Annotated in this window: 46 protein-coding genes and 1 riboswitch (1 of these 47 only partly in view); of the genes, 26 read left to right on the plus strand and 20 right to left on the minus strand. The window is 71.1% G+C overall.

The annotated features are described in order from the left end of the window. The first annotated feature begins 207 nt into the window (after window positions 1–207). The 3 genes from ABIA33_RS32810 to ABIA33_RS32820 all read left to right on the plus strand — a co-directional run bounded on the left by ABIA33_RS32810 (window position 208) and on the right by ABIA33_RS32820 (window position 4,025). A complete protein-coding gene (locus tag ABIA33_RS32810) occupies window positions 208–1,155 on the plus strand; it encodes a N(4)-(beta-N-acetylglucosaminyl)-L-asparaginase (RefSeq protein ID WP_370086772.1) in 948 nt (315 codons plus the stop codon). Continuing rightward, a complete protein-coding gene (locus tag ABIA33_RS32815) occupies window positions 1,152–1,982 on the plus strand; it encodes a M55 family metallopeptidase (protein WP_370086774.1) in 831 nt (276 codons plus the stop codon). Before ABIA33_RS32810 ends, ABIA33_RS32815 begins: the two co-directional genes overlap by 4 nt. A 105-nt stretch (window positions 1,983–2,087) precedes the next feature. After that, complete coding sequence (locus ABIA33_RS32820) at window positions 2,088–4,025, plus strand: maleylacetate reductase and hydroxyquinol 1,2-dioxygenase domain-containing protein (RefSeq protein WP_370086776.1); 1,938 nt, start codon at window positions 2,088–2,090, stop codon at window positions 4,023–4,025. A 117-nt stretch (window positions 4,026–4,142) separates the two neighbouring features. Here ABIA33_RS32820 and ABIA33_RS32825 read toward each other — a convergent pair whose 3' ends face one another. The 6 genes from ABIA33_RS32825 to ABIA33_RS32850 all read right to left on the minus strand — a co-directional run bounded on the left by ABIA33_RS32825 (window position 4,143) and on the right by ABIA33_RS32850 (window position 11,984). Then, a complete protein-coding gene (locus ABIA33_RS32825) occupies window positions 4,143–6,101 on the minus strand; it encodes a phosphocholine-specific phospholipase C (protein ID WP_370086778.1) in 1,959 nt (652 codons plus the stop codon). 196 nt (window positions 6,102–6,297) lie between these two features. Beyond that, window positions 6,298–6,879 carry a YdeI family protein gene (locus ABIA33_RS32830; RefSeq protein WP_370086780.1) on the minus strand — a complete coding sequence of 194 codons (582 nt, stop codon included), beginning with the start codon at window positions 6,877–6,879 and terminating at the stop codon, window positions 6,298–6,300. A gap of 111 nt (window positions 6,880–6,990) precedes the next feature. Beyond that, the gene (locus ABIA33_RS32835; protein WP_370086782.1) at window positions 6,991–8,076 is read right to left on the minus strand and encodes a hypothetical protein; all 1,086 of its coding nucleotides are present in this window, start codon (window positions 8,074–8,076) and stop codon (window positions 6,991–6,993) included. A 204-nt stretch (window positions 8,077–8,280) separates the two neighbouring features. Further along, on the minus strand, window positions 8,281–9,042 hold the full coding sequence (gene eutC, locus ABIA33_RS32840; protein ID WP_370086784.1) for an ethanolamine ammonia-lyase subunit EutC: 762 nt from the start codon (window positions 9,040–9,042) through the stop codon (window positions 8,281–8,283). Next, a complete protein-coding gene (eutB, locus tag ABIA33_RS32845) occupies window positions 9,039–10,445 on the minus strand; it encodes an ethanolamine ammonia-lyase subunit EutB (protein ID WP_370086786.1) in 1,407 nt (468 codons plus the stop codon). Before eutB ends, eutC begins: the two co-directional genes overlap by 4 nt. A 72-nt stretch (window positions 10,446–10,517) precedes the next feature. Next, window positions 10,518–11,984 carry an APC family permease gene (locus ABIA33_RS32850; RefSeq protein ID WP_370086788.1) on the minus strand — a complete coding sequence of 489 codons (1,467 nt, stop codon included), beginning with the start codon at window positions 11,982–11,984 and terminating at the stop codon, window positions 10,518–10,520. Window positions 11,985–12,152: 168 nt separating this feature from the next. On the opposite strand from ABIA33_RS32850, the gene ABIA33_RS32855 reads away from it, so the two are divergent. Beyond that, entirely contained in the window at window positions 12,153–12,383 is a 231-nt protein-coding gene (locus ABIA33_RS32855) for a hypothetical protein (protein WP_370086790.1), read from the plus strand. A gap of 9 nt (window positions 12,384–12,392) precedes the next feature. Here ABIA33_RS32855 and ABIA33_RS32860 read toward each other — a convergent pair whose 3' ends face one another. The 3 genes from ABIA33_RS32860 to ABIA33_RS32870 are packed head-to-tail and all read right to left on the minus strand — an operon-like array spanning window position 12,393 to window position 16,714. Further along, entirely contained in the window at window positions 12,393–13,832 is a 1,440-nt protein-coding gene (locus ABIA33_RS32860) for a sensor histidine kinase (protein ID WP_370086792.1), read from the minus strand. Further along, window positions 13,829–14,506 (minus strand): response regulator transcription factor, encoded by a 678-nt coding sequence (locus tag ABIA33_RS32865; RefSeq protein ID WP_370086794.1) that lies wholly within the window; start codon window positions 14,504–14,506, stop codon window positions 13,829–13,831. Before ABIA33_RS32865 ends, ABIA33_RS32860 begins: the two co-directional genes overlap by 4 nt. A 3-nt stretch (window positions 14,507–14,509) precedes the next feature. Continuing rightward, window positions 14,510–16,714: an MMPL family transporter gene (locus ABIA33_RS32870; RefSeq protein ID WP_370086796.1), complete on the minus strand. Its 2,205-nt coding sequence runs from the start codon at window positions 16,712–16,714 to the stop codon at window positions 14,510–14,512. Between the two features lie 245 nt (window positions 16,715–16,959). On the opposite strand from ABIA33_RS32870, the gene ABIA33_RS32875 reads away from it, so the two are divergent. Continuing rightward, window positions 16,960–18,549: a M1 family metallopeptidase gene (locus tag ABIA33_RS32875; protein ID WP_370086798.1), complete on the plus strand. Its 1,590-nt coding sequence runs from the start codon at window positions 16,960–16,962 to the stop codon at window positions 18,547–18,549. 79 nt (window positions 18,550–18,628) lie between these two features. Here the strand turns inward: ABIA33_RS32875 and ABIA33_RS32880 are convergent, their stop codons facing one another. The 5 genes from ABIA33_RS32880 to ABIA33_RS32900 all read right to left on the minus strand — a co-directional run bounded on the left by ABIA33_RS32880 (window position 18,629) and on the right by ABIA33_RS32900 (window position 25,385). Continuing rightward, window positions 18,629–19,819: a phosphodiester glycosidase family protein gene (locus ABIA33_RS32880; protein ID WP_370086801.1), complete on the minus strand. Its 1,191-nt coding sequence runs from the start codon at window positions 19,817–19,819 to the stop codon at window positions 18,629–18,631. 312 nt (window positions 19,820–20,131) lie between these two features. Beyond that, window positions 20,132–20,980: a peptidoglycan recognition protein gene (locus tag ABIA33_RS32885; protein ID WP_370086803.1), complete on the minus strand. Its 849-nt coding sequence runs from the start codon at window positions 20,978–20,980 to the stop codon at window positions 20,132–20,134. Between the two features lie 179 nt (window positions 20,981–21,159). Next, entirely contained in the window at window positions 21,160–22,800 is a 1,641-nt protein-coding gene (locus ABIA33_RS32890; protein ID WP_370086805.1) for a thiamine pyrophosphate-binding protein, read from the minus strand. After that, the gene (gene speB / locus ABIA33_RS32895) at window positions 22,797–23,771 is read right to left on the minus strand and encodes an agmatinase (RefSeq protein ID WP_370086807.1); all 975 of its coding nucleotides are present in this window, start codon (window positions 23,769–23,771) and stop codon (window positions 22,797–22,799) included. The genes ABIA33_RS32890 and speB overlap by 4 nt, the downstream gene beginning before the upstream one ends. A gap of 111 nt (window positions 23,772–23,882) precedes the next feature. Further along, window positions 23,883–25,385 carry a sodium:solute symporter gene (locus tag ABIA33_RS32900; RefSeq protein WP_370086809.1) on the minus strand — a complete coding sequence of 501 codons (1,503 nt, stop codon included), beginning with the start codon at window positions 25,383–25,385 and terminating at the stop codon, window positions 23,883–23,885. 618 nt (window positions 25,386–26,003) lie between these two features. On the opposite strand from ABIA33_RS32900, the gene ABIA33_RS32905 reads away from it, so the two are divergent. The 5 genes from ABIA33_RS32905 (at window position 26,004) to ABIA33_RS32925 (ending at window position 30,707) form a co-directional block, all read left to right on the plus strand. Then, window positions 26,004–27,089, plus strand: a complete 1,086-nt coding sequence (locus ABIA33_RS32905; protein WP_370086811.1) for an extracellular solute-binding protein — start codon at window positions 26,004–26,006, stop codon at window positions 27,087–27,089. Then, the gene (locus tag ABIA33_RS32910; protein WP_370086814.1) at window positions 27,071–27,967 is read left to right on the plus strand and encodes an ABC transporter permease; all 897 of its coding nucleotides are present in this window, start codon (window positions 27,071–27,073) and stop codon (window positions 27,965–27,967) included. Before ABIA33_RS32905 ends, ABIA33_RS32910 begins: the two co-directional genes overlap by 19 nt. Beyond that, entirely contained in the window at window positions 27,954–28,790 is an 837-nt protein-coding gene (locus ABIA33_RS32915) for an ABC transporter permease (protein WP_370086816.1), read from the plus strand. Before ABIA33_RS32910 ends, ABIA33_RS32915 begins: the two co-directional genes overlap by 14 nt. A gap of 5 nt (window positions 28,791–28,795) precedes the next feature. After that, window positions 28,796–29,920 (plus strand): ABC transporter ATP-binding protein, encoded by a 1,125-nt coding sequence (locus tag ABIA33_RS32920; protein WP_370086818.1) that lies wholly within the window; start codon window positions 28,796–28,798, stop codon window positions 29,918–29,920. 199 nt (window positions 29,921–30,119) lie between these two features. Then, a complete protein-coding gene (locus tag ABIA33_RS32925) occupies window positions 30,120–30,707 on the plus strand; it encodes a helix-turn-helix domain-containing protein (protein ID WP_370086820.1) in 588 nt (195 codons plus the stop codon). A gap of 111 nt (window positions 30,708–30,818) precedes the next feature. Here ABIA33_RS32925 and ABIA33_RS32930 read toward each other — a convergent pair whose 3' ends face one another. Continuing rightward, a complete protein-coding gene (locus ABIA33_RS32930) occupies window positions 30,819–32,270 on the minus strand; it encodes a gamma-aminobutyraldehyde dehydrogenase (protein ID WP_370086822.1) in 1,452 nt (483 codons plus the stop codon). A gap of 380 nt (window positions 32,271–32,650) precedes the next feature. Here ABIA33_RS32930 and ABIA33_RS32935 point away from each other — a divergent pair, with 380 nt between their 5' ends. Next, window positions 32,651–34,279: a PucR family transcriptional regulator gene (locus tag ABIA33_RS32935; protein ID WP_370086824.1), complete on the plus strand. Its 1,629-nt coding sequence runs from the start codon at window positions 32,651–32,653 to the stop codon at window positions 34,277–34,279. 210 nt (window positions 34,280–34,489) lie between these two features. Here the strand turns inward: ABIA33_RS32935 and ABIA33_RS32940 are convergent, their stop codons facing one another. Further along, window positions 34,490–35,179, minus strand: coding sequence for a lysophospholipid acyltransferase family protein (locus ABIA33_RS32940; RefSeq protein ID WP_370086826.1), 690 nt, complete (start codon window positions 35,177–35,179; stop codon window positions 34,490–34,492). A gap of 293 nt (window positions 35,180–35,472) precedes the next feature. Here ABIA33_RS32940 and ABIA33_RS32945 point away from each other — a divergent pair, with 293 nt between their 5' ends. The 3 genes from ABIA33_RS32945 to ABIA33_RS32955 all read left to right on the plus strand — a co-directional run bounded on the left by ABIA33_RS32945 (window position 35,473) and on the right by ABIA33_RS32955 (window position 39,129). Next, window positions 35,473–36,756 (plus strand): peptidase S8, encoded by a 1,284-nt coding sequence (locus ABIA33_RS32945; RefSeq protein ID WP_370086924.1) that lies wholly within the window; start codon window positions 35,473–35,475, stop codon window positions 36,754–36,756. Window positions 36,757–36,883: 127 nt separating this feature from the next. After that, window positions 36,884–37,333, plus strand: coding sequence for a MarR family winged helix-turn-helix transcriptional regulator (locus ABIA33_RS32950; RefSeq protein WP_370086828.1), 450 nt, complete (start codon window positions 36,884–36,886; stop codon window positions 37,331–37,333). Between the two features lie 122 nt (window positions 37,334–37,455). Beyond that, a complete protein-coding gene (locus tag ABIA33_RS32955; RefSeq protein ID WP_370086926.1) occupies window positions 37,456–39,129 on the plus strand; it encodes an MFS transporter in 1,674 nt (557 codons plus the stop codon). Between the two features lie 92 nt (window positions 39,130–39,221). Here ABIA33_RS32955 and ABIA33_RS32960 read toward each other — a convergent pair whose 3' ends face one another. Both ABIA33_RS32960 and ABIA33_RS32965 read right to left on the minus strand, forming a co-directional pair. Next, window positions 39,222–40,871: a serine/threonine-protein kinase gene (locus tag ABIA33_RS32960; RefSeq protein ID WP_370086831.1), complete on the minus strand. Its 1,650-nt coding sequence runs from the start codon at window positions 40,869–40,871 to the stop codon at window positions 39,222–39,224. Window positions 40,872–41,050: 179 nt separating this feature from the next. Further along, window positions 41,051–42,184 (minus strand): transglycosylase family protein, encoded by a 1,134-nt coding sequence (locus ABIA33_RS32965; protein ID WP_370086833.1) that lies wholly within the window; start codon window positions 42,182–42,184, stop codon window positions 41,051–41,053. A 5-nt stretch (window positions 42,185–42,189) separates the two neighbouring features. After that, a riboswitch (cyclic di-AMP (ydaO/yuaA leader) is annotated at window positions 42,190–42,382 on the minus strand. Between the two features lie 527 nt (window positions 42,383–42,909). Here ABIA33_RS32965 and ABIA33_RS32970 point away from each other — a divergent pair. Genes ABIA33_RS32970 through araD form a run of 3 tightly spaced genes read left to right on the plus strand, consistent with a single transcriptional unit; the run spans window position 42,910 to window position 46,316 of the window. After that, complete coding sequence (locus tag ABIA33_RS32970) at window positions 42,910–43,581, plus strand: GntR family transcriptional regulator (protein ID WP_370086835.1); 672 nt, start codon at window positions 42,910–42,912, stop codon at window positions 43,579–43,581. 9 nt (window positions 43,582–43,590) lie between these two features. Continuing rightward, window positions 43,591–44,553, plus strand: coding sequence for a dihydrodipicolinate synthase family protein (locus tag ABIA33_RS32975; RefSeq protein ID WP_370086837.1), 963 nt, complete (start codon window positions 43,591–43,593; stop codon window positions 44,551–44,553). Next, window positions 44,550–46,316 carry an L-arabinonate dehydratase gene (gene araD / locus ABIA33_RS32980; protein ID WP_370086839.1) on the plus strand — a complete coding sequence of 589 codons (1,767 nt, stop codon included), beginning with the start codon at window positions 44,550–44,552 and terminating at the stop codon, window positions 46,314–46,316. Before ABIA33_RS32975 ends, araD begins: the two co-directional genes overlap by 4 nt. Before the next feature lie 24 nt (window positions 46,317–46,340). Here the strand turns inward: araD and ABIA33_RS32985 are convergent, their stop codons facing one another. Next, window positions 46,341–48,479: a SpoIIE family protein phosphatase gene (locus tag ABIA33_RS32985; RefSeq protein ID WP_370086841.1), complete on the minus strand. Its 2,139-nt coding sequence runs from the start codon at window positions 48,477–48,479 to the stop codon at window positions 46,341–46,343. A 182-nt stretch (window positions 48,480–48,661) separates the two neighbouring features. Here ABIA33_RS32985 and ABIA33_RS32990 point away from each other — a divergent pair, with 182 nt between their 5' ends. The 9 genes from ABIA33_RS32990 (at window position 48,662) to ABIA33_RS33030 (ending at window position 57,367) form a co-directional block, all read left to right on the plus strand. Next, window positions 48,662–48,925: a hypothetical protein gene (locus tag ABIA33_RS32990; RefSeq protein ID WP_370086843.1), complete on the plus strand. Its 264-nt coding sequence runs from the start codon at window positions 48,662–48,664 to the stop codon at window positions 48,923–48,925. Window positions 48,926–49,031: 106 nt separating this feature from the next. Beyond that, complete coding sequence (locus ABIA33_RS32995) at window positions 49,032–49,556, plus strand: hypothetical protein (RefSeq protein ID WP_370086845.1); 525 nt, start codon at window positions 49,032–49,034, stop codon at window positions 49,554–49,556. Window positions 49,557–49,664: 108 nt separating this feature from the next. Next, a complete protein-coding gene (locus ABIA33_RS33000; protein ID WP_370086847.1) occupies window positions 49,665–50,201 on the plus strand; it encodes a (2Fe-2S)-binding protein in 537 nt (178 codons plus the stop codon). Then, window positions 50,198–52,558 carry a xanthine dehydrogenase family protein molybdopterin-binding subunit gene (locus ABIA33_RS33005; protein ID WP_370086849.1) on the plus strand — a complete coding sequence of 787 codons (2,361 nt, stop codon included), beginning with the start codon at window positions 50,198–50,200 and terminating at the stop codon, window positions 52,556–52,558. The genes ABIA33_RS33000 and ABIA33_RS33005 overlap by 4 nt, the downstream gene beginning before the upstream one ends. Beyond that, window positions 52,555–53,412 (plus strand): xanthine dehydrogenase family protein subunit M, encoded by an 858-nt coding sequence (locus ABIA33_RS33010; RefSeq protein ID WP_370086851.1) that lies wholly within the window; start codon window positions 52,555–52,557, stop codon window positions 53,410–53,412. The genes ABIA33_RS33005 and ABIA33_RS33010 overlap by 4 nt, the downstream gene beginning before the upstream one ends. A gap of 10 nt (window positions 53,413–53,422) precedes the next feature. Further along, a complete protein-coding gene (locus ABIA33_RS33015) occupies window positions 53,423–54,340 on the plus strand; it encodes an AAA family ATPase (protein ID WP_370086854.1) in 918 nt (305 codons plus the stop codon). A 5-nt stretch (window positions 54,341–54,345) separates the two neighbouring features. Further along, window positions 54,346–55,545: a VWA domain-containing protein gene (locus ABIA33_RS33020; RefSeq protein ID WP_370086856.1), complete on the plus strand. Its 1,200-nt coding sequence runs from the start codon at window positions 54,346–54,348 to the stop codon at window positions 55,543–55,545. Then, the gene (locus ABIA33_RS33025) at window positions 55,538–56,650 is read left to right on the plus strand and encodes an XdhC family protein (protein WP_370086858.1); all 1,113 of its coding nucleotides are present in this window, start codon (window positions 55,538–55,540) and stop codon (window positions 56,648–56,650) included. The genes ABIA33_RS33020 and ABIA33_RS33025 overlap by 8 nt, the downstream gene beginning before the upstream one ends. Window positions 56,651–56,665: 15 nt before the next feature. Beyond that, window positions 56,666–57,367, plus strand: a complete 702-nt coding sequence (locus tag ABIA33_RS33030; RefSeq protein WP_370086860.1) for an SRPBCC family protein — start codon at window positions 56,666–56,668, stop codon at window positions 57,365–57,367. 7 nt (window positions 57,368–57,374) lie between these two features. Here ABIA33_RS33030 and ABIA33_RS33035 read toward each other — a convergent pair whose 3' ends face one another. Further along, window positions 57,375–57,543: the 3' end of a hypothetical protein gene (locus ABIA33_RS33035; RefSeq protein WP_370086863.1), read on the minus strand. Its footprint extends 275 nt past the window's final position; 169 of the gene's 444 nt are visible here — the last part of the coding sequence; its start codon lies beyond the right edge, outside the window; it ends in the stop codon at window positions 57,375–57,377.

Consider the following 57,543-nt stretch of genomic DNA (forward strand, 5'->3'; position numbering starts at 1 on the left):
CAGGGGCACCGTTCCCCCCGTCCCCCCACCCCCCCCCCTCATCGGCCCCCCTGCCCGATCACCCCGCCCCCCCCCCGGGGGGGGGGCCCCCCCCCCCCCCCCCCCCCCCCCGGCCCCCGGCCGATCCAACCCCGAAGATCGCCGAGACGGACGTCCATGCGAAGGTGGAGCCGAGTCGAGCGATACGTCGAGGAGCTGGGAGGCACCGTGCCTGAGGCCGTCATCATCGGGAGTGAGCGCAGCGAGGTCGGACTGCCGACCGGGATGGAGGTGCTGCGTCGCGGTGGCTCGGCCCTGGACGCGGTCGAGGCCGCGATGCGCTGCTGCGAGGACAACCTCACCGACCACTATGTGGGGACCGGGGGCTTGCCGAACGCCCAGGGAGTGGTGGAACTCGACGCCTCGGTGATGCTGGGGTCCAGTCGCAGGTTCGGATCGGTCGGCGCGCTCCGCGGCTACCCCAACCCGATCTCGGTGGCGCGGGCTGTGCTGGAGAAGTTGCCGCAGCACTGCATGCTCGTCGGCGAGGGGGCGGCCTTGTTCGCACGGGAGAACGGGTTCAGCACCGCCGAACTGCTGACCGAGGAGTCCCGGGCGCTCTGGCGGGAGCAGCTGCGCGCTTCCGGAGAGTCGGTGGAGGGCGAGAACACCGCGGCGCTCGACGGCGATCGCAGGTATCGGAGCGCGGCGCTTGACCTGATCCGGCGGCTGGCGCCGCACGAGGGCCCCTGGGGCACCATCAACATCATCGCCCTGGACGCACTCGGGGAGATGTGCGTGGGCGTGTCGACGTCCGGCTACCCGTACAAGTACCCGGGCCGGGTGGGCGACTCGGCCGTGCCCGGAGCGGGGAACTGGTGCGATCTGCGCGCCGGTGGCGCCGCCTGCACAGGGAGGGGCGAGCTGAGCATGCGGGGCGGGACCGCACGCAGCGTCGTCGAGCTGCTCGCACTCGGCAGGGAGCCGTCCGAAGCGTGCCGTTCGGCACTCGCCGAGGCGGACGCCCTGCCGGACGACTTCCGCGCGGAGCTGCGTGCGCTGGCCCTCACCCCTGACGGGAGGCACGGTGGCGCGGCCGGTCAGCAGGGCAGCACCTATGCGGTGATGACGGAACGTTCGACCCAGCCGGAGCTGCACCCCAGGAGCGTGCTGTGAAGATCTTCATCTCCTCCGACATGGAGGGCACCGCAGGAGTCGTCGACTGGGAGCAGTGCCGACCCGCCGGGGCGGACTACGGGTACTACCGCGACCTGCTGCAGGCCGAGGTGAACGCCGCGATCGAGGGCGCGGCCGACGGCGGCGGCACCGCGTTCGTCGTCAACGACTCGCACGGGAGGATGGCCAATCTGCGCCCGGACGCGCTCGCCGGGCGTGCGCGGTACCTGTCGGGGCGACACAAGCCGATGTACATGATGCAAGGGCTCGATGCTTCGTTCGACGGCGTTTTCTTCGTCTCGTACCACGGGTCCATGTCCGGTCCCGCGTCCACGCTCTCCCACACCTTCAACCCCCTGGCGATCAGCGAGGTGCGGCTGAACGGGGTGCTCGCCGGGGAGAGCGCCGTGAACGCGCTGGTCGCGCTCGGGCATGGGGTGCCCGTCGTACTGATCACGGGCGACGACATCACCGCCGCAGAGATCGAGCCGTTCTGTCCGGGCATCCACGCCGCCGTGGTCAAGACCTCCGTGTCGCGTTTCGCCGCGGACAGCATGCACCCGGAGGAGGCGCGGGAGGCGATCAGGGCCGCCGCGCGCTCGGCGCTGCTCGACCTGCCGCACGCGTTGCCGCCGGCCATCGAACTGCCCGCCACCCTCACCGTGCGATTCCGCAACGCCGACCTCGCCGAGATGGCGACGTGGATCACCGGCGTCGTCCTCGACAAGGTCGAGCCGACCCTGGCACACCTGACTGACGACGACCCGATCCGCCTCTACCGCACCTTCGTGACCGTCGTGCTTCTCACCCGGGGCATCGCCGAATAGCGTGGACACGATCTGGCGGCGTGAGGGTGCGGGACATCCGCCGCTCCGGGCCCGATGCCCGGAACGGGAACCGGATCGAGTCACGACAGACAGCGAGTGAGCCGCATGCGGGAATTCAGCTACACCGGCAACGCAGCGCGAGTGGTGTTCGGCAACGGGACCCTCGGCAGCCTGCGCGCCGAGGTCGAACGGCTGGGCTGCTCGCGGGCCCTGGTCCTCACCACCCCGGGCCGAGCCGGGTGGGCCGCCGGTGTCGCCGACGTACTCGGCAAGCTCGCCGCCGCGGAGTTCACCGGCGCGGCGGCCCACACGCCGACCGACGTCACCGAGCGGGCCCTGGCCGTCGTACGCGAGCACGCGGTCGACTGTCTCGTGGCCGTCGGCGGCGGTTCCACCATCGGCCTGTCGAAGGCGCTGGCGGTGCGTAGCGGCCTCCCGCAGATCGTCGTCCCGACCACCTATGCGGGGTCGGAGGTCACGCCCGTGCTCGGCGAGACGGCCGACGGCGTCAAGACCACCCGGAGCGCTCCGGAGATCCTGCCGGGGACCGTCGTCTACGACGTGGCCCTCACCCTCGGCCTGCCCGTCGCGCTCTCGGTGACCAGCGGTGTCAACGCTCTCGCCCACGCGGTCGAGGCGCTGTACGCGCCGCAGGCGAACCCGGTCACGGACCAGCTGGCGCTGCGCGCCGTCGCGCTGATGTCCGCCGCGCTGCCACGCATCGCAGCGAACCCCGCCGACCCCGACGCCCGTGCGGACGCCCTGCAGGCAGCCTGGCTGGCCGGAACCTGCCTCGGCACGGTCGGCATGGGCCTGCACCACAAGCTGTGCCACACCCTCGGCGGCTCCTTCGGCTTGCCGCACGCCGCGACGCACACCGTCGTCCTGCCGCACGCCCTGGCCTACAACGCCCCCGCCGCGCCCGATGCCATGCGGCGGATCGCGCAGGCGCTCGGCGCGGCCGACGCGCCCACCGGCGTGTACGACCTCGTCTCCGCCCTGCACGGTCCGGTGTCGCTGCGGGAGCTGGGCCTGCGTGAAGACGACCTGGTGCGGGCCGCCGAACTCGCCACCGCCGCCCCCTACCCGAACCCCAGGGAGGTCACCCGCGTCGGCGTCAGCGCCCTGCTCCGCGCCGCCTGGGAGGGCAGCCGACCGGCGACCGGGGGCCGGTCCCTCCCGGTCGCGGCTCTGCGGACGCTCACCGGGCAGGTGACCGCGAGCTTCGACGGCGCCGCCGACCCGCGGGTGCGGCAGCTGCTCACCGACCTGGTCCGGCGGCTGCACGGCTTCGTCGCGGACAATGACCTCACCGAGGAGGAATGGCGGTACGCCGTCGGCTTCCTGACCCGTACCGGGCAGCTGTGCAGCGACACCCGACAGGAGTTCGTGCTGCTCTCCGACACGCTCGGGATCTCCAGCGCGGTCGACCTGCTCAGCAACTCGCGCACCACCGAGAGCACGCCCTCCGCTGTGCTGGGCCCCTTCTACGTCGAGGGTCCGCCGCCACGGGAGAACGGCGCCGACATCTCCGCCGGCATGGCGGGAACCCCACTCCGGGCATCCGTGCTGATCACGGATCTGGACGGCGAGCCGGTACCGGACGCCGTGGTGGACGTCTGGCAGTCCAACGACGACGGCTTCTACGACGTGCAGTTGCCGGACCTGTCCGGCCCGGCGCTGCGGGCGCGCTTCCACTCGGACGCGCTGGGCCGGGTCGCTTTCTGGTCGATCCTGCCCAGCGAGTACCCCATTCCCGAGGACGGCCCGGTCGGGCAGATGCTGCGGGCCGTCGGACGCCACCCCTACCGTGCGCCGCACCTGCACTTCATGATCAGCGCTCCGGGCCGGAAGCGCCTGGTCACCCAGCTGTTCGTGGCGGAGGGCGCGTACCTGGACTCCGACACCGTCTTCGGCGTGAAGGACGCGCTCATCGTCGACTTCCCCGAGCGCACCGGCCCCGATCCCGACGGCCGGGGAGTCGACGGCCCGTGGCGCTCGCTGGACTACACCTTCCGCCTCGCTCCGGTCGCGTCGGTCTGACGCGACCGGCCAGGAGTTCGTCCGTGGTGATCCGTTCGTGGTGAACGGCGTCGTGCGGTCCTGGCAGATCCGCGAGTGGAACGAAGTCCTTCACTGACTCAGAGGTCCTCTACTGACTCAGGTGGGTCGGACCGGGTACTGGCGCCCGGCGAAGCGGCGGGCGAAGCCGTCGCCGACGTCTGCGGTGACGGTGTAGTCGTAGCGTCCGGCAACGCTGGTGAGGCTGCCGCTCCAGCTGCCGCCGGCGGCGACGGCGACCTGCTGGGGTGGGCCGTCGGTGGCGCCCTGGGCGGCGTTGGCGCCGATGGTGAAGACCACGGCGGTGCTGCCGGCGTTGGTCAGGTGCAGGGCGTGGGTGGCGCCGTCGGCTGCGTCGACGACGTACGCCTCGGGGTGGGCCTGGGTGCCGCTGGTCCAGGTGCGGACGTCGCCCTGGAAGCCGCGCAGGTAGCCGTCGGGGCCGTGCACGTCGATGTCGTAGGGCCCGCCTCCGTAGGTCAGGGCGCTGAAGTAGTCGGAGATACTGCCGCCGGCCGGGCAGGTGTAGCGCCAGTCCGCGTAGCTGCGGTGGTTGACGGTGTAGGCCGCGAAGCCGCCGCCGAGGCTGCCGTTGGCGACCGTCTTGAACCAGAACCGGTTCGTGGCGGGGTCCGTCCAGGAGGTGGTGTCGAAGCGGTAGCCGACTGGCAGTGCCGGTCGGTCGCCGGGCTCGGGAGCAGGGAGGGAGGAACTGCTGGGGGCGGCCGACGGCGGCAGGGACTCCTGCAGGTTGGCCGCGGCGACCAGCGGGCCGGTGGCCGGGAGCGTGGTCGGGAAGGCCGCTGTGCCCGCGGAGAAGTTGAAGGCGGAGGTGAGGTCGCCGCAGACCTGACGTCGCCAGGCGGAGATATGGGGCTCGGTGACCCCGCTCCAGCGCTCGACGAACTGGAGCACCGACGTATGGTCGAAGGTCTGCGAGCAGACCCGTCCGCCCGTGCTCCAGGGGGAGATGACGGTCATCGGGACCCGGGGGCCGAGGCCGATCGGCTTGCCCCCGATGAACTCGTGGGCCGTCCCCGGGGGTGCCACGGGCGGGACGACATGGTCGAAGAAGCCGTCGTTCTCGTCGAAGTTGAGGAAGACGACGGTCTTGGCCCAGACCGCGGGGTTGGCCGCGAGCGCGTCGAGGAAGCCGTTGACGTGGTTGGCCCCGTAGGCGGGCGGAAACGACGGGTGCTCGGAGTTGGGCGCCGGGGCGACGACCCAGGAGACCTGCGGGAGCGCGTCGTTGGCGACGTCGGCCCGGAAGTCGGCGACGCAGTCCGCGGAGCGGGCCAGGCCCCTGCTGTAGAGAGAAGAGCTGAAGCGGGCGTTCTTGAAGCGGGTGAACCAGGCCAGCGGATTGTTCCCGTAGTTGTCCTCCTCCTGGTAGATCTTCCAGCTGACTCCTGCGGACTGCAGTCGCTCGGGGTACGTGGTCCAGGTGTAGCCGTCGCCGTTGTTGTCGATGACCGGTCCGCCGGCGGTGCCGTCGGGATCGATCCACCCCGACCACTGGTAGAGCCGGTTGGGGTGAGTCGGGCCCTGGACGGAACAGAAGTACTGGTCGCAGACCGTGAACGCGTCCGCGAGGGCGTACTGCCACGGGAGGTCCGCGCGGGTGTAGTAGCCCATGGCGGTCCCGCTCTTGGCGGGGATCCAGTTGTTGTAGAGCCCGTTGTTCCAGGCCGCGTGGGTGCCGGACCAGGAGTGGTCCAGATCGGAGATGCGCTGGGCGTCGGTGGTCCGGGTGTCCAGGTGCCAGGGCTGCAGCACGCTGCCGCCGCTCGGGCCGCCGGTGGGCTGCTGGAACACGTCGGAGCCGTCGGGGAAGCGCAGCCGGGAGGTGTCACCGAAGCCCCGCACGCCGCCCAGGGTTCCGTAGTAGTGGTCAAACGAACGGTTCTCCTGTATGACGATCACGACGTGTCCCACACTGCTGAGCGAGCCCGGGCGGCGGGACGCGGCGGCAGCCCTGAGCACCGACCCGGGCAACATGCCCGCACCTAGGGCGGCGGCGCCCGCCCCGAGCAGGGCACGGCGGCTGACCTGGGACATTGAACCTCCGAGGAGCGAAGCGGAATCGCTGACACTCCATCACATGAGCACGCGGCGGACGGTCAGCCCGGGTCGGCGGCGCACGGAGGTTGGGCCAATGGTGCGGAAGGCGGCGGCCAGGTGGTTACGAAGTGAACCGGACGGGTTTCGATGCGCGGCGCGCCATCGAATCCAGCGCCATCGAATCCCGTCCGGTTCAGACGCCGCGTGTTTTGAGCGCGGCCATCGCTCTGCCGAGTCGGGCGGCGCGGGCCGCGGTGGTGCGGGCGGTGGTGAGTCTCAGGATCACGGCGTACCGCTGGGTCCTGCTGAGCGCGTCGAACGCCTGCGCCGCCTGCGGGCTCGCGGCGAGGGCGGCGGCGAGATCGGCCGGGACGGTGGCGTTCCTCTGCGGCGCGTAGGCCGCGGCCCATCTGCCGTCGGCCTGCGCGGCCCCGACCTCGGCCAGGCCGGACGGTCGCATCCGCCCGGCCGCGATCAGTTCCTCGACCTTGGCCACGTTGACCTGCGACCACCGGCTGCGTGGTCGGCGGGGCACGTACTTCTGCAGGTAGTAGACCTCGTCGTGGGACTTGCGCTGGCCGGAGATCCAGCCGTAGCAGAGACCGATGTCGACCGCCTCGTCGCCGGTCAACGACGGGACCCCCGATCCCTTCTTCGCGATCTTCAGCCACACGCCGACCCTCAGGTCGACATGCGCGTCAAGCCAGGACTCGAACTCGGCGGCGTCGCGGAACGCGATCACCACGGCTTCGTCGACAGGAGGCTTCGGCGTCACGGGTGACTCCTACCCGCGGAGAAGGTCTCCTACTACGGGCCTCGCGTGACCGGCGGCCGTCCCGCCTCCTCCGCTGGGATCGCTGAGTTCGCCGGGACGGCCGCGGGGAGTTCAGGCGGTGGTGCCGGCTGAACGGCGCCGGCGGACGGCGGCGGCACCGAGGACGGAGGCGGCGACCATCGCGGCGCCTGCGGCGGTCTCGACCGTGTCCGTTCCGGCGATCGCCCCACCCGCGCCGGTGGCCACCGCGCCGCTCGGCTGTGCCAGGTGGACGATCTGGTGCATTCCCTCGAACGCATGCGGGATGCCGGTCATGTCGTCCGGAATGAAGCACAGCAGCGCGTAGTCGCCCGCGCTGGGTTCAAAGTGCAGCAGTTCGGTGCGTCCCGGCGACATGGCCCCGGCGCCGCGCATGTTCTGCTCCGCGAAGGGGTTCTTCGACGGGGTCTGGCCCTTGGCGATGGCGTTGAAGGCGGTCTGCAGGTCCTGGTCGGTCGTTCCGGGAACGACACGTTGGAAGACCGCCTCGTGGATCTCCGGAGCCTGGTTCTCCACCTCGAAGGTGTCGGCGGTGTCCAGCTGGGTGGGGGCGACGAAGTGGGGGTGTCCGCCGCTCTCGGTCTGGATGATCTCTGCCTGGTGGCTGGGCTGCCCGTCCTCGAACTGCCCGGTGACGGTCAGCGTGTGGAACTGCAGCTGCTGCCCGGGGGCGAACAGCGCGTTGAAGTCGAAGAAGTAGTACGTTCCCGCGGTCAGCGGCAGGGTCACCGAGACCGCGGTGGCCGGGTCGACCATCGCGCCGCCGACAGCGGTGATGTCGCGGGTCAGGGCCCGGAGCCCGGCGGCGTCGGAGACGGCGCTCTGCGCGGTCGCCTGCTTGAACTCGTTCTGGATCTGGGCGAGCGTGACGCCGTTGTGCAGCTGGAATCCCTGGAGCGTGTGGCCCATGGGATCGGTGGTGCTGGTCCGGAAGGTGATGAACCCGGCGGGTACCGACGCAGGGAGCGAGAACCCGCTCATCGTCATGTTGACGTTCAGGACCTGCTGTCCGCCGTCGGCCGAGACCGCCCGGGTGGCCGGGGCGCGGTCCGGGCCGTGTGCCCAAGCGGCGCAGGCCGGCCCGCTCAGGCAGAGCGCGCCGGCCGCTATGACGGCGGTACCTGTCCGCCGGAGAAGCTGTGAGGTGGGGAGTGGCATGGAGAAGTCCGTTCCTGTGGAAGCTGAGCGCGGGCGCCCCCCTCGGCCCACTGCTCGACCGCAGGCAGCGCGCCGAGGCGGTCGGGCTGTGTCGGCTGGTTGCCGAGCATCCCCAGCTTCCGCCGCCCCACCCGCAGGCGGCTCGTCGGACTACGCCGATCAGCCCCACGGCTGCCGCCCCAGGTTTAGCGCCTGGGGAGGCCGTCAGCTCTCCAGCGCTGCCGGTTCCTTGATCGCGACCCCGCTGCGGCCTGCTGCCCTCATCGCCTGAGCCAGCGCGAGGATCCGCAGTGCGGCCTGCTCCGGGGGGACACCCTCACGATGGATGTTCGAGAGCAGGTTGCGGTCCGCCTCGGTGTGTCCGGGACGAGGGCGGTACGCCAGGTACGCGGACAGGCTCTCGGCCGTCGCCAGCCCTGGACGCTCCCCGATGAGCAGGACCACCACCGCCGGATCGAGCAGCTCGCCCACGTCGTTCATCACACCGACGCGGCACTGGTGCACCACGATCGGGCGCCCGGTGCTCCAGCCGCGTTCGTCGCAGCCCCGTGCCAGGAGCGGAAGCAGGTGCGGTATCTGGGCGTGCACCGCGGTCGCCGACAGGCCGTCCCCGATGACGATCTGCAGGTCCGCACCGGCTGGGCAGTGCGCGAGCAGGTCCTCGCGGCAGGCAGGGTCCAGCCTGCGTCCCAGGTCGGGACGTCGCAGGTACTGGGCTCGGGTACCGGCCCTGGTGCGAGCGGTGACGAAGGAGAACCGCGCCGACAGCTCGTCCAGCTCCGGATCGTCGAGATCGAGCGGCGCGGTGACCGCGTCGCGTGCCGCTGCATGGTCCGCCCGCAGGGCCAGCAGCGCCGCTGTGGGGTAGGAGGTGCCGGCGCGTCCGGTGAACACCCGGGCCGGAGTGGTGGCCCGGACCCAGGCCCGCGTGGCCGGCTCCTGGAGGGGCCGGTGGAGTTCGGTCATCGCGTGCCTCCAGGGAGCAGGGCTCGCAGTGCGCCGTCCCGGTCGAGTGCTGCGCCGAGTTCCGGCAGGGTCGTCGGCCAGTTGTGCAACTGCCCGTCATCCAGCCATGCCTGGAACAGGGGAGAGGGGCCGAGGCCCAGGGTGCGGCGGACGCTGCTGACGTCGTGGTAGCTGGTGGTCTGGTAGTTGAGCATCACGTCGTCGCCTGCGGGCACACCCATCACGAAGGTGCATCCGGCTGCCGCGAGCAGCAGCAGCAGGTTGTCGTTGGTGTTCTGGTCGGCGTCGGCGTGGTTGGTGTAGCAGACGTCGATGCCGGTGGGCAGTCCCATGAGCTTGCCGATGAAGTGGTCCTCGAGCCCGGCGCGGGTGATCTGGACCGAGTTCGCCAGGTATTCGGGGCCGATGAAGCCCACCACCGAGTTGACCAGGAACGGGTCGTAGAGCCGGGCGACGGCCTGGGCGCGGGCTTCCAGGGTGAGTTGGTCGATGCCGTGGTGCGCGTCGGCGGACAGGGCACTGCCCTGTCCGGTCTCGAAGTACATGACCTGCGATCCGATGAACTCGCCGGGACGCTGGGCGTGGTGCGCGAGCACCGCCTCGCGTCCGCGGGCCAGGAGGTTCAGGTCGATGCCGAAGCTGGTGTTGGCGTCCTCCGTTCCTGCGACGGACTGGAAGAGCAGGTCGATGGGGGCTCCGGCGTCCATCGCGGCGAGTTGGGTGGTGATGTGCGCCAGCACGCAGGACTGGGTGGGCACGCCGAGGTGGGCGATCAACTGGTGGAGGCCGTGCAGGACTTCGGCGATGGCCGGCACGGACTCGGTGGCGGGGTTCACCCCGATCATCGCGTCGCCGCAGCCGAAGGCGAGGCCGTCCAGGGCGGACAACAGGATGCCGGGAACATGGTCGGTGGGATGGTTGGGCTGGACCCGCACGCCCAGGACTCCCGGCTCGCCCATGGTGTTGCGGCATCGGGTCACCCGTCGCAGCGGCGCTGCGGCGACGACGAGGTCGAGGTTGCTCATGAGTTTGGCGCAGGCTGCCGCGATCTCCGGAGTGATCACTGCCGCGAGGCCGTGGGACCAGGCCGCGGGGAAGTCGGGTGAGAGAACCCGCTCGCGCAGCTCACCGACGGCCATCGAGGCCAACTCGGCGGAGAAGACCGCCGGGTCGGCCGGTGCGGAGACTGCGGCGGTCACCGCGTCCTCGACGAGCGCGGTGGCCGCGATCTCGCCGAGGCGTACCTCGGCCAGGGCTGTCTTCGCGGCGACCCGCTCGCGTTCGCTGCGGGCGGCGACGCCCGCGAGTTGGTCACCGGACTTCTCCTCGTTCGCCTTGGCGAGGACTTCGGCCAGGGAACCGAAGGTGAATCGCTCCCCCCGCAGGGTGGTGCGGTAAGCCATCAGCAGGCGCCTTCCTGGTGGTGCGTCAGCCTGTAGCGTGGGGTCGGATGTTCGCGACTGTGAGCTGGTGGCTCAGCGTTCGTGGGACTCGGCGAGGACGGTGCTGCCGATCTTCTCGAACCGGGTCCGATCCGTCCCGCGGAGGTAGAGGGCCACGAGCGCGCCCACCACCCCGACACCGATGACCAGGTACGGGATGATCTTGTATACCGGGCTGTCCGACGCGGCGCCGGCCGCGAAGCTGAGGTTGGCGAAGAGCAGGTACACCACGTAGCCCATGCCCGCGGCGCCGACCAGCGGGGCGAGGAAGGTGCGCCACCAGCTGCGGGTCTCCGGGTGCCGCTTGCCGACGTGGAAGTACCAGATCACCGAGATCGAGCAGATGACCTGGACGATGAGGATCGCCATCGTGCCCATGATCGCCAGCAGGCCGAACTCGTAGTAGTAGGGGACGTCGGGGGCCGCCTTCGAGGGGGCCTGGAAGAAGTAGAAGTACAGGGTGATCGCCAGCGTGATCGCGCTCTGCAGGAGGGAGGAGATGTGCGGCGACTTGTGCTTCTCGTGGGTGGATCCGAGCGGCGCCACGGCCTTGAACAGGCCCTCACGGCCCAGCGCGTACAGGTAGCGGGAGGCCGAGTTGTGGAAGGCCAGCGCGCAGGCGAAGGAGCCGGTGACGGCCAGGACCATGTAGACGTCCTTGGCCCAGGTGCCGACGAACTTCTGGGTGATGCCGAAGAACAGGTCGAAGGGGTTGCCGGTGCTGCCCTGCGCGATGCTGATGGAGTTGTGGACCCCGTTCCCGGCGATCGTCATCCAGGAAACGAAGGTGTAGAGGACGCCGAGCGCGATGACCACGACGAGCGTGGCGCGGGGGATGATGCGGGTCGGGTTGCGGGACTCCTCGCCGTACACGGCGGTGGTCTCGAAGCCGACCCAGGACCAGAACGCGAAGAAGATGCCGATCGCGACGCTGCCGCCGGCCACCGCGGTGAAGCCCTTGGCAGGGTTCAGCGAGCCGACGACCAGGCCGTCGGGACCGCCGCCCTGGAACAGCACCGCGCCGCCCATGAGCAGCAGGATCAGCACTTCGGAGACCAGGAAGACGCCGAGGACCTTGCCGGAGACCTCGATGTCGAAGTAGCCGAGCCCGGCGATGATCGCGATGCCCGCGACCGCGTAGACGATCCAGCTGAGGTGCGGCCCGCCGAAGGTCTCCACGTCGTTCTTGAAGAACGACGCGAAGATCCCGATCAGGGAGCTCTCGAAGACGATGTAGGCGAGCGTGGCGATCAGTCCGCTGGCCAGGCCCGCGACCCGGCCCAGGCCCCGGGTGATGAAGCCGTAGAAGGCGCCGGTGGCGGTGATGTGACGGGCCATCGCGGAGTAGCCGATGGTGAAGATCACCAGTACCACCGTGGCGAAGATGAAGCCCGCCGGGGTTCCGACGCCGTTTCCGGAGCCGATGGCGATGGGCACGTTGCCGGTCATCGCGGTGATGGGTGCGGCGGTGGCCAGCACCGTGAAGACGACTCCAGTCATTCCGAGTGCACCGGACTTGAGTCTCTTGTGCTCGGACGGGGCCGCTTCTGCGACGGCAGGGCTCGTCGATTCTGTCGTTGTCACGCAGGTCGTCCTTCAGTCATGCGCCTCGGCCAGGGAAGGGCCGGGCGAAAAAGGCTGGTGGATGGCCGATCCTCATCTGCGCGGGTGACGCTGGACGAACCCTTGGTGTTACGGTCACGTGAAGCATCGAATGTCCGGACAATGTGGGTATTGCGCGGAGAGTTCACCGCCGGTGTGGTTCCACGGGATATCGGCGCCTGCAACCTACTGCTCAGGAACGGGAAGCTGTCCGCGGAGATCGACACCGACGCGAAGCAGGCCGCCGAGCACCGCCGCGTGATCGACGAGGTCCTGGCCGATCACGACCGGTGCTGAGGCCTCCGGCTAGGGCCCGGTGCCGGTGCCGGCGGACGGGCGTGGGGTGGGCGGGGCGCCATCCGGGGCGACCGGAAGGGTGATGACCATATGGGCCCCGTCGCCGGGGCTGTCCGTGATGGCGATGTGGCCGTGGTGGGCGAGGGCGATCTCGCGGGCGATGGCCAGGCCGAGACCGGTGCCGCCGCTGCTGCGTTCGCGGCTGCCGTCCAGGCGCACGAAGCGGTGGAAGACGCGTTCCCGGTCGGCGGACGGGATGCCGGGGCCGTCGTCGTCCACGTGCACCCGAACGGCGTCGGCGGTGGTGGTGGCCGTGATCAGGATCCGGTTCCGGGCGTGGCGGACCGCGTTGTCGATGATGTTCCGGAACAGTCGCTGCAGGTCGTCGGGGTTGCCGACGACTGTCGCGGCGGGCACCACGTCGAGCTCGATGGCCCGGTCCTGGGCCGGCGTGCCGGCGACGACGTCCCGAAGGAGCGTGCCCACGTCCACCCGCTGCTGCTGAGCTGACAGTTGGTGCTCGTCTGCTCTGGCCAGCAGCAGCAGTTGCTGGAGCAGGTCCTCCAGTCGGACGGACTGCCCGGCGGCGCGTTCGGCGATGGCCGGCCAGGGGGCCCGGTCGGGGTGGGCGAGACCGACCTCGAGGGTGGTGCGGATTGCCGCCAGGGGGCTGCGCAGCTCGTGGGAGGCGTCGGCGACGAAGCGGCGTTGCCTGCGGGCGGAGTCCTCCAGCCGGGTGAGCATGTCGTTCATGGTGTGGGCCAGGTGCCCGATCTCGTCCGGCGTTCCGGGTTCGGGGACGCGCTGGGACAGGTCGGCGGAGGTGATGTCGGTGACGGCGAGGCGGATCTTCTCCACCGGACGCAACGCCCGGCCCACGACCAGCCACACCGTCCCTGCCGCGAGGATGAGGATGACCGGGAAGCCGAAGAGCAGATGTCGCAGGAACTCGGAGTTGACCTGCCTGAGCAGGTCGGTCGCGGTGCCGGTGACGATGGTCACCGGGCGGCCGTCCACGGTGGTCTGCACGGCGACGACGCGGATCTCGGTCGGGATCACGCCGTCGGCGGCCTTCTGCCGCACCGGCGTGTCCGACCCCGCGGGCAGCGCGTAGACGGCCGGCAGCCCGACCAGGGTGCGGGTCGCGGCCAGCACCGTTCCGTCGGGGGCCAGAACCTGCGCTTCGGCGCTGGCGTCCAGGCTCGACGCGGGCAGCGGTTGCGGCCAGCGGCCGGTGGGCGCCGACTGTGCGATCTGCGTGGCGTAGGTGTGCAGCTGCCCGTCGATGGTCCGGTGCACCGAGTTCATCTGCAGCAGATACATGAACAGCACGCCCAGCACGACGGCGGCGGTGATCCCGAGACTGGCCACCACGGTGACGCGGGTGCGCAACGTGGCGCGCCGCGGGCTCAGCCCGCCCAGGAACCGTGGGGCCCGACGTGGGCTCACGGCGTGTCGTCCTGGATCAGATAGCCCTCGCCGCGCAGGGTGAGGATGACCGGCATTCCCACGGCGCGGTCGAGCTTGCGGCGCAGCCGGTGCACGTGGACCTCGACCACCGCCGGACCACCCTCGAAGGCGGTGTCCCAGCAGTGGTCGAGGAGTTCGGTCTTGGATACGACCTGGCCCTTGCGTCGCATCAGGTGTTCCAGCACGGCGATCTCGCGGCTGGTGAGCTCGAGCGGGACCCCGCCCCGGCTGACGGTGCGGGCGGCGGGGTCGAGGGTGAGGCCGGCGGCGGTGAGCAGCGCCGGCCTCACCCCCAGCCCGCGCCGGGTCAGAGCCCGCAGATGGGCGAGCAGGACCGGGTAGGAGAACGGTTTGGCCAGGTAGTCGTCGGCTCCGCTGTCCAGCCCTTCGGCGTGGTCGAGGTCCTCGTCCATCGCGGTCAGCATCAGGATCGGGGTCCACAGGCCCTGCTCGCGGAGCTGCTTGCACACCTGGTAGCCGTCCAGGCCGGGCAGCATCACGTCGAGGATGATGACGTCGTGTGCCGTTTCGCGGGCCTTCCACAACCCGTCCTCGCCGTTGTCCGCGACGTCCACGACGTACCCTTCGGCTTCCAGCCCCCAGGTGAGGGACTCGGCCATGGCCTGCTCGTCTTCGACTACCAGTACCCGCATCGGTCAAGCATCCCCGACCGGGAGCGGGATCCGCTGCTCTGACGGCGGCTCAGCCGGGCTCGTCGGAGGAAGGCGGAGCAGGCGGGCGGCCCAGCCGGGCAGCCACCAGTTGGCCTTGCCGAACAGCGACACCAGCGCCGGGAGCAGCAGCATCCGGACCACGACCGCGTCCAGCAGCACCCCGGCGGCCAGACCTGCCGCGATCTGACGGACCGTGATGTCGTTCGCGGTCGACAGCGAGGCGAGCGCGAAGAACAGGATCAGCGCGGCACTGGTGACCAGCCGACCGGTGCGCGAGACCCCCTCCACGATGCCCTCGTGGGTGGAGCGGGTGCGGTCGTAGCCCTCCCGGACCCGGGACAGGATGAACACCTCGTAGTCCATCGAGACACCGAACAGGAATCCGAAGATCAGCACCGGCGCGAAGCTGTCGACCGCCCCGTAGGACTTCGTTCCCCACAGCGCCTGCATGCCCAGACCCTGCTGGAAGACCAGCACCAGGATCCCGTAGGACGCCGCCACCGACAGCGCGTTGAGCAGCACCGCCTTCGCGGGGAGCAGGATCGACTTCAATCCCCGGGCCAGGAGCAGGAACGTCACGAGCGCCACCACGGCGAACAGCAGCGGGAACGCGCCGTAGGTCGAGTTGACCTGGTCGATGCTCAACGCGCCCTCGCCGCCGACCATGGCGTCGTGCGGCACGGTGTTCCTGATGTCGCTGAGCGTGGTGCCGCCCTGGGAGCTGCCGACCTCGTGCTGGGGGAGTGCGATCACGATCGCGCTACCGCCCTGCCGCCAGGACGCGTCGGTCGAGGTGACCGTGCCACGCAGGCCGGACACCTGGTCCAGCGAGGTGACGACCGAGGAAGCGTCCGCCGCGTGCGGTACCCAGATGGGCACCGCTGTCAGCGTGCCGCTGGAGAACCCGTCGTGCTCCAGCGCGTGCAGCCCGTCCGTGTAGGCGCCGCTGCTGGCCAGTGCGCTGCTGGTGGGCTGGGAGATGTTGATCGTCGCCGCCACCCCGGCCAGGCCGCACAGGATTCCCAGGCCGACCACGGCCGCGGCGACCCGGTGCCGGATGACCCGGTGCGACCACCAGGTCCAGAAGCCGCTCGCGCCGCGCCTGGAGCTGCGCCGCGGCCAGTCCACCTTCGGGCCGATCTTGGACAGGACGACCGGCAGCAGAGTCAACGCGACCAGCGTCGCCGTCGAGGGGATGAACAGCCCGGAGATGCCGATGCCGCGCACCACCGAGTTCGGGACGACGATCAGCGCGAACAGCCCCAACGACGCCACGAGGCCGCTGAACCACACCGAGTGCCCGGCGCGCTTCATGGCCTCACGAACCGCCTCGTCGTTCGGCCGACCCGCGGCCCGCTCCTCCCGCCAGCGCGTCACGATCAGCAGCGAGTAGTCGATCGACAGGCCGAGACCGAGCAGGGCCACGATGTACTGGACCGAGGGGCCGATCGGCGACGAGGACGGCATGACGAACGTCAGCCCGTAGATCAACAGCTGCATCGTCAGTACCGAGACCAACGCCATGATCAACGGCAGGAGTGCCAGGAACGACCCGAAGACCCAGGCCAGCACCAGCAGCGCACCCAACGCGCCGATGAGCAGCTCGCTCAGCACACTCGAGTTGCCCTGCGTGGTGTTTCCCGCCGCCAGCGACTTCAGGCTGGTGCTGTGGACGGCCAGGTTCGGCGCCGCTGCCTTCGCGGCGCCGCTGAGCGCGTCAACGGCGGCGGTGTCGATGTCGTCACCGTCGTGCGGTGGGTACGCCAGCACGATCGTGCTCGTGTCGCCGGACCCGACCAGGGTCTGGCTGCCCGTCGCGGCGTAGGACACGATGCGCAGCGTCGGCGCCGCTTTCGTGATCCCGGCGTCCACGGCCGCGAGCTCCGCCTGTACGCCGGACGACCGCACGGTCTGACCGGACGGAAGGTCCAGCACCAGCACCCCGGGATCGGAGGTGGCGCCGCCGTACTGCTTCGCGATCTGCTGGTCTGCCCGGTACGCGGCGCTGTTCAGGTGGTTGCCGCTCTTCAACCGGCCGGAGACCGACGGCGCCAGCACGAGGCCGACCACCGTGATCACCAGCCAGAGCAGTCCCACCGTCAGTCGATGTCGGGTCACCCATCCACTGAGTGCGTCCATGAAGTCCTCCAGGTAGGCCGTGGCCAGACGGGGCTCGGTCAACGTCACCGGGGACGCTAGGGGGGACCACCTTTCGGGAACCTTTCGGCGAGCTGAGGGCTCGTCAGGGTGGGTACGCTGCGCCGATCGGGTGTCCTGCGTACGGCTGGTCCTGTGCCGCTGTCCGGGTGTACCGGTGACTGTCGATCGATGCCGCGCGTATACCTCTGTGATCCACTCGCTGACGGGAGCGCGTGCCGGACGGCTGTCCCCGCCTCCCGTCCGCGTGCACGAACCGCGACGGAACGAGACATATGCGATACCGAACCCGGGTGACGGCTCCGGTGGCCGCCCTGCTCACGATGGCCGCCTCGCTCGCCGCCGGCCCGGCGGCGCGGGCCGCCGACCGGCTCGCACCGGCTCGGGGGCGGGTACGAGGGCGGACGGGCACCGGCGCGCCGGGCGGGGGCTCGGTCGGCGACCGGGTCTTCCCCGAGCTGGGCAACAGCGGCTACCAGGTCGAGGCGTACCACCTGGACCTCACCTGGCGGGCCGACACCCGGTTGGTCGACGCCACCGCGACGCTCAGCGCGTATGCGACGCAGGCTCTGTCCGGGTTCTCACTCGACGCGCTCGGGCTGGACATCCACGGAGTGCGCGTCAACGGCCGATCCGCGGGCTACCAGCAGCGCGGCGAGAAGCTGCTGGTCATCCCTCACTCGTGCCTGCCGGACCGCGGCGGGTTCGCCGTCGAGGTCGACTACACCGCCGACCCGCGCCGGATCCTGCCGCACACCGGGTGGGTCCCCACACCCGACGGGTTCGCGACGGCCGGCCAGCCGCAGTCGGCGCACACCGTCTTCCCCTGCAACGACCACCCCAGCCACAAGGCCGCCTTCGACTTTCGGATCACGGTGCCGGAGGGCCTGTTCGCGGTCGCCAACGGTTCCCTGGTCGCCACCACCCGAACCAGCACCATGACCGGCGCGCCGCAGACCACGTACCTCTACCGTTCCCGGCATCCGATGGCCACCGAGCTGGTGCAGATCTCGGTGGGCGACTACACGGTGCGAACCCGTCAGGGGCCGGGCGGACTGCCGCTGCGCGACATCGTCCCGACCTCGCGCGCCGCCGCGCTCGAACCGGCGCTGGCGCTCACGCCGGGCATGCTGGGCTGGCTCGAACAGCGGCTGGGCCCGTTCCCGTTCGAGACCTACGGCCTGCTGCCGTGCAACTCCGACGACCCGGACGCCTTCCAGTTCACCGGTCTGGAGACGCAGACCCTGACGCTCTACAAGCCCGGCTTCCTGCTCGACCCGGAGAGCAGTATCGGCTCGCACATGATGCACGAGCTGACGCATTCCTGGTTCGGCAACTGCGTCAGTCCCGCGAGCTGGTCCGACCTGTGGCTGAACGAGGGCCACGCGGACTACTACGGCCTGCTCTACCGGTACGAGAAGGGCTGGACCGACTCGCTCGGCCTGAACACGCTGGACGACCGGATGAAGTACACCTACGCCAGAGGTGACCAGTGGCGACAGGACTCCGGTCCGGTCGCCGCCCCCAGCGCCGCGAATCTGTGGGACAGCCAGCGCTACACCGGTGGTGTGCTGGTGCTGTACGCCCTGCGCCAGACCGTGGGCGAGGACACCTTCAACCGGATCGAACGCACCTTCCTCGAGCGGTACCGGCACTCCGTCGCGACGACCGCGGACTACGTCGCGGTGGCGTCCGAGGTGTCCGGCCGGGACCAGTCCGGCTTCCTCAACGACTGGCTCTACGGCACCAGGACCCCGAAGATGCCCGGCCACCCCGACTGGACCGTCACGCCGGCGACCAGGCCCGCGCCCGGGTCGGGAACCGGAGCGCAGCGCCTGCGCCACGACGCGAGCGCCACGCTGTGACCGCCACGCCGTGACCATGGCCGGCCCGGGGTGGCGTCGGCCCGGGGCGGGGTCGCGCCCGCCCCGGGCCGGGCCGGCCTCATCGTGCGTAGACGGCGACGAAGTCGCGGGTGGCCTGGGTGTAGTAGCGGTCGGCGGCCTCGCCGAAGTCGAGGATGTTGGCCGGGGTCGGGTTGGCCGGGTTGGCGGTCGAGTCGTAGCTCATGAACGAGGGCCAGGCGCCGTTCATGTCCAGTGGCATCGCGCGGACGGCTCCGGCGTGCTGCATCAGCTCCGCCAGGGTGCGGGCGGAGAGGACCTTTCCGACCACCATGACGATGTCGCCGCGCGCGGTGACGCCCACCCCGGAACGCTCCACGTACTTCTTCCCCTGATAGGCCCAGCCGTAGGCGTAGGGAACGTCGATGTTGTCCGCCACCCGGCCGCCGTCGACCATCAGCTGCAGGCACTGGCGGACGCCGATGACGTCGGGGGTCATCTTCACGTCCCGGCCCCAGCTGCCGATCCGGATCGAGCCGTCCCGGTAGAAGACCTCGGAGGCGGCGCCGTCCCGCAGCGTTCCGTCGGTGCGTCCGTCGAGGTAGAAGCCGCCGTGTGAGGTGCTGTCAGTGATCCGGAAGCCACCGTTCCAGGTCGCGATGAGCCCGGTGCGCTGGCCGACCGGGATGGTCGGCGGCACGGAGAAGGTCCCGCCGGGCTCGCGGAAGCCGGGGTGCAGTTGGAAACGCGCATGGCCGGCGCTGATCCAGGCGACCGCGGCCTCGTAGGAGGAGTGCTCGGCATCGGGGCGGATGTAGGTGCCCTGCACGAGCGGCATGCCGTGGTAGGTGACCAACGGCCGCCAGACGCCTTCGCCCGGCAGCCCCGGCGTGATGCTGGTGGGCATGGGGGCGAGCAGCGGCACTGCGGCGTTCTGGAGGGGGGTGACCGTCGTCCGCATCCGGGCCAGGGCGTCCGGCGAGAGCGAGCCGCCGACCCTCGGCGGGTTCAGCTGGTACTGCCAGTCCTCGAGCTGGTTGATGACCAGACCCAGGTGGTGGTCCCGGCCCCATTCGGCGAGCCTCGCCGCGACGCCGTCCTTGCCCGGATAGGTCAGGGCCTGGCCGATCGACCAGCCCAGGCAGCCGAGAAGGACCGTCCCGGCCGCCAGTACGCTCCGGGTGACGATGCGCCTGCGGCGCAGCTGAGCCGGTGTCAGGTCCCGCCGGTGCTTCCACGGCAGCCGGCGACGACGTGCCGGCGCGGCGGCTACGGCCTCCTGGTCGATCATGGGGTATTCCTCGTCCCGCGTAGTACAGCCAGACATATTGTGTGTATGCATGCCGTGTCTGCGCTCGGGCCAATCGCGAGCGCGACGTGAATCACCCGCACGCCGAGGGGGGTTGGCTGTCACCGCTCCCGGCTGGATCAGCCGGCACCCGGAGCGAGGCCGGGCCGCTCTGATATGAGCGGCTGGCGCCGCGGGCCCAAGTAGCTCCGCTACAAGGGCGTCCCGGCGCCTTGCCATCGAGCCACGCGGCGGAGCCGCACAGTGTCACTGCGACGGCGCGCGCCGAACCGAGCCCTATCGCTGCCCAGGTCGTTACGGGCAGCCGGGTCGGGGAGCGGCGGACCTGGTCGGAAGCCACTGCGCTGGCCGGAGCGGTGCGCGCTCGGTGGCTGGGGCGGGATGCAGGCAGCCGGCCGCGTTGGTTCCCGGGCCGGCCTCCGCGACGTCGGACGCGGCGTGGCGGGTGAGCAGCTGGATGCGCGCAGCCTCGGTGCGGATGTCGGGGAGCGAGTTGTAGAGCGCCGAGCCGGGGCAGAGCGTGCAGTCGGCGTCACGGTGGCCGGAGACCACGCTGAAGCTCTCCTGGCTGCCCGCACGGAAGCGGCTGAGGGTGTTGCTGCAGGTGAGGGTCACCGAGGAGCGAGGGTCGATCCCGGCGAGGCTCAGTTTCCACGCGACCAGCCGGGTGATCGCGTCGAGCATCAGTGCGGGTACCGCCGCTCCGTCGCTGAAGGTGCCGATGGCGGCGATGCCGACGGTGCCGAGGTTGAAGCCGCTGGAGTGGGCGCCGATCACCGGCTTGTCGATACCGCCGTGCCGACCCTCGTAGATGGTGCCGAACCTGTCGACCAGGAAGTTGTAGCCGATGTCGTCCCAGCCCCGTCGCCCGGTCTGGTCTCCGTCGATGTTGTTGATGATCGCGGGGACCTCGGTGGCCCGGTAGTTGTTTCCGCTGTCGGTGTGGTGGACGAATACGGCTTTCGCCGTGCTCGCGTACTGCGGCGCGGGCAGGCCGGTTCGACTCGGCGTGGTGTCCCAGGTCGCCCGGGGCACGATCGCGGGCTGGTCCACCACCCAGCGGACCGCCCGCGGCGCGGCCGTCGGACGTGCGGGCCCCCGCCCTGCCGCATGCGGCAGGGCGGGGGCCTTTGAAGCTGACATCGCGCTGACACCGCAGACGAGCGCCGCCTGTGCCACACGTCGCAAAACCAGACGCCGGTCTACGAGCATGAAGGCGACGATATGCGCGGTTTCCACCACCTGCATCCGCACCGGTCATTCGGGTGTCATGGTCGGACGGAGGCCGGAGGAAAGGTGTGTGGACGGGGACCGGTGACGGCTCAGGGTTGCAGGTGGGTGGGCTCGAACATGCGGAGCAGGGCCGGGAGCACGACGACGGAGGGGCCGGGGGTGGCCAGGGCGGCGGCGAGGTCGTCGCGGAGGCGGTCCGGGGTGGTCGCGGTGGCCGGGACGCCGAAGGCTTCGGCGAGGCGGACGAAGTCGGGCCGGGTGAGTTCCGTGGCGGTGGCCTGGCCGAAGGCTCCGTTCATGTACTCGCGCAGGATGCCGTAGCCGCCGTCGTCGACGATCAGCCAGGTGACCGGGAGCCGGTGCTGCAGTGCCGTGGCGAGTTCGGCGATCGAGTACATCGCTCCGCCGTCCCCGGAGACGGCCAGGACGGGCTTGGTCCCGCCGTCGCTGTTCAGTGCCGCGGCGGCGCCGAGCGCTGCGGGCAGGCCGTAGCCCAGGCCGCCGGCGCCCTGGGCGGAGTGCATGGCGCCGGGGGAGCGGGCGTCCCACGCGGACCAGGCCCAGTAGCCGAGGATCGTCATGTCGAAGAAGACCGGGGAGTCGTCGGGCAGGGCGTCGCGCACCGCGGCGAGGATCCGCTGTTCCAGGTCGAGTCCCTGGCCGTCGATCCGATGGCGCACGCGCTTGAGCAGGTCGGTGACGACCGCCTCGGCGCGGCCGTCCGGTGCTTTGGCCGGTACCGCGTCGCAGAGCGCGGACAGTGCCTGCGCGGCGTCCGCATGGATGCCGAGGGCGGGGTGGTTGGACTCCAGCTTCCCGAGGTCGGCCTCGATCTGGATGAGCCGGCCGCGCGGCGCGAAGGTGTGGTAGTTGCTGGAGAGTTCGCCCAGGCCGGAGCCGACGACCAGGAGCACGTCCGCGTCCTCGAGCAGGTCGGTGGTGTGCCGGTCCTCCAGCCAGGACTGCAGCGAGAGCGGGTGCTGCCAGGGGAAGGCGCCCTTCGCCCCGAAGGTGCTGACCACGGGGGCGCGGAGCTTCTCGGCGAGGCGCAGCAGCTGATCCGTGGCCCCGGCCCGCACGACGCCGCCGCCGGCCAGGACCACCGGGCGCTGCGCCTGCGCCAGCAGCGCCGCGGCCTCGGCGACGAGTTCGGGCCGGGGGGCGAGCGCACGCGGTTCGGCATGAAGGCCGGTGACCGGCGGCACGCTGGTCGGCGCGAGCAGGACGTCCTGCGGCACCTCCACCCAGACCGGACCGGGTGGGACGGTCAGCGCCGACTCCCAGGCCGCGGCGACGGCGGAGGGGATCTGGGAGGCGGTGCGCGCGATGTGCACGGACTTCACGATGTCGCGGAAACTGGCCTGCTGGTCGACGAGTTCGTGCAGATAGCCCTTGCGACGGCCGCCGAGCCCGGCGCTGGGGATCTGGCTGCTGATCGCGAGCACGGGGACGGAGGCGGCCGCCGCCTCCTGCAGCGCGGCGAGCGAGGTCAGCGCACCGGGGCCGGTGGACAGCAGCAGCGGCGCGACGGTGCGGGCGGTGCGGGCGTAACCGTCGGCGGCGAAGCCCGCGTTGTTCTCGACGCGCAGACCGACGTAGCGCAGCGAGGAGCGGCTGAGGGCGTCGAAGAGACCCAGGGCGTGCTGGCCGGGGATGCCGAAGACGCACTCGGCGCCCAGGGCGCTCAGCGACTCGACGACCAGGTCGCCTCCGTTGCGGACGTGACTCATTTGCCTTCCTCCGTACGGGTCGCCGCGATCTGACAGGCCATCAGGGTGGTGAGCTCGTAGGCGGTGTGGGAGGCGGCGACGGCGGTGATCTCGGCGTGGTCGTAGGCGGGGGAGACCTCGACGACGTCGGCGGAGACGAGGTTGCAGCCGGCCAGGCCGCGCAGGATCTCCAGCAGTTCGCGGGAGGTCAGACCGCCCGCCTCGGGGGTGCCGGTGCCGGGGGCGTGGGCGGGGTCGAGGACGTCGATGTCGACGGAGATGTAGAGCGGGCGGTCGCCGACGCGCTCGCGCAGTTGCTGGGCCACCTCGTCGACGCCGCGGCGCATCACGTCGGCGGAGGTGACGATGCCGAAGCCCATCTTCTGGTCGTCGGTCAGGTCCTGCTTGCCGTAGAGCGGTCCGCGAGTGCCGACGTGGGAGAGCGCCTCGGTGTCGAGGATGCCCTCCTCGACGGCGCGGCGGAACGGGGTGCCGTGGGTGTACTCGGCGCCGAAGTAGGTGTCCCAAGTGTCGAGGTGGGCGTCGAAGTGCAGTAGTGCGACGGGGCCGTGCTTCTTGGCCACCGAGCGCAGCAGCGGCAGGGCGACGGTGTGGTCGCCCCCGAGGGTCACCAACCGGGCGCCGGAGGCGAGCAGTTCGTCGGCGGCGGCTTCGATGGTCTCGACGGCCTGGTGGATGTCGTAGGGGTTGGCCGCGATGTCGCCGGCGTCGGCGACCTGCGCGAGGGCGAACGGCGAGGCGTCCTGGGCCGGGTTGTACGGGCGCAGCAGACGGCTGGCCTCGCGGACGGCGTTGCCGCCGAACCGCGCACCGGGCCGGTAGGAGACCCCGCTGTCGAACGGGACTCCGACCACCGCGATGTCCGCGCGGGCCACCTCGTCGAGGCGCGGCAGCCGAGCGAAGGTGGCCGGCCCGGCGTAGCGGGGGATACGCGAGGAGTCGACAGGGCCTCGCGGTTCTGCGTTGGTCATGGCGGGGGTGTTCCTTCCGGATGGTGCTTGATCATCGCGCCGGGTGCGATCGGTCTTGGACCTTCCGGCAGATGGGGCGCGGTCTCGAAGGGTTGCGGCGGTGGGCCCGCGTCAGAGCGCGGCTGCCGGCGCGTCCAGCTCGGCGGCGGCGCGTGCGTCCGTCCCCACCGGCGCCGTGGCCTCGTCTGCGAGGCGGCGGCGCCAGGCGTCGAGTACCGCCGCGTCGGTGGGCCGGGTCACCAGGCTGACCAGGAGGTAGGCGAAGAGGCTGACGCCCAGGCCGTAGTAGATGGGCTCGTTGGCCAGGACGCCCTTGACGACCATAAACGCGCTGACGGTGACGCCTCCGGAGACCACGGCGGCCAGTGCGCCCGGCAGGTTGCCGCGCTTCCAGACCAGGCCGCCGAGGATCGGCACCAGCAGACCGCCGACCAGCAGGTTGTAGGCGACGGTGAGGGCGGAGATCACGTCACTGAGCGCACAGGCGATCGCGATGGAGGCGATACCCAGCACCAGGATGAACAGCCGGTTGGTGCGGACCTCGTCGTGGTCGGAGAGCGTGCCTGCCTCGGGACTCCGGCCGACGAGCGCCTTGACGCGGCGCCAGATGTCGTTGTTGGCGACGGTGGCGGAGGCGATCAGCGCACCGCTGGCCGTGGACATCATCGCGGACAGCGCCGCCGCGAGCACCAGGCCCTTCACGCCGGTCGGCAGCGTGTGCTTGACGATCGTGGCGAAGGCGCTGTCGGCGCCGTCGAGGGTGGGGTAGAGCGCTTTAGTCGCGGTGCCGATGACGGCTCCGGCGACGGCGTAGACCAGGCAGTAGACGCCGGCGACCGTGCCGCCGTAGGCGGCGACCTTGTCGCTGCGTGCGGTGAAGACCCGCTGCCAGATGTCCTGGCCGATGAGCATCCCGAAGGTGTAGATCAGGACGTAGGTGAAGATGGTCTGGCCACCGATAGTGGTCGGCGAGAAGTAGCTGTGCGGGAGCCTGGCCTCCATCCCCGAGAAGCCGCCCGCCTTGACCACCGCGATGGGCAGCAGGAGCAGCAGCACGCCGATGCTCTTGACCACGAACTGCACCATGTCGGTCAGCGTGATCGACCACATGCCGCCCAGCGTGGAGTAGCCGACCACGATCGCACCGCCGATGATGATCGAGGTCCAGCGCGGCAGCCCGAAGAGCACGTCGAACACGCTGGCGTAGGCGATGGTGGAGGTGACCGCCAGCATCAGCGTGTACACCCACATCACCACCCCGGAGATGATGCTGGCCGCGTCGCCGTAGCGCAGCGAGAGCATCTCGGCGACGGTGTAGACGCGCAACCGGGCGATTCGGGCGGAGAAGAAGATGCTCAGCGCGAGCAGGCCGAGGCCGATCGCGAAGACCATCCACGCGCCGGACAGTCCGTAGGTGTAGCCGAGACGCACCCCGCCGATGGTGGAGGCGCCGCCGAGGACCACCGCGGCCATGGTGCCGGTGTACATCAGCGGTCCCAGCCGTCGCCCGGCGACCAGGAAGTCGCTCTTGGAGCGGGCGCGTCGCTTGCCCCACCATCCGACTCCGACGATGCCGATCAGGTAGGCGACGATCACGATGTAGTCGACGGCCATGCGGTCCTCCGATCCGGTCGGCCGCCGCGCGGGGGCCGGGTGTTGTGGGGGTGTCGCCGTCGCACCGTGGGGATGCGGCGACGTGACGGAGCCGACCCGGGGCCGCCTGACGGCGGACCGGGCCCGTACCGGGAAAGGGTGGATGCGGAGACGGTGCCGCCCGACCCGCGCTGGGTTCCGGGGACGGCCGGCGTCCTCTGTATCGCGGTTCCGAACCTAGGCCGGGCAGTGGCCCAGGGGAAGTGTACGTTCCATCTATTATTCGACATATCAGTGGATGTTTTGCACTGGGCCAACGTCCGAGTGTGTCTCCTGGAAAACAATCGTTGACGCTCAGACAACCGCGCCCTATGGTTTGCGGCACCCGGCGGCGATGTGACGCAGTCCGAACGAGCCATCGATCGTTCAAAGGTCCATGCGTTCGAGGCGCGCAGGCCGGGCCGAACCCCGCAACGCCCCAGTGGCCGGCCACAGCCGTGCCAGGGCGGTCACGCCCTCGACTCCACCACGCGGCACGTTTCCCCCTTGCGCGGCCGCAGCTCTCATCGCCCGATCCCCGCATGAGCGACATGCACAAGAGAGGCCATGCCACGCATGACTGAGCAGACGACAACCCCCATGAGCCGTCGGTCACTTCTGAAGACGGGTGCCCTCGCCGCAGTCGCGGCTCCGTTCGCGGGGAGCCTTCTCACCGCCTGCAGCACCAAGTCCTCCGACAGCGGTCCCGCGAACAAGACCGTCACTGTCACCTCGTACGGCGGCTCCTACAACGACCAGTTGACGAAGACGATCCTGACGCCGTTCCAGAAGAAGACGGGCATCCGCCCGACGCTGCTCGCCAACACCAGCCTGGCCGCCCTCAAGACGCAGGTGCAGTCCGGTGACGTGCAGTGGGACCTCGTGGAGCTGACCGCCCCCGAGTACGTCCAGGCAGTCAGCGAAGGACTGCTCGAGAAGTTCGACTACAACATCATCAGCGACACGGGGCTGCCGTCCTATGCGAAAGCGGACTACGGCATCAAGTACCTGAGCTTCCTGTTCGTCATGGCCTGGGACCAGACGCACATCCCCGACGCCCAGGCGCCCACGAACTGGGCCCAGTTCTTCGACCAGAGCCGGTATGCCACCAAGCGATCCGTCTACGGGCAGCTGTCGGACAGCTCGATACTCGAGGCCGCCCGGCTGGCCGAGGGCATCCCCTTCGACCGGATCTACCCTCTGGACGTGGACGCCGCCCTGCGCTACCTCGCCCAGCACCCCGGACGCGACAAGCTGATCTACCACACCGCCAACCAGGAGCCGATCCAGCAGCTGACCTCGGGCGAGGTCGCACTGTCGACCAGCTTCAACAACCGGATCAACGCCGCTCGCAAGGACGGCGCCAAGTTGAACTTCTCCTCCTCGAACGGAGTCCTCGCCGGCGACTACTTCGTCGTCCCGAAGGGCGCGAGGAACAAGGAGGCAGCGTTCCGGCTGATGGACTTCATGAGCAATGACGCGGACGCCGGGGCGGACTTCGACCAGACGACCAATCTCACGCTGGCGAACACCGCAGCACTTGCGAAGCTGCCCGCCGCCGTCGCCGACTCCCTGCCCACCAGCCCGAAACTGGCCGGCAGCATCCTGGTCCGTGACGACGCCTGGTGGGCCAAGAACCTCAAGGCCACGGAGCAGACCTTCAAGCTGTGGCAGGCGGCGAGCTGACGATGCCCCTCGCCACCGCAGTGCCCGCCCCGGCCGCCGGCGCCACGACCCGCAGGCGCACTCTGCGCTTCCGCAAGGGCTGGCTGCTCCTCCTCGCGCCGTGCGCCCTCTTCGACGCGGTCTTCTTCCTCACCCCGCTGGGGCGGCTGGTCGCCTCCAGCCTGCACGACCAGGCCTACCAGCGGGTGCTCCAGGACCCGTTGGTGATCAGATCACTGGTGAACACGCTGGAGATCAGCGCGCTGTCCACGCTCGCGACGATCGTGCTCGGCTATCTGCTGGCCGTCGTGATCTGGCGTCGCGGTCCGCTCATGCGCGTCATCCTGTTCGCCCTGGTGCTGCTGCCGTTCTGGACCGGAGTCCTGGTGAAGAACTTCGCCTGGGCAGTCCTGCTGCAGGACAACGGGATGGTGAACAGTGCCCTGCAGGGACTCGGGATCACCGACCATCCGCTCGCGCTGCTGCACAACCGCTTCGCCGTGGTGGTCGGGATGGTGCACTACCTGCTCCCCTACGCCGTGTTCCCGATCTTCGCCGCGCTGGCCGCGATCGACAACCGGCTGGAGCTGGCCGCACGTTCCTTGGGCGCCGGCGAGTTGTCGGTCTTCCGCCGGGTCATCCTTCCGCTCACGGCGCCGGGCGTTTCGGCCGCAGGACTGCTGGTGTTCATCATCAGCACTGGCTTCTTCATCACCCCGGTCGTGCTCGGCGGCCCAGGAGACATGATGATTGCCAATCAGATCGGCTTCTATGCCCTGCAGTTGACCGACTTCGCAGGTGCGTCCGCACTCGCGCTGCTGCTCACCGCCATGGTGAGCGTGCTGGTAGCGGTGTACCAGCGGATCCTTCGCGCCGGAGGTGCCCATGAAGTCGGCTAGCTCTCGATTCTCGCCGGCGCTGCTGGCAGCCGTGCCGGTGTTTGTCTTCCTCGTCGTGCCCACCCTGATCGTGGTGCCGATGGCGTTCAACCAGAGCCGGTACATCACCTTCCCGCCCGCCCACTTCTCCCTCGACGCCGTCTCGGGATTCCTCAGCGACCCGGCCTGGACCTCAGCCGTGGCCGCGAGCCTGCAAGCCGCCGGCATCGCCGTGGGACTCGCCGTGCTGCTGGGCGGCAGCGCCGCCGTGGCCCTGCACGGACGGCGGTTTCCCGGACGCAACTTGCTGACCGGGGTGATCCTCGCCCCCATGATCGTCCCCGCCATCGTCCTGGCGCTGGCGTTCTACCAGTTCTTCACGTCCCTCGGCCTGGTCGGCACCATTCTTCCGATCGGCCTCGCCCACGCGGTGGTTGCCACGCCGTACGCGTTCCTCACGGTCCGCGCCAGCCTGTCCGGACTCAATCCGGCCCTGGTTCGGTCGGCTCGCAGCCTCGGTGCGGGTTGGCTGTCGGTGGCGCGCTTCGTGTACCTGCCCGTCATCCGGCCCGGTCTCGTGGCGGGGGCGCTCTTCGCCTTCTCGGTCTCCATCGACGAGACCGTGATCGCCCTGTTCCTGCAGTCGCCGAGCGCGACGACGCTGCCAGTCAAGATGTTCACCGACATCCAGTACAACCTGACGCCGAAGATCGCGGTTTCCTCGGCGATGCTGGTCACCGCCGCCACGCTCGGGCTGCTGGTGCAGGTCTCCTTCATGCTCCGCCGCCGTTCCAACGCCCGGATGCTGCCGCTGACATCGGCAGCCGCCGACCAGACAGGGTGAGCTCAATGACTACCTCATCTCCGCTCCAGACAGCCGCCGACCCGACGACCGGGAACCAGGAGGAGGGTTCCATCGAACTGCGCCGGGTGCGCCGGACCTACGGTGACGTCACGGCAGTCGACGATATCGATCTCACGGTCCACCCCGGCGAGTTCGTCACACTGCTCGGTCCGAGCGGCTCGGGCAAGACGACGACCATGATGATGGTCGCCGGCTTCGAGGAACTCACCTCCGGCATGGTCCTGATCAACGGCCGGCCCGTCGACAAGCTCCCCCCGAAGGACCGCAACCTGGGTGTGGTGTTCCAGAGTTACGCCCTGTTCCCGCACCTGAGCGCTCGGGAGAACGTCGAGTTCGCGCTGCGGATGCGCCGGGTCCGTCCGGCGGAGCGGCGTCAGCGGGCCGAGGAGGCCCTCGAGCGCGTCGGCCTGGCGAAGCTGGGAGACCGTCGACCGCGCGAACTCTCCGGAGGACAGCAGCAACGGGTTGCGCTGGCCCGCGCCCTGGTCTTCAATCCCTCGGCGCTCCTGCTGGACGAGCCGATGGCGGCGCTGGACAAGCGGCTGCGCGAGCAGATGCAGGAGGAGATCAAGACCATCCAGCGGTCGCTGGGGATCTCCGTTCTGTTCGTCACCCACGACCAGGACGAAGCCATGTCCATGTCCGACAGGATCGTGGTGATGCGCGACGGGCGGATCGTGCAGCAGGGCGCGCCGGACGACGTGTACGCGCACCCGGTGAACGACTGGGTGGCCAACTTCCTCGGCGACGCCAACCTCCTTCCGTGCACCGTGCTGGAACGCTCGGGCGAGACCGCCGTCGTCGATCTCGGCGAGCTCGGCGTGGGCCGTGTGCGGGACCGCGGCGCGAGCGGCGATCGGTACGCGGTGTCCATCCGCCCTGAGCATCTGGCCTTCATCCCCGCCGACCGCACGGAGAACAGTGCGAGCGGCCGAGTGGTGACCTCCACCAACCTCGGTGCGACCATCCGTCACCGCCTGCGGGTGGGAGGGCAGGACCTGCTGCTGCGCGAACTCTCGGCGGGACGGCGCACCGCGCGCGAACTCGACGGCGAGGTCTTCGTCGGGTGGGAGCAGGACGAGGCCCAGCTGCTGGTCCTCGAGTCCTGACGAGAACGGCCCCGCCCGGGGCGTGACCCGCGGGGGACGTACCGCTGCCGGGGTCGCGTCCGGTCGGCCCGAGGTGCCGACTCCGCCGGACGGCGGAGTCGGCACCTCGGCCGTCGTTCCTGCGGCACATCGCCGAACAGGCGCGCTAGTCTCTGGGGCGATACTGCGTGAGCGAGAGCAGTGCAGGAGGAGGGACCCCTTGAGAGCACTGCCTGTCTCGCCACGCAACACCAAGCTGCAGATCGGCGCGGGGCTGCGTGCGGCGCGTCAGGCCAATCGGCTCACCATCGGACAGGTCGCCGACGTGACCGGGCTGACCAAGGGTTTCATCAGCCGCGTGGAGCGCGACGAGACCTCGCCCAGCGTGGTCACCCTGCTGACCCTGTGCGAGGTGCTCTCCCTGCAGGTCGGATCGCTGTTCGAGTCTGCGGAGGTGGGGCTTGTCCGTCGCGCCGAAGCGCCGGTGATCAACCTCGGCGGTACCGGTGTCGCCGAGCGACTGATGACCCCGCGCGGGCAGTCGCGGCTGCAGCTGATCCACTCGATCGTCGAACCCGGCGGCAATGGTGGACGCGAGCTGTACACGATCAACTGCGAACTCGAGACCGCGTACGTCCTCAACGGCGCCATCGAGCTGCGCTTCAGCGAGTCCAGCACCCGACTCGAAGCGGGGGACGCGCTGACCTTCGCCGGAGGTGAGCCGCACAACTGGAAGAACCCGGACGCCACGCGGGGTGCCGAGATGATCTGGGTCCTCGTGCCCGCGCCGTGGAGTGGGGCTTCCTAGCCCGACCTCTGACCTCTGATCTGTGATCTGTGACCGTCGGACCTCGGCCCTCGGCCGGCTGAACGAGCCGGCCGAGGGCCGAGGCAGGACTTCCGATGTCGCGCGAAGCGGTCAGCCCGCCGTCGCGGTCATCACATGCTTGATGCGGGTGTAGTCCTCGAAGCCGTAGGCGGAGAGGTCCTTGCCGTAGCCGGACTTCTTGAAGCCGCCGTGGGGCATCTCGGCCACGAGCGGAATGTGGGTGTTGATCCAGACGCAACCGAAGTCCAGGCGCCGGGACATCCGCATGGCGCGGGCGTGGTCCCTGGTCCAGACGGATGACGCGAGGGCGTACTGGGCGTCGTTGGCGAAGGCGACAGCCTGTTCCTCGTCGGTGAACCGCTGCACGGTGATGACCGGGCCGAAAACCTCGTTCTGGATGATCTCGTCGTCCTGCTTCAGGCCGGAGACGACCGTGGGGGAGTAGAAGTAGCCCTTGTCACCCACCTGGTGGCCGCCGGTCTCGATCGTGGCGTGGGCCGGGAGGCGCTGGACGAAACCGGCCACCTGCGCGAGCTGGTTGGCGTTGTTGAGCGGGCCGTACTGCACGTCCGGGTCGTCCGGATGGCCGGTCCTGGTGGCCGCGACAGCCTTGGTCAGGGCGGCCAGGAACTCGTCGTGGAGCTCGTGCTGCACCAGCACGCGGGTGGCCGCGGTGCAGTCCTGGCCCGCGTTGAAGAGCCCGGCCGCGGTGATGCCTTCGACCGCGGCGGCGATGTCGGCGTCCTCGAAGACCACGACCGGGGCCTTGCCGCCCAGCTCCAGGTGGACCCGCTTGACGTCCTTGGCGGCGCTCCGGGCGACCTGGATGCCCGCTCGCACCGAGCCGGTGATGGCTGCCATCGCGGGGGTGGGGTGCTCCACCATCAGGCTGCCGGTCTCCCGGTCACCGCAGATCACATTGAGGACGCCGGTGGGCAGACCCAGCCCTCGCAGGACCTCCCCGACGATCTCGGCGAGCAGCAGCGTGGAGGCCGGGGTCGTGTCCGACGGCTTGAGCACCACGCTGTTTCCGGCGGCGATGGCCGGGGCGAACTTCCATACCGCGGTCATCATGGGGTAGTTCCATGGTGCGACCTGGGCACAGACACCGACCGGTTCGCGGCGGACGAAGGAGGTCGTGCCCTGCAGGTACTCGCCCGCGGACTTGCCCTCCAGCAGGCGGGCCGCGCCCGCGAAGAATCGTATGTGGTCCACCATCGGGGGTATCTCCTCGGCGGCGGTGAGCCCCCTCGGCTTGCCGGTGTCGCGGCACTCAACGTCGACCAGCTCCCGTGCCCGCGCCTCGACCGCGTCCGCGATCCTGAGCAGGGCCAGCTGGCGCACCGACGGGGTGGTGTCGCGCCAGCTCTCGAAGGCGACTGCCGCGGCGGCCATGGCTTTGTCGACGTCCGCCGCTGCTGAGAGCGGCGCGGTCGCGTAGACCTCGCCCGTCGCGGGGTCGATCACCTCGGTGGTCCGGCCGTCGGCCGCGTCGGTGTACGCGCCGTTGATGTAGTTGCGCAGCTTGCCGGGTTCGCTCATGGGGCCATGTCTTTCTGCGTGGTTGATCTGGGTAGGCGAACCCCCTGGGGTTGGCGCGCCCGGGGCAGGCGTGCCGAATCGCCGTCCTGGCGGGCCCACTGCTGAGACCCGACTGGCGCGCGGTTGCAGCCCTGCATCGCGCCGGACTGAGCGCGGTTCAGGGCTGCAACTAGTGAGTTCGACCTCGCGGAGGCGGGCAGGCAGGACGGCGTCGGTTGGGCTGGGGATCGCGTCTGCTGTGTCGCGGTACGAACCTAACCGCGGCCGCAAGCAGGAGGAAGTGTAGGTTTCATCTGCCAGTAGGCTCCATGATGGATGTTGTGCACACCAGGATCGGCGTGCGGCAGTGAGTCTCGTTCCGATCGGCAGAGGAAACCGTCATGCCTGAACCCGAGCGCGAGCCGACCGCTTATCTCTCCGCCGTGCCTCTGCGGGAGGTGCTCGCCCACCCCGAACTACAGCTGCTGCAGATCGCCGGACCGTCCGATGACCGGCCGGTCGCCATGGTCCACACCACCGAGTGGGAGGATCCGACCCAGTACCTGCTGGGCGGCGAACTGCTGCTCACCGCAGGTAGGCACCTGCCGGCCGCCGCCGAGGAGATCGACTCCTACGTCCGTCGGCTGGTCCGGGTCGGGGTGGCTGCCCTCGGCTTCGGGGTCGCCCCGGTACACGCCGAGGTACCGGCGGAGCTGGTCGAAGCCTGCGACCGAGAAGGGCTGCCGCTGCTCCGCGTGCCACCGCAGACGCCGTTCGTCGCCATCGGGCGGGCGGTCTACCTGGCCATGGCCGAGGCCCGCAGCCGAGACCTGCAGCGAATGTCCCAGGCCCAGGCCGCCCTGGCTTCGGCCGCGGCCCGGCCGGACGCGGTGGAGGCCGTCCTGCGGCAGCTGGCTTCCCACCTCGGCGCGTGGACCCTGCTCATGGACGGCGACGGCCGTGAACTCTTCACCGCCGGTAGGCGTCCAGCCGAGCCGATGCCGGAGCGGCTGCGCGCGCTCGCGGGCGACTTGGGCGCACGGCGGCGGTCCGCGGTGGACCGGCAACTCGCCATTCGCACCCCGGGGTCGGCAACCGAGCACCATTGCGGGACGCAGCTCGTCGCGCACACGCTGCCCGGCGGCGACACCGCCACCCCGCTGGTGCTCGGCCTCGTGACCTCGGCGCAACTCTCGGCCGTGGACCGGTCGGTGACGGGAGTCGGCGTCGTCCTGCTCTCACTTCTCACCGGGCCGCGACACGCGCTGGGCGGGGACACCCGAAGCGCGGCCGCACTGGTTCGAGTCCTGCTGGGCGCGGACGCGGCGGAAGTCGCCACGCTGCTGCACCCGGCCACCGCCCTCCCCGACCCAGCCGGTCCAGCCCGTTGGGTCGTGGTCCAGGGGCGCCGCACCGCAGTTGTGGACGGATCCCAGCCGCCCTCCGCCCCGGTCCACGTCGCGGCCCTGGGTACCGCCCTCGGCACCCCCTATCTGGAGATCGAGGGCGACACGCTGTGCGCCGTCGTCCCCCTTGACGATCGTGGGTCCGACGTGGAGGGGGGAGCCGCACCCGGCTTCGAGACCACTGCCAGGCTCGGCTGGACACTGGGCATCAGCCCGCCCGCGACGGCCGCCGATCTCCCGCTCGCCGCCAACCGCGCCGAGCGCGCGCTACGCCGGGCGCTGGGCACCGGCAGCCACGTCGTCCACCACAACGGCGATCAACTGAGCCTGCACGCCCTGGTCGCGCCCGTCGATGCGCGGGCGCTGGCCCATACCCGTTTCGCACCACTCATCGAAGCGGGGTCGCCCGGCCTGGAGGCGCTGCTGGACACGCTGCGGACCTGGCTGTCCCTGCACGGCAGTTGGGACCGGACAGCAATCGCCCTTGACCTGCATCGCAACACGGTGCGGCAGCGCATCGGCCGGATAGCCACACTTCTGGACGTCGATCTCGCGGACGCGGATGTGCGGATGGAGTTGTGGTTCGCACTGCGCTGGCTGCCCGGCGAGGACGAGTCAGCCTGAGACCGACCGGCACATGGGGGGCGTCGCAGGCAAGGGGGCACCTCCCGCCCGAAGGGTGGGGGAGGCTCTCGCCTGACCGGGTTGTCGTCAGTCGCCAGTGCTCCGCAATGGCTCCTTCCTCCGCCCCGCCCAGACTCTCCCCCAAACTTCGTCCGGGGGTGCCCCCTCTCTCGCCCCGCTCCTTCACCCACCCCCCATGTGCCGGTCGGTCTATAGCCGCAGCGCCTCCGTGGCTTCCCCCTCCACGCGAGTGCGCACGGCGATGTGCTCGGCGGCGGTGAGCCGGGCTGCGGCGACGGCGGTGTGCGCCTGAGCGGTGGCCTGGTCCGGCGAGCCGGTGAGGTGGAGCGGAGCGCCGAGGTGCACGTGCAGCCGGGGTCGACGCAGCGGCGCGGTGAGCACACCGGCGAGTTGCTTGATCCGCCCACCGGAGACGACCCGGCGGGCGCCCACCTGCCCGAGCGGGACGACGGGAGCCCCGGTGGCCAGGGCGAGCCGGGCCACGCCGGAGCGGAAGGGCTCGGGATCGCAGTCGGCGGAGTCGCGTCGGCGCGGCAGTCTCCCCTCCGGGTAGATCACCACGATCCGCCCGCGGACGATGGCCTGTGCCGCCAACTCCAGTGCCTCGGCGGCGCGCGGGCCGCCGCGGTGGACCGGGATGTGGCCCTCCGCGCGCAGCCGGGTGCCCAGCAGAGGGACGCGCCACAGACCGGCCGCTGCCAGCACCACCGGGTCGCGCGCGTCCACGCGGGCGAGCGCGGCCAGTACCAGCCCCGGGTCGATCAGCGAGCTGTGGTTCGCGGCCACGATGCTGCCGGGCGCGATTGGGTGCGTGTGGTCGGTGGTGACCTGGAATCGCCCGAGGGCGGGGACGACGCGGCGGGCGATGTCGCTGAGCATGGCGCCCATCCTGGTCCCAACCGCGCCCGGTGCGCCTGAGTACGCACGCCCGAGTACGTGCACCCCAGCGGGTCTCGTCGACGTGCCGTCGGTGCCGGGCTGATCGGCAGCGGCGCCGGCAGGGACGTTAGCGCCGCGTCGGCGAGGCGTTAGCGGCGTGGAGAACTCTGTGTCAGCAGGAAGTCCAGAGGCGGCAACCTGCCTGTCATGTGCATGATCTACTAAGCCCGCCGGGTCGCCACCCCTACGCCCAGCTCCAGCCCCCACGTTCCAGAGGAGTCTGCGCCTTGCGCATCAACTACTTCACGGTGCACGCCCGCCGCGCCGTCATCGCCCTCACCGCCGCAGTCGGGCTCGCGGTCGCCGGACTCGGCGCAGCCGCCCCGGCGGGCGCGGCGTCAACTGCCCGGGCGCACCACCACCATGTGACCTGGACCCGCTCCTGCGCCGTGCCGAAGAAGCGCGGCTACATGGCCTGCAACGCGCTCCGCGTCACCAGTGGCACCACCGCGACGTCCAAGGCGGCCGGGCGCGTCTCCGGCCTGTCCGCGAACGCCGCCGCTGCGGCCACCCCGTCCGGCTACGGGCCCACGGACATCCAGAGCGCCTACAACCTGGGCTCCGCCGCGGCGTCCAACGGCTCCGGGGAGACCGTCGCGATCGTCGACGCCATGGACGACCCCAACGCGGAGTCCGACCTCGCCGCCTACCGCAGCCAGTACGGACTGCCGGCCTGCACCAGCGCCGGCGGCTGCTTCAGCAAGGTCGACCAGACCGGTGGCACCAGCTACCCCACGGCCGACAGCGGTTGGGCCGGTGAGATATCACTCGACCTGGACATGGTCAGCGCCACCTGCCCCAATTGCAACATCCTGCTGGTGGAGGCCAACTCCGCGAGCATGGACGACCTGGGTACCGCGGTGAACGAGGCCGTCTCGCTCGGGGCGAGCTTCGTCTCCAACAGCTACGGGGGCTCGGAGTCCTCCTCCGACTCGGGCTACGACAGCAGCTACTTCAACCACCCCGGCGTGGCCATCACCGCCTCCGCGGGCGACGCCGGCTACGGCGTGGAGTACCCCGCGGCCTCGCCCTACGTCACCGCCGTCGGCGGCACCTCGCTCAGCGCCGACTCCAGCTCCCGCGGCTGGACCGAATCGGTCTGGGGCACCACTGCCGGCGGCAACGGCACCGGTTCAGGCTGCTCGCAGTACTCGTCCAAGCCCAGCTGGCAGACCGACACCGGCTGCTCAGGACGCACCGTCGCCGACGTCTCCGCCGTCGCCGACCCCGCCACCGGAGTCGCCGTCTACGACACCTACGGCGCCTCCGGCTGGAACGTCTACGGCGGCACCAGCGCCTCCTCCCCGATCATCGCCTCGGTGTACGCACTCGCCGGAACGCCTGGGAGCAGCACCGTGCCCGCCTCCGACGCGTACGCCAACACCTCGTCCCTCTACGACGTCACCTCCGGAGCCAACGGCACCTGCTCGCCCTCCTACCTGTGCAACGCCGGGGCGGGCTACGACGGCCCGACCGGCCTCGGAACCCCAAACGGAACGGCGGCCTTCACCGGCTGAACCCGACCCGACCGCAGCTCGTCGCGTGTGCCCGGCCCGACCCTTCGGGCCGGGCACACGCGCTTGTTCCGGGACCTGGACCCGGCGTAGTAGTTACGATGGATTGATTAAGCTATTGTTACTATCTATGGATGACACCAGACCACCCGCAGACGACGCCGCCGAGGTCGCAGCGGCGCTCAGGCTCTCCGTGGGGCGCATCGCGCGCAGGATGCGGCAGGCCCACACCGTGGGGGAGGTGACCCTGTCCGAGTCGTCCGTCCTGGCGCGACTGGACCGGGAGGGCCCGGATTCCCCAGGGTCGCTCGCCGAGTCGGAGCGGGTGCGCCCACAGGCCATGGCGACCACCCTGGCCGCGCTGGAGCTGCGCGGTCTGGTGAGCCGTCGTCAGGATCCCGCCGACGGCCGCCGTGCGGTGGTCTCGGTGACGGACGCCGGCCGCAAGGTGATGGCCGACCGCCGCTCCGAATCGGTGCAGCACCTGAGCACCGTCCTCGAGCAGGAGCTCACTCCCGCCGAGCGACGGGAACTGCTCGCGGTGCTGCCGCTGCTCGACCGGCTCGGGGAGCGGCTGTGATACCCCGGCGGCGGAACGCGGCCGACGAACGCGACACCGGCGTAGGCGACGGAGGCGGCGCAGGCGACGGGGGCAGGGGCGGGGGCGGACGCTACAAGTGGGTCGCGCTGTCCAACACGACGATGGGCGTGCTGATCTCCGCGATCGACGGCACGATCGTGATCATCTCACTCCCGGCGATCTTCCGCGGCATCGGCCTGGACCCGCTGGCGCCCGGCAACATCGGCTACCTGCTCTGGATGATCCTGGGCTACACCCTGGTCTCCGCGGTGCTCGTGGTCGCCCTCGGCCGTCTCGGCGACATGTTCGGCCGGGTCCGGATGTACAACCTGGGTTTCGCGATCTTCGCCTGCGCCTCGCTCGCCCTCTCGGTCGATCCGCTGAAGGGCGGCGGAGGCGCACTGTGGCTGATCGGCTTCCGGATGGTGCAGGCCGTCGGCGGGTCCATGCTGACGGCGAACTCGGCGGCGATCCTGACCGACGCCTTCCCTTCCCGGCAACGCGGAATGGCCCTGGGGGTCAATCAGATCACCGCGCTGGCAGGCATGTTCCTCGGACTGCTCCTCGGTGGCCTGCTGGCCACCATCGACTGGCGTGCGGTGTTCTGGGTGAGCGTCCCGATCGGGGTGGCCGGCACGATCTGGTCCTACCGCAGCCTGCGCGAGACCGGATCCCGGAGTCCCGGCCGCATCGACTGGGTCGGCAACATCACCTTCGCCACGGGGGCCGCCGCCCTGCTCGCCGCCGTCACCTACGGCATCCAGCCCTACGGCGGCCGGTCGACCGGATGGACCAATCCCTGGGTGCTGGGCGGGATGGGGGCGGGAGTGCTGCTGCTCGCCGCGTTCTGCATCGCCGAGACCCGGATCGCCGAGCCGATGTTCCGGCTCGGACTGTTCCGCAGCCGCGCCTTCGCCGCCGGCAACGTGGCGGCTCTGCTCATGTCGATCGCCCGCGGCGGCATGCAGTTCATGCTGATCATCTGGTTGCAGGGGATCTGGTTGCCGCTGCACGGCTACGACTTCGCGCGCACCCCGTTGTGGGCCGGTATCTTCATGCTGCCGTTGACCATCGGGTTCCTGATCGGTGGGCCGACGTCCGGCTACCTCTCGGACCGCTTCGGCGCGCGGCTTTTCGCCACCACCGGGCTGGTCGTGGTGGCCGTCGCGTTCGTGGGCCTGCTTCTGCTGCCGGTGAACTTCCCCTATCCGGCGTTCGCCGCCCTGTTGCTGTTCAGCGGGCTCGGGCAGGGGATGTTCTCCGCCCCCAACACCTCGGCGATCATGGGCAGCGTGCCGCCGGGGCAGCGCGGGGTGGCCTCGGGCATGCGCTCGACGCTGCAGAACTCGGGCACCGCCCTGTCGATCGGGCTGTTCTTCTCCCTGATGATCGCCGGCCTGGGCGGGACGCTCCCGCACGCACTGAACAGCGGGTTGCAGGGACAGGGGGTGCCCCCGGGGACGGCCACGCAGGTCGCCGGGCTGCCGCCGGTGAGCACGCTGTTCGCCACGTTCCTGGGCGACAACCCGATCAGCAACCTGCTCGGACCCAGCGGCGTCCTGCACACCCTGCCCGCCGGCAGCGTGCGGACGCTGACCGGAACGCGCTTCTTCCCGGCTCTGGTCTCCGGACCGTTCCACCACGGACTCGTCACCGTCTTCAGCGTGGCCGCGGTCATGGCCCTGGTCGGTGCGCTCGCCTCGGCGCTGCGCGGTCGCCACCACAAAGCCGGATCGGACCATCCGACCGACTCGCTCAAAGGACAGCAGGCATGTGAGAAAGCGCCCTCCTCGTGATGGACGTTCAGCAGGGCATCGTGGCCGAGGCCGCCACGGTCGACGAGTGGGTCACGGCCGTCGCGAAGGAGGAGTAGCAGCGGACGGGGCGCTCAGGAGCCGCGCGGGTAGGTCTTCTTCACGACGCCCTTGGTATCGGCCGACAGGTAGCCGCTGCCGTAGTCGTCGGCGAGGTAGACCCGGATCGTCGGTGTGCCGTCGAACATGTCGGGGCCGACGATGATGTAGCGGCTGGTCGGATGGGGGACGTTCAAGGTCGCCTGGGCCTTCATGAGCAGCGCCGGGAGGACGTTCCAGTCGAAGCCCTGCAGGTCCACCGGCTTGCTGTCGGAGATCACCGTGCCGCCCGGGGAGCGGGTGGCGCTGCCGTCGCGGTAGTCGATCCGGTCGTACAGCGCCGGATCGGCCTGGGTCGGAACGTCGGCGCTCGCGTAGCCGGGGTAGACGTCGAGTTCCTCGACCTTGGTGCCGGCCATCAGCGGGCGCATCGCCTTGATAGTGGCGCGCAACCCGGCGGGAGTGAGCAGGTCCGGCTGAGCGGTCGGTGCGGGGACGGGTGTCGTCTGGGGACCGCCGGAGGTGGTCACGCCCTGGACGGGGCTGCTGGTACTGCCGGCCGCGCCGGTGGCGGTGCTGTGACCCGGTCTCAGGTTCCAGGCGAGGGTGCCGGTCAGGGCGACCGCGGCGATGGAGAGGGTCAGCACCGCGGCACGTCTGCGGTGGGGCGGGGGCTGGGGCGGGGGCGACGGCTGGGCGGGGTGCTTCACCAACGACAGCTGGTCGGGCCTGCGGTCGGCCGGTGCACTGGGGGCGGCGGGGGTGGCGGCGGGGGTGGCGGGCTTCGGGGTGTCGAGGAACGTCGGCTCCCTGGTCGGCGGGGCGTCGGTCGGCGCGGCGCCCCCGCCGTACTCGGCCGCCGCCAGCAGGCGGTCGAGTCGGTCGGCGTCCGGGCGGGCTGCAGGGTTCCGGGCGAGGAGGGCGGACAGCGCCGGGCCCAACTGCCCAGCGCGCTGCGGCGGCGGCAGCGGTTCGTCGAGCACTGCGGCGAGGGTCGCGAGCGTGGTGGCCCGGCGCAGCGGGTGGTAGCCCTCGACGGCGACATACAGCATCATGCCGAGCGACCACAGGTCTGAGGCCGGGTTGCCCTCCTCGCCGCGGATCCGCTCCGGTGCGATGTACTCGGGTGAGCCGATCAGCGAGCCGGTGGCGGTGAGAGCGGTGGCGCCGTGCATGGCGGCGATGCCGAAGTCGGTGAGGACGGGCGTGCCGTCGGTGCGCAGCAGGACGTTGCCGGGTTTGACGTCCCGGTGCTGGATGCCGGCAGCGTGGGCGGCGCGCAGGGCGGAGAGCACACCGCGTCCGATCCTGGCGGCCTCCGGAACGGAGAGCGGGTCGCGGGCCAGGCGGTCGGCGAGGCTGCCGCCACTGACCAGCTCCATGACGAGCCAGGGGTGCGGATGCTCGTCGGTGTCGACGATGTGATGGATGGTCACGACGTTCGGGTGCTGGAGCCGGGCGAGGGACCGCGCCTCGCGCAGCACTCGCTCGCGCATCTCCCGAGCACCGGCCGGGTCGGCGGCCGCCATCGCCGGGTCGAGCGGGCGGACCTCCTTGAGCGCGACCTCGCGCTGGAGTGCGATGTCGCGCGCCCGCCAGACCAGGCCCATGCCTCCGCCGCCCAGCTGCTGCAGCAGTTCGAAGCGGTCGTCGATGAGCCGTATCGCCGGCCCCCCAGTGTTCATGCCCGACATAGTAGGAGAAGCAGGCACTCGGGGAGACCCGCCGCGTGCTCGACGACCATGGCGGAGGAATCGACGTGCTCCAGGTCACCGATGTCTTTCTCGCCCGGGCGCGCTGAGGGAGCGTGCGGAGAGCCCGGCATGCGTCAGGTTGCATGCCGGGCTCTTCGTTCTCGGGTCGATCAGTACCAGTTGTGCGCCTGCCAGAAGGCCCAGGCCTGGTTGGGGCTGCCGTAGGTGGTGTTCATGTAGTCCAGGGCCCAGCGGAGCTGGGTGGCCGGGTTGGTCTGCCAGTCGGCGCCGGCGGAGGCCATCTTGTTGCCGGGCAGGGCCTGGGGCAGGCCGTAGGCACCGGAGGAGGGGTTGGTCGCGCTGACGTTCCAGCTGCTCTCGTGGGAGATGATCTGGTCGAACGAGGCGAGCTGGTCGGCCGGGACGATCTGCGCGGCGATGGACTGCGGGTCGCCAGTGAGGGTCGAGGCGGAGGCGTTGGTCGCGTTCGAGGTCGAGGTCCCAGTCGAGGTCGCGTTCGACGTCGAGGGCGCGGCCGAATGGGTGCTGCTGCTCTGAGTCGAGGAGGAGGCCGGGGCCGAGTCCTCGTGGTCGGCGGAGGTGGTCGCCTGGCCGCCGCTGAGCACCAGGCGCTGGCCCGGGTAGATCAGGTTCGGGCCGGAGGTCAGAGTCGCCTTGTTCGCCTGGTAGAGCGCCTGCCAGCCACCGGACACGTGGTGGGACTGCGCGATGGTGGACAGCCAGTCGCCGGAGACGACGGTGTACGTGCCGCCGCTGGCGGCGGGCTGCGCGGTCGCGTGCTTCACCGTGCCCGAGGTCGCCGCGTGCTTGGCCGCGGCCGGGGCGGAGGCGGTGTGGCTGCTGGGAACGGACGTGGTGCTGGAGCCGGTTGCCGCGGTGCTGACGTTGGCGGGTGCGCCGCCCTGGCTCAGGCCGGCCTGGGGGCCGCAGATGGGCCAGGCGGTCGGGCCCTGCGAGGCGAGGACCTTCTCCGCGACGGCGATCTGCTGGTCCTTGGTGGCCTGGTCGGCGGTGGCGGCGTACTGGGTGCCGCCGTACGCGGCCCAGGTGGAGGCGGAGAACTGCAGTCCGCCGTAGTACCCGTTGCCGGTGTTGATGGACCAGTTGCCGGTGCTCTCGCACTGGGCGACTGCGTCCCAGGTCGAGACCGGGGCGGCGAAGGCGCTGGTCGTGCCGACCAGCGGGAGGGCTATGCCCGCACCGGCGACACCGGCGGTGGCGACCAGGCGCTTGGTCTGGTTCGTGCGGGGGCGACGATGGCGGCCGTTTCCGGACAGAAGCATGGCAGGAATCCTCTCCGACGCCTGCGAGGTGAGCTGTCGGATTCGGGCCGTGAGGTAGCCCGGCCGCGCTGAGCACGGCTTCACCCCAAGCCGCAGCCCGTTGGGCTGCGGCGACTTACCTGGTTCCCCCGCCCCTGCCGTCGTGGGTGGTTGTGAGCGCCCTTGGCCTCCGGCGGCAGGATTCGGCGTTCCGGAGTTCTGGGTTCCGCTAAGTGCGAACAGGCTGCACGCTAAGCAGAAGGAGGCCTGTACCGCAACTTCCTGTGACGATGGCCACAGGAAGCACAGGTTGGCGTAATGTCCGTATTCTCCTATATAGGTACTACTTGATTTGAAAGTACTGTTTGCATAGGTAGATGCACAATTGACGCAGCGCCAGCTATTGGCCCGGGAGGGCGGTGGCGGGGGTCGCTCCCCCAGAGTCCGGGCTGAACGGGTGTCAGTTGCCGCGAGCAGGACGGGTGGCGGCCACGTAGGAGGATTCTCCTTGGTGACGTCTGATATATGACGAGCTGTGAGGTTACGGCGGCCTGAATCCCCCGTCGATGGATCGCGCAAGCGTGGTGGCACGGGTTGAAGGCTGGAGGGTCCTGGGTGCTGTGACCCTTGACACCTCTCTCGGCCGGTCCTAGCGTCTGCGGCACATCATATATGAGATCTCGATCCGGGCTTCTGGCCCGCCGAGGCACCAGCTTCGCCCGACGCACACCCCTGGAGCCGGAACCGTGTCCGACACACTCGCCCAGCCAGGCCGCTCCCGGCCCGGCGCCCTCCCGTCCCGGACCGAGGCGGTGCTGGACGCCATCAAGCACTCGATCCTCATCGGAGAGCTGAAGCCTGGGCAGGCGCTCGTCGAGACCGAGCTGGCCGAGCGTCTGGGGGTCTCCAAGACACCCGTGCGCGAGGCGCTGAAGACGCTGGCCGGCTCCGGCCTGGTGACCATGAGCCCCTACCGGGGCGCGGCGGTGCGCGAGGTCGACCGGGAGCTGGCGCGCTGCGTATACGACATGCGCCTGCTGCTGGAGCCGGTCGCGGCCGGGCGCACGGCAGTGGTGTCCAGCGGCGACTGGGGCGAGGCGGCGCTCGCGCTGGAACGGGCCGACCAGGCCGCGGACGCGGCCGACCGCTCGCTGGCGAACCGGGCGTTCCACCGGGCCCTCTACGCGGGCTGCGGCAACCCGCTGCTGGTGAAGTCGCTGGATGAGCTGCGGGACCAGACGGCCCTGGTGTCCAGCGCGGCCTGGGCCCGGCAGCCGTCCTGGCAGCGGGAGGCCCAGGAGCACCGGGAGATCCTGCGGGCCGCACAGGCCGGCGACGCGGATCTCGTACGCGAGCTGATGCGCGGCCACATCAGCGCCTTCGTGGCGCGCAACTTCCCCGAGAACGAAGCGGAGTAGGGCAGACCCATGACCTCGGAGACCTCGGAGACCTCGGATTCACCGGACCCGGCCCCGCCGCTGGACCTGCTGCGTGCCCGCTTGTCGACGGTCGTCGCCATTCCGGTGACCCCGTTCCGGGCGGACGGCGAGCAGGTCGACTGGGACATCCACGCCACACTGATCCACCGCCTGGTGGAGCACGGCGTGGAGGTCGTCACCCCGAACGGGAACACCGGCGAGTTCTACACCCTCAACCGGGCCGAGACCCGCCGCGCGGTGGAGTCCACCGTGACGGCGGTCGAGGGCCGCGCGGAGGTGATGGCGGGCGTCGGCCTGGACGTGGCGAGCGCGATCGACGCCGCCCGGCACGCCCGCGACGCGGGCGCCGGGTCGCTGATGGTGCATCAGCCCGTGCACCCGTACCGCTCCGCCGAGGGATGGGTGGAGTACCACCGCAGGATCGCCGAAGCCGTGCCCGAGCTCGGAGTCGTCCTCTACGTCCGCGATCCCAGGATCAGCGGCGAGCAGATCCGTGCACTGGCGGACCTCTGCCCCAACGTGATCGGCGTGAAGTACGCCGTCCCCGACCCGGTCCGCTTCGCGTCAGTGGCACGGGACGCCGGTCTGCACCGCTTCGCCTGGATCGCCGGTCTGGCCGAACTGTCCGCCCCCGGCTACTGGGCCGTCGGCGCCACCGGTTTCACCTCCGGCCTGGTCAACGTCGTCCCGCAGCTCTCGCTGGCGCTGCTGGAGGCCTTGCGCGGCGGCGACTACGCGAAGGCGATGGGGGTGTGGGAGGAGACGCGGACCTTCGAGGAGCTGCGCGCCGCGGACGCCTCCGCCGACAACGTCAGCGTCGTCAAGGAGGCCCTTGCTCAGCTCGGGCTCGCCGGGCGCGCGGTGCGGCCGCCGTCCCGGGTGCTGCCGCAGGACCTGCGCGACCGGATCGCCGGGCTGCTGCGCAGCTGGCAGGCCGGAGGCCGGCTGTGAGCGAGGACGCGGGCGGACCCAGGCGACTCCGCAGCGCCGCCTGGTTCGGCGAGGGCGCCACCGGAGGCAAGCTGCGTGCGTTCAGCCACCGCTCGCGGATGCGCCAACTCGGCTACCTGCCCGAGGAACACCTCGGCAAGCCGGTGATCGCGATCCTGAACACCTGGTCCGACATCAACCCCTGCCACATGCATCTGCGGGAGCGGGCCGAGCAGGTCAAGCGCGGGGTCTGGCAGGCCGGCGGCTTCCCGCTGGAGTTCCCGGTGGCCACGCTGTCGGAGACGTTCCAGAAGCCCACCCCGATGCTCTACCGCAACCTGCTCGCCATGGAGACCGAGGAACTGCTGCGCTCCTACCCGGTGGACGGCGCGGTGCTGATGGGCGGATGCGACAAGACGATCCCGGCGCTGCTGATGGGCGCGGCCAGCGCCGACCTGCCCGCGATCGTGGTGCCGTCAGGTCCGATGCTGCGCGGCCACCACCGCGGGCGGACGCTGGGCAGCGGCACGGACCTCTGGGCGTACTGGGACGAGTACCGTGCGGGCCGGATCGGCGAGTGCGAGATGTCCCAGGTCGAGTGCGGACTGGCCCGCTCCCCGGGCCACTGCATGACCATGGGCACCGCCTCCACGATGACCGCCGCCGCCGAGGCGCTGGGCATGGCGCTGCCCGGCTCGTCCTCCATCCCCGCTGTCGACTCCGCGCACCACCGCATGGCGGCCGCCTCCGGTCTGCGCATCGTGGAACTGGTCGGGGAGAACCTCACCCCGAGCGTGATCATGACCCGGGAGGCGTTCGAGGACGCCGCGGCGACCGTGCTCGCACTCGGCGGCTCCACGAACGCGCTGATCCACCTGGTGGCCATGGCCGGACGGGTCGGCGTGCCGTTCAGGCTGGACGACTTCGACCGGATCGGTCGCGGGGTGCCAGTGCTCGCGGACATCCGCCCGGTCGGGGCCCTGCTGATGGAGGACTTCTACTACGCCGGTGGACTTCCCGCGCTGCTGCGGCAGCTCAGCGAGGTCCCCGGGGCCCTGCACCCGCAGCGCGCGACCGTGGCCGGCCGGCCGTTCGCCGAGTACTACCAGGACGCCGAGGTCCACCAGCCCGAGGACGGCGGACCCGTGGCGATCCGATCGCCGCAGGACCCGGTGGCGGAGGAGGGCGGACTGGCCGTGCTGCACGGCAACCTGGCCCCCGGTGGTGCGGTGATCAAGCACCTCGCCGCCGACCCGAAGCTGCTCAGGCACACCGGCCCCGCCCACGTCTTCGACTCCTACCAGGAGCTGCAGCAGCACATCGACGACCCGGCGCTGGGCATCACCGAGGACACCGTCCTGGTGCTGCGCGGCGCGGGCCCCGTCGGCGGACCGGGGATGCCCGAGTACGGCATGCTGCCCATCCCCGCCTACCTGCTGGAGAAGGGCGTCAAGGACCTGGTCCGGATCTCCGACGCCCGGATGAGCGGCACCAGTTACGGCACCTGCGTTCTGCACGTCTCTCCCGAGGCGTACGCCGGAGGCCCCCTCGCACTCGTCCGCACCGGCGACCGGATCAGCCTGGACGTGGAGCGGCGACTGCTCCAACTCGAAGTCGACGGTGCCGAACTGGAGCGCCGTCGCGCGGAGTGGACCCCGCCGGAACCGAAGTACCAGCGCGGCTACGGCGCCCTCTACGCCGAGCACATCACCCAGGCGGACGAGGGCTGCGACTTCGACTTCCTCGCCGGCTCCGGGCACAACCCCGCGGTAGACCCCCAGTAGCCGCGGACGTGAGCGGGGCGCGCGCTAGGACTTTGCGGAACCGCCACTGGTGTTGGCCGGTGTCGGGTCGGGCAGGAGTTGCTCGGCCCAGATGGTCTTGCCGCGGCAGCCGGGTCGGGTGCCCCAGCGTTCCGTCAGTTGCGCGGTGATGTAGAGGCCGCGGCCGCCCTCGTCGCTGTCGTGGGCGCGGCGCAGGTGGGGGGCCGTGCTGCTGTCGTCGGTGACCTCGCAGATCAGCGTGCGATCGCGGATGAGCCGGAGCTCGATGGGGCCTTCGGCGTAGCGGACCGCGTTGGTGACCAGCTCGCTGACGATCAGTGCGGTGCTGTCCGTCAGGTCCTCCAGATCGGCCAGGCCCCAGGTGGCGAGCTGGGCGGCGGTGAGCTTCCGAGCTCTGGCGACGGCTTCGGGACGGTTGGGCAGTGACCAGGCGGCGGTCTGGTCCGCGTCCAGTGCGCGGGTCCGGGCCAGCAGCAGGACGACGTCCTGCCCGGGCTGCTCGGGGGCCACCGCGTCGAGGATCGCGTCGCAGGCGTCCTGGAGCGAGGACTCCGCGGTCGCGGCGGCTCGGCTGACCCGGTCCAGCGGCAGGTGGAGCGGGCGCGGACCCTCCTGGAGCAGCGCGTCGTTGTGGAGGACCAGGACGCTGCCCTCGGGGAGCGTGCGTTCCCCGACCGTGTAGTGCGCGAGGCCCTCTCCCAGCGGCGGGCCCTCGGGGACGTCGAGGAACTCCGCCGTGCCGTCCGGGAGGAGGACCGCCGGTGGCGGGTGTCCGGCGCGGGCCGTGGTGCAGGCCCGGGTCACCGGGTCGTAGACCGTGTAGAGGCAGGTCGCCGGCTGGCTCTGATCCGGTCGCCGCTCCTGGTCGGCGGCCCTGGCCGGCCCGGTGACCAGGTCGTGCACCCTTTCCAGGATCTCGTCGGGCGGCAGGTCGAGGTCCGAGAGCGCCGCGATGGCGGCGCGCAGCTCTCCCATGGCCGCGGCGGCGTAGCGGTCCTGGCCGGTGGTGGCGCCGAGCGCGAGCGCGACCCGGGCTCCGGAGAGGGGGATCACGTCGAACCAGCCGCCGCCGGACCCGGCAGGAAGGTAGTCGTGCGCGGTCTCCGCGGCGATGTGGACCGCAGGTGGCGGCGGTCGCAGGCTGAGCTGGAGGATCCGCGCCACGGAGCGCTCGCGGTTGTACAGCCGCGCGTTGTCCAGGCACAGCGCGGTGGACGCGGCCAGCTGTTCGGCGAGAGCCAGGTCCTCACGGTCGAACGGCGACGGATCGCGCCAGCGGTAGAAGCAGGCCAGCCCGAGGACGACGCCGCGGGCGCACATCGGCACCACCATGAGCGAGTGCACCCCGGCCGCGCGAAGCCGTGCGCCGCGGGTCCGGTCGAGGTCGAGCCACGCACTGTCCGGGTCCACCTGCTGGATCAGACGTGGCTGCAGGGTCGACAGCACCTGCCGGTAGGGGGTGCCGACCCGGTAGACGCTCACTTCTCCGACGCTGGGTACGCCCTGGTGGACGTCGGGGGCGCCGGAGCGGAAGCCGGCTCGCCGCAGCGGCAGGTTCCCGGTTACCGCACCAGAGGTCGGGGCCTCACCGCACATGACGGAGTCGAGCACGTCCACGGCGACCGAGTCGGCGAGCTGCGGCACGGTCACCTCGCACAGTTCGGCGGCCGTGCGGAAGACGTCCAGGGTTGTCCCGATCGTGGTACTGGCGGTGTTCAGCAGGAGCAGCCGCGCCTCGGCGCGGGTTCGATCGGTGATGTCGACGAGGGCGGTGGCCAGGCCCAGCACCGTCCCGTCGGTGTCCTGGAGCCGGAAGCAGGCTGCCGAGGCCACCGCCTCGACCGGCGGGTCGTCCTTGCTGCGCAGGTGGATCTGCAGGTCGAGCACGGGCTGCCCGGTTTCCAGCACCCTGCGCGCAAGGCCCACGATCTGCTCGGCTCTGTCGACCTCGAAGGCGCGAAGCACCTCAAGCAGCGGTCGGCCCAGCATCCGGTCGACCGGGAACTGCCGGATGAGCCGCGCCGCGGAGTTGACCCGCACGATCCGCAGGTGGGTGTCCATCAGCTGCAGACCGATCGGCGACTGCGAGAACACTGCGGCGAGCACGGCGTCATCCAGGCGGCTCCCGGTGGGGTCGCCGTCAAAGCGCTCCGGAGTGCTCACGACAGGGGCCTGCTCTCAGTGACGGATCCCGACACCGAATCGGATACTTACGATCAAATCACCGCACGGGGTTCGGTCGCGACCGCTGGACGGGCCGACCCGCAGCCCGGACCTGTCTCCTGCGGCGCGGCCACACGGGGGACTCGGCGCATCGCTGGATCGGACGGCTCGTTGGTGCGGGCATGAAGACTCGACACATCCTGGCCCCGGCGCTGCTCGCCGTGGCTGCGGTCGTCACCGCCTCCCCGGCCGCGAGCGCCGCGCAGGCGCCGATGGCGCCCACCGCGCCGATGGCGCCGACCGTGCCGACCGCCGGGAACTACGACGCGGTCTGCGACGAGGTGCAGACCGTCCAGCCTGGTTCCGGCAGCGACTGCTCCACCTTCGCCAGGGTCGGCTCGGCGGTCCCCGGGGTGATCAGCGGGTTGCCCCTGATGGGCGGGTGACACGGGCGGCGCGTGCCTGCGGCGTCACATTCCGGCAACGAGCCGTAAGCGGCCGGGTCGTTGCTGCAAGTCTGGCGCGAGCACGCACAACAGGGGGAGTACGAACATGGCGTTCACCCGGTCGTCGGAGCCGTTCCAGGAACCGCCGCAGCCGCGGTCGCACGGCTCCTTGATGATCGGCATCGCGGTCCTGCTCGTCTTCTTCGTTCCGCTGCTCGTGGTCATCGCCATGGACTCGCGCACCGTACCCGTCCAGGCCGCCACCGGCCCGAGCTCCTCATTACGGCTGCCGCCGCGACCGGCGGGGCCGCCGCTACCGCCGTTGCCGCCGCCCGGGGCGCCATGGCCTCCACCTCCGGGGGCGCCCGTACCGCCGGTGTGCGCCCTCGAATACCGCGTCGCCGCGGACGGCGTCACCGTCACTGCCTGGACCGCGCTGACCACCGTGGCCGGCGAGCTGACCGTCGAGTCCGCCTCCGCAGGGAGCGTCCACCGGCACGACCTGAGCGTGACCGTGGGAGTCCAGGACCTCGCTCTTCCCGCCCCTCTTGCCCAGGAGCACGACCTGCACGCCGTCCTGTCGGGCAGTGCCGGACAGACCTTCAACTGCCTCGTCGGCCCCGAGGCCTGAGCGGGACGCCTCGCGCAGCCGCGAACCCGGGCCTAGGGTTGTTGGTATCAGCGGAATTCTGCCGTTTCGGGCCCGAGTGCCCAGGGCCCGAGAGCCTAGGAGGGGCAGATGGCTCACATCTCCGTGAACGTCGACGGCGTGGCGTACGAGGATGAGGTCGAGCCGCGCCTCCTCCTCGTCCACTACCTGCGTGACCGGCTGGGACTCACCGGTACCCCCGTCGGCTGCGACACCAGCAACTGCGGGGCCTGCACGGTCGACCTGAACGGCGCGAGCGTCAAGAGCTGCTCGGTGCTGGCCGTCCAGGCCGACGGCGGCGAGGTGACCACGATCCAGGGCCTCGCCGTGGGCGACGCCTGGCACCCGCTGCAGAAGTCCTTCCACGAGCAGCACGCGCTGCAGTGCGGCTACTGCACCCCGGGCATGATCATGGCCGCCCGGGACCTGCTCAAGGAGAACCCCGACCCCACCCCCGAGGACGTCCGCCACGCGCTGGAGGGCAACCTCTGCCGCTGCACCGGCTACCAGAACATCGTCCGGGCCGTCCTCGCCGCCGCCGCCGAGCTGCGCCGCCACGGCGCACCCGAGCCGCGCGGCGTGCGCTCGGACGTGCCCAGCACGACCGGTCAGGAGGCGCCGGCATGACCGAGCAGCTCATCGCACCGGAGGTCGGGCGCTCGCGCACCCGCAAGGAGGACGCACGGCTGGTCACCGGGCAGACCAACTGGACCGACAACATCACCCTCCCCGGCCTGCTGCACGTCGCGATCCTGCGCAGCCCGATGGCGCACGCCCGGATCGACCGCATCGACGTCACCCCCTCACTCGCTCGCCCCGGCGTGATCGCGGCCTTCAGCGGCCGCGAGCTGGCGGCCGAACTCGGCTCCCTTCCGTGCGCCTGGCAGGTGACCGAGGACATGGTCCTGCCCGACCATCCGCCGCTGGCCGTGGACGAGGTCCGCTACGCGGGCGACCCGGTCGCGGTCGTCGTCGCCCGCGACCGCTACACGGCGGCGGACGCGCTGGAGGACATCTGGGTCGACTACACGCCGCTGCCCCCGGTCCTGGACCTGGAGGGCGCGCTGGCCGAGGGTTCCCCGCTGGTGCACTCCGGCAAGGGAACCAACCGCTGCTACACCTGGCCGCTGGCCTCCGGCGACTACGCGGCGGCCAGGGCCGCGGCCGACGTGGTGGTGCGCCGCCGGTACACGCAGCAGCGGCTCATCCCCAATGCGATGGAGCCCCGGGCGGTGGTGGCCGCTCCGGTCGCCTCCTCCGGTGAGTACACCCTCTACTCCGCGACCCAGATCCCGCACATCGTCCGGATCATGATGTCGCTGACGACCGGAATCCCGGAGCACAAGCTCCGCGTGGTCGCCCCGGATGTCGGCGGCGGCTTCGGGTCAAAACTGCAGGTGTACGGCGAGGAGGCGATCGCGCTGGGGCTGGCCCGGCGGCTCGGCCGCCCGGTGAAGTGGACCGAGTCCCGCTCCGAGGGCTACCTGGCCACGCACCACGGCCGCGGGCAGATCCAGGACATCGAGCTCGCCGCCACCCGCGACGGAAAGCTGCTCGGCCTGAAGGCCGACATCCTCGCCGACATGGGCGCCTACCTGATGATCATCACTCCGGGCACTCCCTTGCTGGGCGCCTTCATGTACCCGGGGATCTACAAGATGGACGCCTACAGCTTCACCTGCACCGGCGTGTTCACCACGAAGACCCCCACCGACGCCTACCGGGGAGCCGGCCGCCCGGAGGCGACCTTCGCCATCGAGCGGACCATGGACGAACTGGCCGCCGAACTCGGCACGGACCCGCTGGAACTGCGCCGCCGCAACTGGATCCAGCACGACGAGTTCCCCTACACCACGATCGCGGGACTCACCTACGACAGCGGCAACTACGAGGCGGCCACCGACCGGGCGCTCGCCCTGTTCGGCTACGACGACCTCAGGGCCGAGCAGCGCGCCCGTCACGACAACGCCGACCCGGTCCGCCTGGGTATCGGCATCTCCACCTACACCGAGATGTGCGGCCTCGCCCCCAGCCGGATCCTCGGCAGCCTCCGCTACGCCGCGGGCGGCTGGGAGGCGGCCTCGATCCGGATGCTGCCGACCGGCAAGGTCGAGGTGATCACCGGGACCAGCCCGCACGGGCAGGGCCACGTCACCTGCTGGAGCCAGATCGCCGCCGACGCGCTGGGCGTCCCCTTCGACGACGTCGAGGTGATGCACGGCGACACCCGGGTGGCTCCGCAGGGCATGGACACCTACGGATCCCGCTCGCTGGTCATCGGCGGCGTCGCGGTCCACCGGGCGGCGGAGAAGGTGGTGGCCAAGGCCCGCAGGGTGGCCGCTCACCTGCTGGAGGCGAGCGAGGACGACCTGGAGTTCTCCGGCGGGACCTTCACGGTGAAGGGATCGCCTGAGGCGCACAAGAGCATCCAGGAGATCGCCTTCGCCACCTTCGCCGGCCACGACCTGCCCGAAGGCATGGAACCGACCCTCAACGCCGAGCACCTGCTCGACCCGGACAACTTCTCCTATCCGCACGGCACCCACCTCTGCGCGGTCGAAGTCGACACCGAGACCGGCCGGGTCCGGATCCGCTCCTACGTCTGCGTCGACGACGTCGGCCGGGTGGTCAACCCGATGATCGTCGAAGGCCAGGTGCACGGCGGCGTGGCGCAGGGCATCGCCCAGGCGCTCTACGAGGAGGCGGTCTACGACGACGAGGGCAACCTGGTCTCCGGCACCATGGCCGACTACCTGGTCCCCGCCGCTCCGGATCTGCCCGACCTCGTCACCGACCGCACCGAGACCCCCGCCACCTCCAACCCGCTCGGGGTCAAGGGCGTCGGCGAGGCCGGGACCATCGCCTCCACCCCCGCGGTGGTCAACGCCGTCATGGACGCGCTGCGTCCGCTGGGCGTCCGCGACATCCGCATGCCCTGCACCCCCGAGCGCGTCTGGCAGGCCGTCAAGGAGGCCACGAAATGATCCCCGCGGCATTCGACTACGCCCGGCCGGAGACGGTCGACGAAGCCGTCCGCACCCTGGCGGACGCGGGGGAGGAGGCCAAGGTGCTGGCGGGCGGCCAGAGCCTGCTGCCGATCCTGCGGCTGCGCCTCGCCTTCCCAGACCTGCTGGTCGACGTCGGCCGGATCGCGGAACTGCGCGGCGTGCGCCGGGACGGCGACCACCTGGCCATCGGCGCGATGACCACCCATCACGACGTCATCCACGACCCGCAGGTGCGCGCCCACGTCGGTCTGCTCGCCGCCGCGACGGCGACGGTGGCCGACCCGTCGGTGCGTCACCTGGGTACCCTCGGTGGCTCGCTGGCCCACGCCGACCCGGCCGGCGACCTGCCGGCGGTGTGCCTCGCCCTGGACGCGGAGCTGGTCGCGATCGGCCCGCAGGGGCGGCGCATCATCCCGGCCCGAGAGTTCTTCACCGACTACCTGCAGACCTCGCTGCGCCCGGACGAGCTGCTGACCGAGATCCGGGTCCCGGTGCTCGACGGCTGGGGGTTCCACTACGAGAAGTTCAACCGGGTCTCCCAGGCCTGGGCCGTGGTCGGCGTGGCCGCGCTGGTCCGCCGCACCGACGGCCGGATCGCCGAAGCCAGGGTCGGCCTGGTGAACATGGGACCGACGCCGAAGCGCGCCCATCTCACCGAGACCGCGCTCGCCGGGGCGGACGCCGCCTCCGAGGCGGTGGCCCGTGCCGCCGCGCTCGCAGCCGAGGGCACCCGGCCCAGCAACGACCTCTCCGGATCGGTCGAGTACCGCGAGCACCTCGCCCGGGTACTCACCCGGCGCGCCGTGCTGGCCGCCGCCGGGATGGCGTGAAGGGCACGGCATGGGCGCCGGCACCGAAGCGGCGGACGAGGTCGGGCGGCCGGACCGGCCGGAGGCGTTCCGGGACCGGCTGGCGGAGGTCGGCTACCTGGCCGACGACGGCCTCGCTCTCGCCTGCTTCCTCGCAGTCAGGCTGCACCGCCCGATCCTCTGCGAGGGCGACGCGGGCGCCGGAAAGACGTCGCTCGCGTCAGCTCTCGCCCAGGTCCTCGGTGCGCCCCTGATCCGCCTGCAGTGCTACGAGGGCATCGACGCCGCCCAGGCCCTGTACGACTGGGACTTCCCGCGCCAGCTGCTGCACCTGCGCGTCGCCGAGGCCGGCGGCATCGCCGACGCCGACCTGCTGGAGAACGAGCTCTACAGCACCCGGTTCCTGATCGCCCGTCCGCTGCTGCGCGCTCTGCAGACCCACCCGTCGGTGCTGCTGGTGGACGAGGTGGACCGGGCCGACGAGGAGTTCGAGGCGCTGCTGCTGGAGCTGCTCTCCGAGTACACGGTCACCATCCCCGAGCTGGGCACCCTGCACGGGCAGGAGCCGCCCGTCGTGGTGCTCACCTCCAACCGGACCCGTGAGGTCCACGACGCGCTCAAGCGGCGCTGCCTCTACCACTGGTTCGACCACCCGGACTTCGAGCGCGAGCTCGCCATCGTCCGGCGTCGGCTGCCCCAGGTCACCGAACACCTCGCCGCGCAGGTCACCGTCCTGGTCCAGGCACTGCGCGGCCAGGACCTGCTCAAGCCGCCCGGCGTGGCCGAGACCCTCGACTGGGCCGAGGCCCTGGGCGCGCTCGGTGCGACCGCGCTCGACGCCGAGCTGGCCAGGGCGACGCTCGGCTCCGTGGTCAAGTACCGCGAGGACCTCGAACAGGTCCGCGCCCTCGACCTGGACGCGATCCTCGCGGCCGCCCCGGGCGGATGAGAGCCATGACCCCGCAGCCCGCCGTGCCCGCTACGCCCGCCGTGAGCGCCGTGGCCGCTGCGCGCCTCGTGGACGCGACCGCCGTACTCGTCGACTTCGCCCGCACTCTGCGCGCGGGCGGAGTGGACGCCGGGCCCGACCGGGTCCAGGCCTTCCTCAGCGCCCTCGACCAGCTCGAACCCACGCAGCGCTCGGACGTCTACTGGGCCGGCCGGCTCACCCTCTGCGGAAGCCGAGACGACCTGGAGCGCTACGAGCGGGCCTTCGCCGCGTACTTCGGCGACCGACCCGCGCCCTCGACGCCGCGGACCGTCGCCGCACCCCGGCCGCGACCGGTGTTCGCAGCGGTCGCCGCGCAGCCCGGCGACAGCGGCCCGGTCGCCGACGGCACACCACCGGTCGCGGCGCTGGCGAGCTCCGCCGAGGTGCTGCGGCATCGTGACGTCGACGGCCTGACGGACGCCGAGCGGACGCAGCTGCGGAAGCTGCTCGCCGCGCTCGCGCTCGACGGCGAACCGCGCCGCACCTCGCGGCAGCACCCGGCACGGCGCGGCGGCGTCGACCCGCGCCGCACCGTGCGCGAGCTGCTGCGCCGTGGCGGCGAACCGGCCCGGCTCCGCCACCGTGCCCGGGTCAGCAAGCCGCGCCGCGTCGTCCTGCTGCTGGACGTCAGCGGATCGATGGCGCCGTACGCCGACGCCCTGCTGCGCTTCGCGCACGCCGCCACACGTCGTGCGCGCGGCTCGCGGTCCGGTGGGACGCAGTACCGGACCGAGGTGTTCACCATCGGTACCCGGCTGACCCGGGTCACCCGCGAGCTGGCGCACCGTCAGCCGGACACGGCGATGGCGGCCGTCAGCGCTGCGGTGCCCGACTGGAGCGGTGGCACCCGGCTCGGCGAGATGCTCCGGGCCTTCCTGGACCGGTGGGGTCAGCGCGGAATGGCCCGCGGAGCCGTGGTGGTGCTGCTCTCCGACGGCTGGGAACGTGGCGACCCGGCGCTGCTCGCCGCGCAGATGCGCCGGCTGCACCGGCTGGCACACCGCGTGGTCTGGGCCAACCCGCGCAAGGGCCGCCCCGGGTACGCGCCGCTCGCGGCGGGCATGGCGGCAGCGCTCCCGAGTGTGGACGCGTTCGTCGAAGGGCACAGCCTGGGCGCACTGGAACACCTGGCGGCCGTGGTGAGAGGAGCAGGCGATGCGTGAGTTCCTTCCGGCGCTGCGGAGCTGGTACGAGTCCGGCGCGCGATTCGGGTTGGCCACGGTCGTCGGAGTGAGCCGAAGCGCGCCACGGGGGCCCGGCGCCGCGATGGCCGTGGGCCCGGACGACGTGGTCCTGGGCAGCGTCTCCGGCGGGTGCGTCGAGGGAGCGATCTTCGAGCTCGCCCAGGAGGTGGTCTCGACCGGCGCGGCCCGCCTGGAGACCTTCGGCTACACCGACGAGGACGCCATCGCGGTCGGCCTGCCCTGCGGCGGCGAGATCACCCTGCTGGTACGGGCCGTCGACACCGAGACCGATCCCACGTTCGGCGACGTCGCCAGGTCGGTCGCCGAACACCGTCCGGTGGCGCTGGCGACCGTTCTGGACGGCCCCGCACCGACCGGCGCCGCGCTCGCCGTCTGGCCGGACGCGGTCTCCGGCTCGCTCGGCGCGAGCGGTCTCGACGCGGCGGTCGTCGCGGACGCGCGCGGGGAGTTGGCCCAGGGCGCGACCGCGCAACGCCACTACGGACCGCACGGCGAGCGGCGGCAGGACGAGGTCACCGTGTTCCTGCAGTCCTTCGCCCCGCCGCCGCGGATGCTGGTCTTCGGCGCGATCGACTTCGCCGCGGCGGTGGCCGGGATCGGCGTGTTCCTCGGCTACCGGGTGACCGTGTGCGACGCCCGCGAGGTCTTCGCCACCCCTCGGCGCTTCCCGCCCGAGGCGGAGGTCGTCGTCGACTGGCCGCACCGCTACCTGAGCGGCACGGAGGTCGATCGGGACACTGTGATCTGCGTGCTCACCCACGACCCCAAGTTCGACGTCCCGCTGATCGAGGTCGCGCTGGAGACGCCCGCCGCGTATATCGGCGTGATGGGCAGCCGGCGCACTCACGGCAACCGCCTCGCGCGGCTGCGCGAGGAAGGGGTGGACGAGCACGCGCTGGCACGGCTGCGCGCGCCCATCGGCCTCGACCTCGGCGCCCGCACCCCGGAGGAGGTGGCCGTGTCGATCGCGGCGGAGATCGTCGCACTGCGTTGGGGCGGCACCGGCGCCCCGCTCAGCGGGACGGCCGGGGCGGTCCACTCGCGGCAGCCGGTGCCGGACTGAGTCCAGGAGGAGACCATGCAGCTGCACCACGAGTTCACGGTTCCGGTGCCCGTCGACGACGTGTGGCCGGTGCTGCTCGACGTCGAAGGGATCGCCCCGTGCCTGCCGGGTGCGGCGGTGGAGGGCGTCGACGGCGACACGATCACCGGGTCGGTGAAGGTGAAGGTGGGCCCGATCACGGTCGCCTACCGAGGCACGGCGGACATCCGCGAGCGCGACTCCGCAGCGCATCGGATCGTGCTGGTCGCCTCCGGCAAGGAGGTACGCGGTCAGGGCACGGCTCGTGCCGTCGTGACCGCGACGCTCTCCGACCGCGACGGCGGCGCCGCCGTGGCGGTCGACACGGACCTGACGATCACCGGGCGCCCGGCCCAGTTCGGGCGCGGCGTCATGGCCGAGGTGGGCGAGCGCATCATCGACCAGTTCGCCGCGTGCCTGGCGAAGCGCATGCGCGCGGCCTCGGCCGCGCCGTCCGAGGCCCAGCCGTCCGAGGCCCAGCCGTCGGAGGCCCAGCCGTCAGAGTCTCGGACGTCGGAGTCTCGGACTGCCGAGCCCGAGTTCGCCGACTTCCAGCCGGTCGAGTTCCAGCCCGGCGAGTCCGAGCCGCTCGATCTCCTCCGTCTAGCCGGCGCGCCGGTCGCCAAGCGGGCGGCAGCCGCCCTCGCCGTCGCCGGTCTCGCCCTGCTCGCCTTCATCCTGATCCGCCGTCACCGTTGACTGCCGATCAGCGCGAGCGCTGCCCCTTCGCGGAGGCCTTCGCCGAGGCCTTCGCGGTTCTGGCCTGGTCCGCGCGCATCCCCCGGACCATCCAGACGACCGCCACAGCCATCACGACCAGCGTCCCCGCGCCCGCGGCGATGGCCTCGACGGCAGCGGCGACGGAGGTCACCATC

Origin of the sequence: Streptacidiphilus sp. MAP12-16 (assembly GCF_041262165.1) — a bacterium.
GTDB lineage: Bacteria > Actinomycetota > Actinomycetes > Streptomycetales > Streptomycetaceae > Streptacidiphilus.

Bases quoted from the DNA above. Each gene is read 5' to 3' on its own strand.
- ABIA33_RS32820 (WP_370086776.1), top strand. From the start codon at position 2,088: ATGCGGGAATTCAGCTACACCGGCAACGCAGCGCGAGTGGTGTTCGGC.
- ABIA33_RS32825 (WP_370086778.1), bottom strand. From the start codon at position 6,101: ATGTCCCAGGTCAGCCGCCGTGCCCTGCTCGGGGCGGGCGCCGCCGCC.
- ABIA33_RS32835 (WP_370086782.1), bottom strand. From the start codon at position 8,076: ATGCCACTCCCCACCTCACAGCTTCTCCGGCGGACAGGTACCGCCGTC.
- eutC (WP_370086784.1), bottom strand. From the start codon at position 9,042: ATGACCGAACTCCACCGGCCCCTCCAGGAGCCGGCCACGCGGGCCTGG.
- eutB (WP_370086786.1), bottom strand. From the start codon at position 10,445: ATGGCTTACCGCACCACCCTGCGGGGGGAGCGATTCACCTTCGGTTCC.
- ABIA33_RS32850 (WP_370086788.1), bottom strand. From the start codon at position 11,984: ATGACTGGAGTCGTCTTCACGGTGCTGGCCACCGCCGCACCCATCACC.
- ABIA33_RS32865 (WP_370086794.1), bottom strand. From the start codon at position 14,506: ATGCGGGTACTGGTAGTCGAAGACGAGCAGGCCATGGCCGAGTCCCTC.
- ABIA33_RS32875 (WP_370086798.1), top strand. From the start codon at position 16,960: ATGCGATACCGAACCCGGGTGACGGCTCCGGTGGCCGCCCTGCTCACG.
- ABIA33_RS32880 (WP_370086801.1), bottom strand. From the start codon at position 19,819: ATGATCGACCAGGAGGCCGTAGCCGCCGCGCCGGCACGTCGTCGCCGG.
- ABIA33_RS32885 (WP_370086803.1), bottom strand. From the start codon at position 20,980: ATGTCAGCTTCAAAGGCCCCCGCCCTGCCGCATGCGGCAGGGCGGGGG.
- ABIA33_RS32890 (WP_370086805.1), bottom strand. From the start codon at position 22,800: ATGAGTCACGTCCGCAACGGAGGCGACCTGGTCGTCGAGTCGCTGAGC.
- speB (WP_370086807.1), bottom strand. From the start codon at position 23,771: ATGACCAACGCAGAACCGCGAGGCCCTGTCGACTCCTCGCGTATCCCC.
- ABIA33_RS32900 (WP_370086809.1), bottom strand. From the start codon at position 25,385: ATGGCCGTCGACTACATCGTGATCGTCGCCTACCTGATCGGCATCGTC.
- ABIA33_RS32905 (WP_370086811.1), top strand. From the start codon at position 26,004: ATGAGCCGTCGGTCACTTCTGAAGACGGGTGCCCTCGCCGCAGTCGCG.
- ABIA33_RS32915 (WP_370086816.1), top strand. From the start codon at position 27,954: ATGAAGTCGGCTAGCTCTCGATTCTCGCCGGCGCTGCTGGCAGCCGTG.
- ABIA33_RS32920 (WP_370086818.1), top strand. From the start codon at position 28,796: ATGACTACCTCATCTCCGCTCCAGACAGCCGCCGACCCGACGACCGGG.
- ABIA33_RS32930 (WP_370086822.1), bottom strand. From the start codon at position 32,270: ATGAGCGAACCCGGCAAGCTGCGCAACTACATCAACGGCGCGTACACC.
- ABIA33_RS32935 (WP_370086824.1), top strand. From the start codon at position 32,651: ATGCCTGAACCCGAGCGCGAGCCGACCGCTTATCTCTCCGCCGTGCCT.
- ABIA33_RS32940 (WP_370086826.1), bottom strand. From the start codon at position 35,179: ATGCTCAGCGACATCGCCCGCCGCGTCGTCCCCGCCCTCGGGCGATTC.
- ABIA33_RS32950 (WP_370086828.1), top strand. From the start codon at position 36,884: ATGGATGACACCAGACCACCCGCAGACGACGCCGCCGAGGTCGCAGCG.
- ABIA33_RS32955 (WP_370086926.1), top strand. From the start codon at position 37,456: ATGGGCGTGCTGATCTCCGCGATCGACGGCACGATCGTGATCATCTCA.
- ABIA33_RS32960 (WP_370086831.1), bottom strand. From the start codon at position 40,871: ATGAACACTGGGGGGCCGGCGATACGGCTCATCGACGACCGCTTCGAA.
- ABIA33_RS32965 (WP_370086833.1), bottom strand. From the start codon at position 42,184: ATGCTTCTGTCCGGAAACGGCCGCCATCGTCGCCCCCGCACGAACCAG.
- ABIA33_RS32975 (WP_370086837.1), top strand. From the start codon at position 43,591: ATGACCTCGGAGACCTCGGAGACCTCGGATTCACCGGACCCGGCCCCG.
- ABIA33_RS32990 (WP_370086843.1), top strand. From the start codon at position 48,662: ATGAAGACTCGACACATCCTGGCCCCGGCGCTGCTCGCCGTGGCTGCG.
- ABIA33_RS32995 (WP_370086845.1), top strand. From the start codon at position 49,032: ATGGCGTTCACCCGGTCGTCGGAGCCGTTCCAGGAACCGCCGCAGCCG.
- ABIA33_RS33000 (WP_370086847.1), top strand. From the start codon at position 49,665: ATGGCTCACATCTCCGTGAACGTCGACGGCGTGGCGTACGAGGATGAG.
- ABIA33_RS33005 (WP_370086849.1), top strand. From the start codon at position 50,198: ATGACCGAGCAGCTCATCGCACCGGAGGTCGGGCGCTCGCGCACCCGC.
- ABIA33_RS33010 (WP_370086851.1), top strand. From the start codon at position 52,555: ATGATCCCCGCGGCATTCGACTACGCCCGGCCGGAGACGGTCGACGAA.
- ABIA33_RS33015 (WP_370086854.1), top strand. From the start codon at position 53,423: ATGGGCGCCGGCACCGAAGCGGCGGACGAGGTCGGGCGGCCGGACCGG.
- ABIA33_RS33020 (WP_370086856.1), top strand. From the start codon at position 54,346: ATGACCCCGCAGCCCGCCGTGCCCGCTACGCCCGCCGTGAGCGCCGTG.
- ABIA33_RS33025 (WP_370086858.1), top strand. From the start codon at position 55,538: ATGCGTGAGTTCCTTCCGGCGCTGCGGAGCTGGTACGAGTCCGGCGCG.
- ABIA33_RS33030 (WP_370086860.1), top strand. From the start codon at position 56,666: ATGCAGCTGCACCACGAGTTCACGGTTCCGGTGCCCGTCGACGACGTG.